Source organism: Campylobacter lanienae NCTC 13004, from assembly GCF_002139935.1.
GTDB lineage: Bacteria > Campylobacterota > Campylobacteria > Campylobacterales > Campylobacteraceae > Campylobacter > Campylobacter lanienae.
This window is the reverse complement of sequence record NZ_CP015578.1, coordinates 57,672-115,342: the sequence shown is the minus strand read 5'-3', so window position 1 is coordinate 115,342 and position 57,671 is coordinate 57,672. Positions and strand designations below refer to the sequence as shown.

The 57,671-nt window shown below is 35.0% G+C and carries 61 protein-coding genes, 5 tRNA genes and 1 pseudogene (2 of these 67 cut by a window edge); 27 read left to right on the top strand and 40 right to left on the bottom strand.

Annotated features, from left to right (window positions below):
• The 4 genes from CLAN_RS08340 to CLAN_RS00580 form a co-directional block, all read left to right on the top strand.
• Window positions 1-2,088 carry the 3' portion of a hypothetical protein gene (locus CLAN_RS08340; protein ID WP_100590317.1) on the top strand. It extends 24 nt beyond the left edge of the window, so the window shows 2,088 of its 2,112 coding nt (coding positions 25-2,112); its start codon lies off the left edge, out of view; it ends in the stop codon at window positions 2,086-2,088.
• A 307-nt stretch (window positions 2,089-2,395) separates the two neighbouring features.
• Window positions 2,396-3,145: a ricin-type beta-trefoil lectin domain protein gene (locus CLAN_RS00590; protein ID WP_100590316.1), complete on the top strand. Its 750-nt coding sequence runs from the start codon at window positions 2,396-2,398 to the stop codon at window positions 3,143-3,145.
• Complete coding sequence (locus tag CLAN_RS00585; RefSeq protein ID WP_100590315.1) at window positions 3,142-3,966, top strand: cytolethal distending toxin subunit B family protein; 825 nt, start codon at window positions 3,142-3,144, stop codon at window positions 3,964-3,966. The genes CLAN_RS00590 and CLAN_RS00585 overlap by 4 nt, the downstream gene beginning before the upstream one ends.
• Window positions 3,963-4,721, top strand: a complete 759-nt coding sequence (locus CLAN_RS00580; RefSeq protein ID WP_100590314.1) for an RICIN domain-containing protein — start codon at window positions 3,963-3,965, stop codon at window positions 4,719-4,721. The genes CLAN_RS00585 and CLAN_RS00580 overlap by 4 nt, the downstream gene beginning before the upstream one ends.
• Before the next feature lie 146 nt (window positions 4,722-4,867).
• Here CLAN_RS00580 and CLAN_RS00575 read toward each other — a convergent pair whose 3' ends face one another.
• The 5 genes from CLAN_RS00575 to CLAN_RS00555 all read right to left on the bottom strand — a co-directional run bounded on the left by CLAN_RS00575 (window position 4,868) and on the right by CLAN_RS00555 (window position 12,397).
• A complete protein-coding gene (locus CLAN_RS00575; protein WP_096015336.1) occupies window positions 4,868-5,413 on the bottom strand; it encodes a superoxide dismutase family protein in 546 nt (181 codons plus the stop codon).
• 168 nt (window positions 5,414-5,581) lie between these two features.
• Complete coding sequence (locus tag CLAN_RS00570; RefSeq protein ID WP_100590313.1) at window positions 5,582-8,605, bottom strand: type I restriction endonuclease subunit R; 3,024 nt, start codon at window positions 8,603-8,605, stop codon at window positions 5,582-5,584.
• Window position 8,606: 1 nt separating this feature from the next.
• The gene (locus CLAN_RS00565) at window positions 8,607-9,617 is read right to left on the bottom strand and encodes a virulence RhuM family protein (RefSeq protein WP_232045842.1); all 1,011 of its coding nucleotides are present in this window, start codon (window positions 9,615-9,617) and stop codon (window positions 8,607-8,609) included.
• Window positions 9,618-9,643: 26 nt separating this feature from the next.
• On the bottom strand, window positions 9,644-10,798 hold the full coding sequence (locus CLAN_RS00560) for a restriction endonuclease subunit S (protein WP_100590311.1): 1,155 nt from the start codon (window positions 10,796-10,798) through the stop codon (window positions 9,644-9,646).
• A 3-nt stretch (window positions 10,799-10,801) separates the two neighbouring features.
• The gene (locus CLAN_RS00555) at window positions 10,802-12,397 is read right to left on the bottom strand and encodes a type I restriction-modification system subunit M (protein ID WP_100590310.1); all 1,596 of its coding nucleotides are present in this window, start codon (window positions 12,395-12,397) and stop codon (window positions 10,802-10,804) included.
• Window positions 12,398-12,490: 93 nt separating this feature from the next.
• On the opposite strand from CLAN_RS00555, the gene CLAN_RS08250 reads away from it, so the two are divergent.
• A complete protein-coding gene (locus CLAN_RS08250) occupies window positions 12,491-12,631 on the top strand; it encodes a hypothetical protein (protein WP_167368911.1) in 141 nt (46 codons plus the stop codon).
• 130 nt (window positions 12,632-12,761) lie between these two features.
• Here the strand turns inward: CLAN_RS08250 and CLAN_RS00550 are convergent, their stop codons facing one another.
• The 15 genes from CLAN_RS00550 to tig all read right to left on the bottom strand — a co-directional run bounded on the left by CLAN_RS00550 (window position 12,762) and on the right by tig (window position 22,453).
• Window positions 12,762-13,505, bottom strand: coding sequence for a carbonic anhydrase (locus CLAN_RS00550; RefSeq protein ID WP_100590309.1), 744 nt, complete (start codon window positions 13,503-13,505; stop codon window positions 12,762-12,764).
• Between the two features lie 429 nt (window positions 13,506-13,934).
• The gene (locus CLAN_RS08415; protein ID WP_256413459.1) at window positions 13,935-14,060 is read right to left on the bottom strand and encodes a hypothetical protein; all 126 of its coding nucleotides are present in this window, start codon (window positions 14,058-14,060) and stop codon (window positions 13,935-13,937) included.
• Between the two features lie 143 nt (window positions 14,061-14,203).
• Window positions 14,204-14,288: transfer RNA gene (locus CLAN_RS00545), tRNA-Leu, on the bottom strand.
• Between the two features lie 32 nt (window positions 14,289-14,320).
• Window positions 14,321-14,397 (bottom strand) — tRNA-Arg (locus CLAN_RS00540).
• Between the two features lie 30 nt (window positions 14,398-14,427).
• A tRNA-Arg gene (locus tag CLAN_RS00535) sits at window positions 14,428-14,504 on the bottom strand.
• 18 nt (window positions 14,505-14,522) lie between these two features.
• Window positions 14,523-14,599, bottom strand: a tRNA-His gene (locus tag CLAN_RS00530).
• Window positions 14,600-14,603: 4 nt separating this feature from the next.
• Window positions 14,604-14,681, bottom strand: a tRNA-Pro gene (locus CLAN_RS00525).
• A 107-nt stretch (window positions 14,682-14,788) separates the two neighbouring features.
• Entirely contained in the window at window positions 14,789-15,514 is a 726-nt protein-coding gene (locus CLAN_RS00520) for a TerC family protein (protein WP_096018568.1), read from the bottom strand.
• Complete coding sequence (gene purN / locus CLAN_RS00515; RefSeq protein WP_100590308.1) at window positions 15,514-16,092, bottom strand: phosphoribosylglycinamide formyltransferase; 579 nt, start codon at window positions 16,090-16,092, stop codon at window positions 15,514-15,516. The genes CLAN_RS00520 and purN overlap by 1 nt, the downstream gene beginning before the upstream one ends.
• Window positions 16,083-17,468 (bottom strand): NAD(P)H-hydrate dehydratase, encoded by a 1,386-nt coding sequence (locus CLAN_RS00510; RefSeq protein WP_100590307.1) that lies wholly within the window; start codon window positions 17,466-17,468, stop codon window positions 16,083-16,085. Before CLAN_RS00510 ends, purN begins: the two co-directional genes overlap by 10 nt.
• Entirely contained in the window at window positions 17,465-18,979 is a 1,515-nt protein-coding gene (locus CLAN_RS00505; protein WP_100590306.1) for a YifB family Mg chelatase-like AAA ATPase, read from the bottom strand. Before CLAN_RS00505 ends, CLAN_RS00510 begins: the two co-directional genes overlap by 4 nt.
• Window positions 18,976-19,494 carry a peptide deformylase gene (gene def, locus CLAN_RS00500; RefSeq protein WP_096015344.1) on the bottom strand — a complete coding sequence of 173 codons (519 nt, stop codon included), beginning with the start codon at window positions 19,492-19,494 and terminating at the stop codon, window positions 18,976-18,978. The genes CLAN_RS00505 and def overlap by 4 nt, the downstream gene beginning before the upstream one ends.
• Window position 19,495: 1 nt before the next feature.
• Window positions 19,496-20,557 (bottom strand): GGDEF domain-containing protein, encoded by a 1,062-nt coding sequence (locus tag CLAN_RS00495; RefSeq protein WP_100590305.1) that lies wholly within the window; start codon window positions 20,555-20,557, stop codon window positions 19,496-19,498.
• 16 nt (window positions 20,558-20,573) lie between these two features.
• Window positions 20,574-21,158, bottom strand: a complete 585-nt coding sequence (clpP, locus tag CLAN_RS00490; protein ID WP_167368961.1) for an ATP-dependent Clp endopeptidase proteolytic subunit ClpP — start codon at window positions 21,156-21,158, stop codon at window positions 20,574-20,576.
• Window positions 21,155-22,453 (bottom strand): trigger factor, encoded by a 1,299-nt coding sequence (gene tig, locus CLAN_RS00485; protein ID WP_100590304.1) that lies wholly within the window; start codon window positions 22,451-22,453, stop codon window positions 21,155-21,157. Before tig ends, clpP begins: the two co-directional genes overlap by 4 nt.
• A 148-nt stretch (window positions 22,454-22,601) precedes the next feature.
• On the opposite strand from tig, the gene folE reads away from it, so the two are divergent.
• From folE to CLAN_RS00450, 7 genes are read left to right on the top strand one after another with little or no spacing between them, the layout of a single operon-like run.
• Complete coding sequence (folE, locus tag CLAN_RS00480; RefSeq protein WP_390885760.1) at window positions 22,602-23,171, top strand: GTP cyclohydrolase I FolE; 570 nt, start codon at window positions 22,602-22,604, stop codon at window positions 23,169-23,171.
• Window positions 23,168-24,478, top strand: a complete 1,311-nt coding sequence (gene fliI, locus CLAN_RS00475) for a flagellar protein export ATPase FliI (protein ID WP_100590303.1) — start codon at window positions 23,168-23,170, stop codon at window positions 24,476-24,478. Before folE ends, fliI begins: the two co-directional genes overlap by 4 nt.
• A 25-nt stretch (window positions 24,479-24,503) precedes the next feature.
• A complete protein-coding gene (locus tag CLAN_RS00470) occupies window positions 24,504-25,253 on the top strand; it encodes a DUF4198 domain-containing protein (protein WP_100590302.1) in 750 nt (249 codons plus the stop codon).
• Window positions 25,253-25,855, top strand: coding sequence for a cobalt transporter CbiM (gene cbiM / locus CLAN_RS00465; protein ID WP_100590301.1), 603 nt, complete (start codon window positions 25,253-25,255; stop codon window positions 25,853-25,855). The genes CLAN_RS00470 and cbiM overlap by 1 nt, the downstream gene beginning before the upstream one ends.
• On the top strand, window positions 25,852-26,241 hold the full coding sequence (locus CLAN_RS00460) for a hypothetical protein (protein ID WP_096013831.1): 390 nt from the start codon (window positions 25,852-25,854) through the stop codon (window positions 26,239-26,241). The genes cbiM and CLAN_RS00460 overlap by 4 nt, the downstream gene beginning before the upstream one ends.
• Window positions 26,238-26,891 carry a CbiQ family ECF transporter T component gene (locus CLAN_RS00455; RefSeq protein WP_100590300.1) on the top strand — a complete coding sequence of 218 codons (654 nt, stop codon included), beginning with the start codon at window positions 26,238-26,240 and terminating at the stop codon, window positions 26,889-26,891. The genes CLAN_RS00460 and CLAN_RS00455 overlap by 4 nt, the downstream gene beginning before the upstream one ends.
• Window positions 26,888-27,541: an energy-coupling factor ABC transporter ATP-binding protein gene (locus CLAN_RS00450; RefSeq protein WP_100590299.1), complete on the top strand. Its 654-nt coding sequence runs from the start codon at window positions 26,888-26,890 to the stop codon at window positions 27,539-27,541. The genes CLAN_RS00455 and CLAN_RS00450 overlap by 4 nt, the downstream gene beginning before the upstream one ends.
• A gap of 11 nt (window positions 27,542-27,552) precedes the next feature.
• On the opposite strand, the gene CLAN_RS00445 is transcribed toward CLAN_RS00450, so the two are convergent.
• From CLAN_RS00445 to CLAN_RS00380, 14 genes are all read right to left on the bottom strand, one after another.
• Entirely contained in the window at window positions 27,553-27,735 is a 183-nt protein-coding gene (locus CLAN_RS00445; RefSeq protein ID WP_086282992.1) for a YgaP family membrane protein, read from the bottom strand.
• Window positions 27,736-27,843: 108 nt separating this feature from the next.
• Window positions 27,844-28,152 carry a hypothetical protein gene (locus CLAN_RS00440; protein WP_096013828.1) on the bottom strand — a complete coding sequence of 103 codons (309 nt, stop codon included), beginning with the start codon at window positions 28,150-28,152 and terminating at the stop codon, window positions 27,844-27,846.
• A gap of 266 nt (window positions 28,153-28,418) precedes the next feature.
• Complete coding sequence (locus CLAN_RS00435; RefSeq protein WP_096017432.1) at window positions 28,419-29,480, bottom strand: ATP-binding protein; 1,062 nt, start codon at window positions 29,478-29,480, stop codon at window positions 28,419-28,421.
• A complete protein-coding gene (locus CLAN_RS00430) occupies window positions 29,477-30,046 on the bottom strand; it encodes a ribonuclease HII (RefSeq protein WP_100590298.1) in 570 nt (189 codons plus the stop codon). The genes CLAN_RS00435 and CLAN_RS00430 overlap by 4 nt, the downstream gene beginning before the upstream one ends.
• Before the next feature lie 2 nt (window positions 30,047-30,048).
• Window positions 30,049-30,759: an AMIN domain-containing protein gene (locus tag CLAN_RS00425; RefSeq protein ID WP_096013825.1), complete on the bottom strand. Its 711-nt coding sequence runs from the start codon at window positions 30,757-30,759 to the stop codon at window positions 30,049-30,051.
• A 7-nt stretch (window positions 30,760-30,766) separates the two neighbouring features.
• Entirely contained in the window at window positions 30,767-31,036 is a 270-nt protein-coding gene (locus tag CLAN_RS00420) for a hypothetical protein (protein WP_096029736.1), read from the bottom strand.
• Window positions 31,033-32,283 (bottom strand): phosphopyruvate hydratase, encoded by a 1,251-nt coding sequence (gene eno / locus CLAN_RS00415; protein WP_100590297.1) that lies wholly within the window; start codon window positions 32,281-32,283, stop codon window positions 31,033-31,035. Before eno ends, CLAN_RS00420 begins: the two co-directional genes overlap by 4 nt.
• On the bottom strand, window positions 32,283-33,317 hold the full coding sequence (gene recA / locus CLAN_RS00410; protein WP_096013822.1) for a recombinase RecA: 1,035 nt from the start codon (window positions 33,315-33,317) through the stop codon (window positions 32,283-32,285). The genes eno and recA overlap by 1 nt, the downstream gene beginning before the upstream one ends.
• 118 nt (window positions 33,318-33,435) lie before the next feature.
• A complete protein-coding gene (locus CLAN_RS00405) occupies window positions 33,436-35,139 on the bottom strand; it encodes a sensor histidine kinase (RefSeq protein ID WP_100590296.1) in 1,704 nt (567 codons plus the stop codon).
• A 1-nt stretch (window position 35,140) separates the two neighbouring features.
• Window positions 35,141-35,812 (bottom strand): response regulator transcription factor, encoded by a 672-nt coding sequence (locus tag CLAN_RS00400; protein WP_086233894.1) that lies wholly within the window; start codon window positions 35,810-35,812, stop codon window positions 35,141-35,143.
• 35 nt (window positions 35,813-35,847) lie between these two features.
• The gene (gene pstB / locus CLAN_RS00395; RefSeq protein ID WP_100590295.1) at window positions 35,848-36,603 is read right to left on the bottom strand and encodes a phosphate ABC transporter ATP-binding protein PstB; all 756 of its coding nucleotides are present in this window, start codon (window positions 36,601-36,603) and stop codon (window positions 35,848-35,850) included.
• Entirely contained in the window at window positions 36,603-37,424 is an 822-nt protein-coding gene (gene pstA / locus CLAN_RS00390; protein WP_100590294.1) for a phosphate ABC transporter permease PstA, read from the bottom strand. Before pstA ends, pstB begins: the two co-directional genes overlap by 1 nt.
• Window positions 37,421-38,266, bottom strand: coding sequence for a phosphate ABC transporter permease subunit PstC (gene pstC / locus CLAN_RS00385; protein WP_100591031.1), 846 nt, complete (start codon window positions 38,264-38,266; stop codon window positions 37,421-37,423). Before pstC ends, pstA begins: the two co-directional genes overlap by 4 nt.
• Window positions 38,266-39,096, bottom strand: a complete 831-nt coding sequence (locus tag CLAN_RS00380; RefSeq protein WP_100590293.1) for a substrate-binding domain-containing protein — start codon at window positions 39,094-39,096, stop codon at window positions 38,266-38,268. The genes pstC and CLAN_RS00380 overlap by 1 nt, the downstream gene beginning before the upstream one ends.
• A 160-nt stretch (window positions 39,097-39,256) precedes the next feature.
• Here CLAN_RS00380 and CLAN_RS00375 point away from each other — a divergent pair, with 160 nt between their 5' ends.
• Together CLAN_RS00375 and CLAN_RS00370 are read left to right on the top strand one after the other, a co-directional pair.
• Window positions 39,257-40,564 carry an MFS transporter gene (locus CLAN_RS00375; RefSeq protein WP_086238086.1) on the top strand — a complete coding sequence of 436 codons (1,308 nt, stop codon included), beginning with the start codon at window positions 39,257-39,259 and terminating at the stop codon, window positions 40,562-40,564.
• Window positions 40,551-41,735 carry a molybdopterin molybdotransferase MoeA gene (locus tag CLAN_RS00370; protein ID WP_100590292.1) on the top strand — a complete coding sequence of 395 codons (1,185 nt, stop codon included), beginning with the start codon at window positions 40,551-40,553 and terminating at the stop codon, window positions 41,733-41,735. Before CLAN_RS00375 ends, CLAN_RS00370 begins: the two co-directional genes overlap by 14 nt.
• A 3-nt stretch (window positions 41,736-41,738) precedes the next feature.
• On the opposite strand, the gene CLAN_RS00365 is transcribed toward CLAN_RS00370, so the two are convergent.
• Window positions 41,739-42,413, bottom strand: coding sequence for a hypothetical protein (locus tag CLAN_RS00365; RefSeq protein ID WP_100590291.1), 675 nt, complete (start codon window positions 42,411-42,413; stop codon window positions 41,739-41,741).
• Between the two features lie 342 nt (window positions 42,414-42,755).
• Here CLAN_RS00365 and CLAN_RS00360 point away from each other — a divergent pair, with 342 nt between their 5' ends.
• The 7 genes from CLAN_RS00360 (at window position 42,756) to CLAN_RS00330 (ending at window position 47,000) form a co-directional block, all read left to right on the top strand.
• Window positions 42,756-43,112, top strand: coding sequence for an HMA2 domain-containing protein (locus CLAN_RS00360; RefSeq protein ID WP_100590290.1), 357 nt, complete (start codon window positions 42,756-42,758; stop codon window positions 43,110-43,112).
• A complete protein-coding gene (locus tag CLAN_RS00355; RefSeq protein WP_086242653.1) occupies window positions 43,109-43,693 on the top strand; it encodes a ferritin family protein in 585 nt (194 codons plus the stop codon). Before CLAN_RS00360 ends, CLAN_RS00355 begins: the two co-directional genes overlap by 4 nt.
• A 3-nt stretch (window positions 43,694-43,696) precedes the next feature.
• The gene (locus CLAN_RS00350) at window positions 43,697-43,927 is read left to right on the top strand and encodes a hypothetical protein (RefSeq protein ID WP_086238073.1); all 231 of its coding nucleotides are present in this window, start codon (window positions 43,697-43,699) and stop codon (window positions 43,925-43,927) included.
• Window positions 43,928-43,929: 2 nt separating this feature from the next.
• Complete coding sequence (locus tag CLAN_RS00345; protein ID WP_086238071.1) at window positions 43,930-44,289, top strand: magnetosome protein MamC family protein; 360 nt, start codon at window positions 43,930-43,932, stop codon at window positions 44,287-44,289.
• Window positions 44,279-44,578, top strand: coding sequence for a hypothetical protein (locus tag CLAN_RS08365; protein ID WP_086238070.1), 300 nt, complete (start codon window positions 44,279-44,281; stop codon window positions 44,576-44,578). The genes CLAN_RS00345 and CLAN_RS08365 overlap by 11 nt, the downstream gene beginning before the upstream one ends.
• A gap of 3 nt (window positions 44,579-44,581) precedes the next feature.
• Entirely contained in the window at window positions 44,582-46,690 is a 2,109-nt protein-coding gene (locus CLAN_RS00335; RefSeq protein ID WP_100590289.1) for a heavy metal translocating P-type ATPase, read from the top strand.
• Between the two features lie 97 nt (window positions 46,691-46,787).
• On the top strand, window positions 46,788-47,000 hold the full coding sequence (locus CLAN_RS00330; protein ID WP_096019575.1) for a hypothetical protein: 213 nt from the start codon (window positions 46,788-46,790) through the stop codon (window positions 46,998-47,000).
• Between the two features lie 717 nt (window positions 47,001-47,717).
• Here the strand turns inward: CLAN_RS00330 and CLAN_RS08460 are convergent.
• The 5 genes and pseudogenes from CLAN_RS08460 to CLAN_RS00315 form a co-directional block, all read right to left on the bottom strand.
• Complete coding sequence (locus CLAN_RS08460; protein WP_096029462.1) at window positions 47,718-48,308, bottom strand: methyl-accepting chemotaxis protein; 591 nt, start codon at window positions 48,306-48,308, stop codon at window positions 47,718-47,720.
• A gap of 147 nt (window positions 48,309-48,455) precedes the next feature.
• Window positions 48,456-48,644 (bottom strand): annotated as a pseudogene (locus tag CLAN_RS08455) (hypothetical protein); the annotation flags it as partial.
• Window positions 48,645-50,046: 1,402 nt separating this feature from the next.
• On the bottom strand, window positions 50,047-50,211 hold the full coding sequence (locus CLAN_RS08245; RefSeq protein WP_167368910.1) for a hypothetical protein: 165 nt from the start codon (window positions 50,209-50,211) through the stop codon (window positions 50,047-50,049).
• A complete protein-coding gene (gene kcuS / locus CLAN_RS00320; protein ID WP_086268283.1) occupies window positions 50,183-50,383 on the bottom strand; it encodes a KCU-star family selenoprotein in 201 nt (66 codons plus the stop codon). Before kcuS ends, CLAN_RS08245 begins: the two co-directional genes overlap by 29 nt.
• Window positions 50,384-50,391: 8 nt before the next feature.
• Entirely contained in the window at window positions 50,392-52,683 is a 2,292-nt protein-coding gene (locus tag CLAN_RS00315; RefSeq protein ID WP_100591030.1) for a carbon starvation CstA family protein, read from the bottom strand.
• Window positions 52,684-53,177: 494 nt separating this feature from the next.
• On the opposite strand from CLAN_RS00315, the gene CLAN_RS00310 reads away from it, so the two are divergent.
• The 6 genes in view from CLAN_RS00310 to CLAN_RS00285 are tightly spaced (at most 3 nt apart) and all read left to right on the top strand, a layout consistent with a single transcriptional unit that may run on beyond the window.
• A complete protein-coding gene (locus CLAN_RS00310; RefSeq protein WP_086234956.1) occupies window positions 53,178-53,540 on the top strand; it encodes an NADH-quinone oxidoreductase subunit A in 363 nt (120 codons plus the stop codon).
• Complete coding sequence (locus CLAN_RS00305; protein ID WP_086225610.1) at window positions 53,531-54,037, top strand: NADH-quinone oxidoreductase subunit B; 507 nt, start codon at window positions 53,531-53,533, stop codon at window positions 54,035-54,037. The genes CLAN_RS00310 and CLAN_RS00305 overlap by 10 nt, the downstream gene beginning before the upstream one ends.
• On the top strand, window positions 54,030-55,712 hold the full coding sequence (locus CLAN_RS00300; protein WP_100590287.1) for an NADH-quinone oxidoreductase subunit D: 1,683 nt from the start codon (window positions 54,030-54,032) through the stop codon (window positions 55,710-55,712). Before CLAN_RS00305 ends, CLAN_RS00300 begins: the two co-directional genes overlap by 8 nt.
• Entirely contained in the window at window positions 55,709-56,200 is a 492-nt protein-coding gene (locus CLAN_RS00295) for an NADH-quinone oxidoreductase subunit NuoE family protein (RefSeq protein ID WP_086228674.1), read from the top strand. Before CLAN_RS00300 ends, CLAN_RS00295 begins: the two co-directional genes overlap by 4 nt.
• Window positions 56,187-57,401, top strand: coding sequence for an NADH-quinone oxidoreductase subunit NuoF (gene nuoF, locus CLAN_RS00290; RefSeq protein WP_096024469.1), 1,215 nt, complete (start codon window positions 56,187-56,189; stop codon window positions 57,399-57,401). Before CLAN_RS00295 ends, nuoF begins: the two co-directional genes overlap by 14 nt.
• A gap of 3 nt (window positions 57,402-57,404) precedes the next feature.
• Window positions 57,405-57,671, top strand: partial view of an NADH-quinone oxidoreductase subunit G gene (locus CLAN_RS00285; protein WP_100590286.1) — the start only. It continues 1,113 nt past the right edge of the window; 267 of the gene's 1,380 nt are visible here — the first part of the coding sequence; its start codon is at window positions 57,405-57,407; the stop codon falls past the right edge of the window.

Sequence of the window (57,671 nt, the reverse complement as noted above, 5' to 3'; positions counted from 1 at the left end):
ATATTAAATTGGGATATGCAAACAGTAAGAAAACAATATGAAATACTAATAAAAATTTCTCCACAATATATTCCTCTATATATTAAATTTTTATATCAATGTGGGTTATTAGAAGATGTGTTGAGTTTAAGTTCTAAAGAAGTTGATATTTCTTTGATCACAACAGCAAATTATGATGATTTTATTAATGGTCTAATTAAATTAGTTAATGATAAAATTGAAAATATAACAACCATAAATTATCCATTTATAGAAAATGAAATTTTAGAAATATATAAATTAAATTATATAATAAAAGAAAAAAAAGTAAGTGTCGATCTAGGTACTAAAATTATAGAAACTATATTTTATAAGCAAACAAATCAAAAAAGTATCTCTCGTATTTATGCCTATACAATATTATTTAATTATTTTAAAGAGCAATCTGAATGGAAATATTTTGTAAATATAAGAACTTTATCTATATGGATGAACGAATATTTATATAATACCAATGGTTCAAATAAATATACAAAAATATTAATTGAAATACTAAATAAGCATTATAATTGTTTCTCAAAAAGCGATAAGCCAAAAGTTGCAATTGTAGTAGCTGGGATTCTTCGCGGATTTTATCAAATGAACATTCATGCTATTGTAAATTATTTAGCAAAACCATTAAATGCAGATATTTTTCTTTTTTCATGGGATGAGTTTGCTACTTGGCATGGATTGCCAAATTTAGCAAATTTTTCTATGAGACACTTTCCTGAAATTAAACCGCTATTCCCTTTTGATGGAGCAAAATTAAAAAATACTTTTCCTAATACATATAAAAAACTTAATAAAGAACATTATGAAAAATTAGATAAACATTATTTTGAACAATGGCCAGAGTTTATTGGCATTATGCTAGAAAATCAATCTAATTTTGAAAATACTATAGTACATCAAATTAATAACAAAATATATAACCGTAGTAATTTTGAATCTGATGAATTTAAAGCTTTATCTTCTAATTTATTAAAAATGTATTATGCTAATCATAAAGCTAAGGAATTAATTATAGAGCATGAAAATAAAAATAATTTTAAATATGATTATATTATTAGAATTAGGCCTGATACTTTTCCTAGAAATATAGACTTAGCAGATCTGTCAAAGCTTAGAGAAAATGAAATTGCTTGCCATTCTTGGTCGGCTGGTATAGACGATAAAGTGTATTATGGCAGAAGAAATGAGATGATGAAATACCTATCACTATATGAATATGGGAAAAAAGATGATTTTAATTTTCATATTAATGCATTTTCGAAACCATTTGTTGTTGAAAGTTGTCATAGAACACAATTAGACTGGCTTTTGGCTAATAATTTAGTTTTACGCTCTTCAGATTTGCTTAACTCCTTTATGCAATCTTATAATAATATTTTTCATATTTCTTATTTTCCAGATATATCTGAAACATTAAAAGAGGATATAAAAATAATTAAACAAAATAAATCTATAAGTAAATATGAATTAGATTTTTGCTTAAGATGTTTTGATAGATATAAAAGATCTATATCGCAAAAACGTGAATTATTAAATAATAATTTTTATGAAACAATGTTATATTACGCTAAACACGCAAAATCAATTGTAGATATAGAGCTAAGTAAAGAAGAAGGCCAATTAAGTCTAAAACCAAAGGTTGAAATTTTGCAGTATAACTCACAACAAATTATCAACACCGCCAAATCCCGCATTAAAAACCAGCTAAGCTATAAACTTGGTCAAGCTATGATAGCAAATTCAAAAAGCTTATGGGGCTATATCAGAATGCCTTATATCCTAAGCTATATCAAAGAAACCCACCAAAAAAATCAACAACTCTATCAAGAAAAAATTAAAGCTAACCCAAGCTTAAAGCTTCCACCACTTGAATCATATCCAGATTACAATGAGGCTATAAAGATAAAAGAGCATCTAAGCTACAAACTCGGAGAGGCTCTAATAAATGCTGATAAATCTAAACTAAAACTAGGCTACCTAACTCTATGGTTTAAATGTAAAAATATCACCAAAGAGCATAAAGATAATCACCAAATCATTAAAACCACACCATAAATAAAATTCATAAATACCAACTATTTCATTTAGTAAAATCTAAATGAAATAGTCCAAACAAACCTAAAACACAAATAAATATAATCAACTATTATAAATCTCTTTTTAAACCTCTTTATACTCCTTTAAATCAAATTTAGCTACAATCAGTTTTAAAATCAATTATCAAAATTAATCAAGAATAATATAATTATTCAAGTAATATAAATTTGAAAAATAAAATTTAAAATATCAATTTTTAAATTTAAAAATAAAAATTCAAATTCAAAAGATAAATTGATAAAGCACACCAACTCAAAGGCCACAAATGAGAAATTTGCTATTTATGCTATTTATATCTTTAATTTTCATATCTTGCTCTTCAAGCAAGTCGCCATATTATCCGCCTATAATGGATGATAATTTCACTCATAATTCTCTAAAAACACCTATATTTAATAAACTTGATTTAGCAGATCCATCTAATCCATTAGCAAATACCACCCCATCAAATAATCAGTCAAATTCATCTAATCAACCACCCCAAATAACCCAGCCACCGCTATTAACCGCCCCAGCTACTCTAGGCTCATCCCCATCTCTTGGATCTAAATCCACCCCACTAACTATAATAAACCCAAAGGGTGGCTCAGCAATCACAGTTTGGGCATTAGCTCCTGGTAATTGGCTATGGGGATATACCTTAGATAACTCTAAAGAGTTTGGTAGAGCTAGGTCTTGGCAAGTTTTAAATCTAGGTAATGATATAGCTTTGATTATAAATTTCCTTACTAATACTTGTATCCATGATGAAGGTGGTGGTATCACTCACAGAAATTGCGATATCAATAACAAATCCCAACAATGGCAACTATCAGCTATGGACAATGGCGCCATTCAGATCAAATCTAGTGCTTCTAGTAAGTGTATCACAACAGATCTTGGCTCACTAACTCAAACTGGCAGCTACTATAGTCTTGCTATGAGAGAGTGTAATTTTAAGCCAAATTTTAATCAACAATGGGTATTTATCCCTGAAGCAGCACCAACTTCTCCACTCTTAGGATATCAACAATGAAAAATATATTAATAATACTATTATTTAGCTTTATAAGTTTATATGCTAATATAGATGATTTTAAAACAGCCACTTGGAATATGCAAGGCTCAAGTGCTAGTAGCGAGGCTAAATGGAGCATTAGTATAGCTCAAATGTTCTCTGGAGCTAATGGAATAGATGTCTTAGCTATCCAAGAAGCTGGCACCTTACCCGCTACAGCCGAGCCAACTGGAAGAGAATTTAGAGCATTTGGTACTAGTGTAGTTGTAACTGAGCATGTATGGAATATAGGCACCAGACTAAGACCTGATCTAATCTTTATATACTATGCTAGGACAGATTTAGGTGGTAATAGAGTAAATTTAGCCCTAGCTAGTAGAAGACAAGCTGATGAAGTATTCTTACGACCACCTCCAACAACAGCCTCAAGACCAATGCTAGGAATTAGAATTAATAATGATGCATTCTTTAGTATTCACGCATTAGCTAATGGTGGAGCTGATGCTTCAGCTATTGTGCATAATATAGATCTATTCTTTCAAAGCACCCCAACCCTAGCTAATACCAATTGGATTATAATGGGAGATTTTAATAGAGAGCCAGTAGATCTGCTTAGCACATTTGAATTAGAGCTAAGACTTAGAACTAGGATAGTTACTAATAACGCAATAACTCAAATAAGCGCTAGAAGAACTCTAGATTACGCTGTAGTAGGTAACTCTAATAGAGCTATAGCACCAGCACCACTACCACCAATATCAGCTAGCACATTCTTTAGTGGATTTAGAACTCACATAGCAAGTGACCACTTCCCTGTAACATTTAGGAGATTTCCATGAAAATAGCTATAAAAATATCTTTAATATCTTTAATATCTATATTTATCATCAGTTGTAGCGGAGCTAAAATAGATCAACCAAAGCAAGATATGAGCTTTTTAAAGCTTGATAGCTCTAAGGGATTTGCAGGAGATATAAGCAAAGCCCCAGATGAAACAAAAGCCCCAGATAGAGCTCCATTATTAAATGATAAAATAAAAACACCAATCTTAACTAGCTCAAATAATCAAGATGGGTTTGATCCATTTACCTTGCCTTTAAGCCTAAGATCACTTGATACAGGTATGCCTTTAGTAGTAAATTTAGGTAAATCAGATGAAACTTTTAATTATAACCTAAGAGAGGTTAAAGCATTTGAACCAACTATAATTGATGAGATTAAAAGGGTTGATAGCTTTGCACATTTAAGCCTTGAGTATGTTCAGTTTGTATCAGCTAATGATATAAATAGTTGCCTTGGGATTGATGAGAGTGGATTTTTTGCTTTAAAGAATTGTATTGGGGATTTAGATAGAAAGAAGTTTGAAACTGTATTTCAACTCATTCCACTACTAAGTGATGCTGTAGAGATAAGATCACTAGTCTTAGGTGGTAAAGAGTGTATAAGCACATTTTTTAACCCAAATTTAGAGCCATGGCAAAGAGTGGGAATATTAAGATGTGAATTAAGAGAGGGTTTTAGCGTAGATCTAGCTAAGCTTTGGGCTATTATGCCTGAAATCAAACAAGCAGCTATAATCCAACCGGTGGATTGAGTTAAGATAGGTAGATTACAGATTAAAAGTGCGGTAATTAACGATTAGTTTTATTTTTCAAGAGATTTTTATATTTTTTATGGCGGATCAAGAATAAATTAATAATAAAAATTCGTGTTTTAAGCCCTAAAAAAGGGCTTAAAGGTTTATTTAATAACGCCACACGCCATTCTAGCGCCGCCGCCGCCAAGTGCTTTTGGATGGTCGCTGTGATTGTCACCACCGATATGAACCATCAAAGAGTGGTCTTTTAACTCGCTTAAATCTTTGATTTTAGGAGATAAAACAGGATTTGTCGCAGTGCCATCAGACGCTACATATAGTGCTGGTAAGTCGCCTTTGTGGCCTTTGTCATCCCAAGGTAAAGAGTGATTACCACTATTTGCTGGATCCCAGTGGCCGCCGGCTTTCATACCTAAGCCCTTGTCAGTTGCGCCACAATCAGGATTTGCATGGACATGAAATCCGTGTAAGCCTGGCTCTAAGCCTTTAAGATCTGGGAAAAACGCCACGCCGTAATTTGTTTTAACCGCTATTACGCTACCTACTGGAGTGTTTTTGTCTTGTCCTAGTAAATCAACTTTGATCTCAATGTGATCTACACTTTTAGGATCAAAAATTGTCATATTAGCCGCTAATAAACTAGAGCTAGCAAGCATCAAAGCAGATGCTACAAAACCAAATTTTTTCATAATTTTCCTTTAAAATTGAAGTATGATTTATTATAACCAAAAATTATTAATAAATTAAGATTTTTAATACAAAATCCAAATTTTACCTATAAAATAGCCAAACCACGCCAAAAAGTATAAATTTCACGATTTTTCGCATTTAGCCTAATATCCCTTTAAAATCCACCTTTATATACCCAATCCAAAATATTTATCAAAGAATTTCAATAATTTTTCGATTATTGCTTGTTTTCTTTCATTTCTATTGCCACCGTTAAATCTACCCATAGGTGGTAGTATTTTTTCTATATCTGTTCCTATTGTTTTGACTTGACCATCTCTAAAAGAGCTATCTATAAACTTTCTCGTCTCGCTCTCTTTTAAATTTTCATCTTTTATTAAATCTTTTAGATCGCTCTCCTTTTGTTCTTTGACAAATTTCGCCCAATCTGTCATTACATCTGTATCGGCGTTAATTTTATTGATAAATCCATCTATTAGATCTTTTTTGGATCTTAATGACATGCTTGCTCTAATCGCTTTATCGATTGAGCTTCGTATCTCTTGGTTTTTACAATTTGATTTATGGTATTTTGTAACTAGCATTAAAATATAATCTATATTTACCTCTAATTGCCTTACAAGCTCCATCTCAAATACCAAATCATCTTTTATACTTTCGCTATCTTCTGATTTTGATTTGAACTCATCATTGAGATCTTCATATTCGCTAAGGTAATCTCGAAAATCCTCTTCGCTTAGTATCTCCATGCCTTTGAATTTGTCAAATGATGATAGGATATTTCTCAGTCTTAGAATGCTACCAAAGGAGATTATAAAATCCCTTTTGGCTGATTCTCCTATGATTTGCTCGTCTGGCGGATACTTTTGGATAAGCTGGGCTATTTTTTCTTCATAGCCCATAATATGCTTTTTGTCATCATCATATCCATAATAGTAATCTTCAAAAGATCTTAGCAGCACTATCCCGCTCGCATTTTTATCGCCAAATAGGGCTATTGCGTCATTTGTCTCGTCCTGTAAATCTCTAAAACATACGATATTTCCATAGGATTTTACAGAATTTAATATCCGATTTGTTCTTGAAAATGCTTGTATCAATCCATGTTGTTTTAGGTTTTTATCCACCCATAATGTATTTAGCGTAGTAGCGTCAAATCCTGTCAAAAACATATTAACAACGATCAATAAATCAACTTCTCTTTTCTTAACCTTATCAGATAGATCCTTATAATAGTCTTGAAATCCATTGCCTTCAGATGAGAAATTTGTTTTAAATTTTTTATTGTATTCGCTTATAGCAAAATCCAAAAACTCTCTTGAGCTTTTATCCAATAGCTCCGTCTCAAATCCCTCATCGTCTATTATTCCATCGGCCCTGTCTTCTTCATTAGCTGAAAAAGAGAATATCGTAGCGATGGTTAAATCTTTTTGCTTTTCTTCTAATTGCTTTTTAAATTCCAAATAATATTTTTTAGCCATCTCAATCGAAGCGACCGCAAACATCGAGTTAAATCCACTCATTCTTTGACCTTTTAAATCATAATATGAGCTTCTTTTTGTCTTTTGGTCAAAATGCTCTATTATATATTCAACTATTTTTTTAACCCTCTTGTCATCTGCCAATGCCCCTGCCTCATCGATTCTTGCGACTTCTTTGTCTTTTATTTCATCTTTTTTCTTAATCGTATTTACATAATCAATTCTAAATGGCAAGACATTCCCATCATTTATAGCATCCACAATAGTATAAGTATGTAGCTTATCCCCAAAGGCTTGCTCAGTGGTACAAAAATTAGGATTTGATTTATTAGTAGCATTTTTAGCAAAAATCGGCGTTCCTGTAAATCCAAATAGATGATAATTCTTAAAGCTCTTAGCTATCGATATATGCATACCACCAAACTGCGATCTATGGCACTCATCAAATATCAAAACCAAATGCTTTTGAAATGCCGGATGTTTGGGGTTTCTTTTTACAAATTCGCTTAACTTTTGGATAGTTGTAACTATGATTTTAGCGTTATCATCTTCAATCTGTTTTTGTAGTATTTTGGTATTTCTATTGCCATTTGCCGCACCCTTTTCGAACCTATCATACTCTCGCATCGTCTGATAATCCAAATCTTTTCTATCAACTACAAACAGCACCTTATCTATATAGTCTAATTTACTTGCTAGTTGAGCGGTCTTAAATGATGTCAAGGTCTTGCCAGAGCCTGTGGTATGCCATATGTAGCCACCAGCTTCTATCGTTCCCATTTTTTTATAATTTGTGCTTATTTGAATTTTATTTAGTATTCTTTCAGTGGCGGCTATTTGATATGGACGCATCACCAGCAATAACTCTTCAGCCGTAAATACGCAATATTTGGTTAATATATTTAGTATCGTATGCTTTGAAAAAAATGTCTTAGTAAAATCCACTAAATCGGGTATTACCTTATTACTCGCATCAGCCCAGTATGAAGTAAATTCAAAGCTATTGCTTGTTTTCTTGCTTCTATTTTGTGTTTGGGTTTTTTCTTTTATATGGCTCTCTCTTGTGGTGTTAGAATAGTATTTTGTATTTGTGCCATTTGAAATTACAAATATTTGTATATACTCATATAGCCCACTACCAGCCCAGAAGCTATCTCTTTGATATCTATTAATCTGATTAAATGCTTCTTTTAAGGCTACTCCCCGTCTTTTTAACTCTATATGAATCAAAGGCAATCCATTGACCAAAATCGAAACATCATAGCGATTTTCATAGTTTCCGCCCTTTTCTACATATTGGTTAATAACTTGTAATATATTATTATGGATATTTTTCTTATCAATTAGATAGATATTTCTACTCGTTCCATCATCTTTTTTTAATACTTGGATATGATCTTCTTGGATTTTTTTGGTTTTTTGGACTATTCCATCATTGTTATTAGCGATACTATTTTTATAAAATCTATCCCATTCATTATCACTAAATTTATAATCATTTAATATCTCTAATTGAGCTCTAAGGTTACTGATAAGTGCCTTTGAATCATTGATTTTTAGATATTCATAGCCTTGCTCACTAAGCATTTTTATAAATTCATTTTCTAAGGCTGCTTCGCTTTGATAACTATCAGATTTTTTCTTTAATGGCTCATACTCAGCCACCACAGTAGAATTGCTCATTTCCATAACTATATTGTATTTATTCATATTATTTTCCTATTTTTCTTATTTGATTTTTAGCTTCTTTTTCGGCTTTTTTTAAACTTTTTATATACTCTTTTTCAACTGGGGATAGTTCGTTATTTTGGTATTTTAAATATTCGTTTTTAGCTTTTTTTAAAGCTTGTTCGTGGCTTATATTTCCCGCACCGGTTAATATTTGTCTGTTTCCAGATGTAAGCACGGAGTCTAACATTGAAATATAATCACTCATATACATTGGTTTATGTTCAAAAGCATTGATTTCTGCTAAATCAAAATAACCTGAAACTAGATTATTCAAAACTTTTAATTCATTTTCATCTAAGTAATTTTTGGCTATTTTTGCATCACTCCACACAGGAAATTTGCCTTTAAAATTTTTTAATCCCATAAATTCTTTTTTGGCATCAGCTCTTTGATAAATAATCTCAGCTGCGGTATGACCATGTGTAGCATAATGTAGCTTGTTTTGTACTATTTTAAAAAATTCGATTGATTCTTCGCTTTTTGGATCATAATCAACACTAGTCGCATAAAGATCCAAAACTTGTCTATAAAGCACTTTTTCAGAAGAACGAATATCTCTAATTCTATCTAATAATTCTTTCCAATAGCTCCCACCGCCATTTCCTTTTAGTCTTTCATCATCTATAGTAAAACCTTTTATCAAATACTCTTTTAACTTTTGAGTCGCCCATCTTCTAAAATTAGTTGCTACTTTGGATTTTATCCTATATCCAAGTGAAATTATCATATCTAAATTATAATATTTTACATTTCTTTCAACATTTCTATTGCCTTCTTTTTGAACTGTCAAGATTTCCTTGATAGTTGAGCTTTCGTTTAACTCTCCTTCTTCAAAAATATTTTTTATATGCAAACTTATATTTTGCTTAGTTGTATCATACAAAACTGCCATTTGTTGTTGCGACAACCACACTGTTTCATCGATTAATCTAACATCTATTTTAGTGCTACCATCTTCTGGCGTATAGATTATAATGCTATTTTCTTCCAAAATCATCCTTTCTTATCTTTCATTTATTAACTTTTTAACTCCTTAAAAGTTAATAATTTATCTCTATAATACTCATATTGCTTTTTTCTTGCTTCTATTTCAGCGGGAAGACCTTCAGAAAGGTCGTTACATAATTTGTCAAATTTTTCTAAAATATTTACTATCTTATTTTGTTTTTCTAATGATAGTATAGGTATTGGATACTTATTTAACATAGGTCTCCTAATAGATGTTACAGAAGAATTAAAAGCATTTTTTTGTATATAATCATAAAATGTTGACTTCATATAATAATAAAAATATTTTGAATTTACTTTATTGTTTGTTATATTAATTCTGTATGCTCTTTGATGTAATGCATATTTTCCATCAGTGTAATGAAATATTTTTCCAACTCCTACTCCATCACCTGATGTTATTATAGAATTATCATCGTACTCATAATTATTTTTATAATACACTTGTTGAGAACGAACATAAAATGGATATTGTCCATCTTCAACTGCTTCATTTGTATTACTACTACCCGTACCTATATCCGCAATTGATTCTAAACTAATAAATTCAACATCATCATTAAAATTGAATAATTCTTTTGAATAATACTCATATTGCTTTTGCCTAGCTGAAAGCTCTGCTGAAAGCTCTGCTGAAAGCAATGTGAAATTATCCAATATACGGACAATTTCACATTGCACTTCCAACGGAGGCACAGGAATACTTATTGATTTTATAATTGATAGATTTATACTTGTTAAAGCACCTTGAGCCATTCCTTTTATATTGTTATACATACTTTCTACATAATAATATAAAAATTTATAATTAACTATTTCAGAAGGTTCCATTGCGCATACAGATTGATTTGCAGTTATTCTTTTTATATTAACGGCACTCCTAGCAACTGTCGCCCCAGTCATTGCAATTAAAACAGAATATTCCTTTATCCATTTTGCAGAAGATTCATTAAGGCCTTTTTCTGTAATTTTAATTTCAGCATCATCTATTATATTAAAATTTATCTCACCTGATCTTAGCCAAGGAATATTTCCGCCATAATAATCTTTATTTGATGTTCTTGGTGTACCACCAGCAAAAACATTATCACATACTTCTTCAATTTTTTTAAATTCCACCCCATTCGGGCATAATTTATTGATTAATTCTTCTAATTTACTCACAGATTACGCCTCGATTTCTAAGATGATTTTATCTATTTCCTTGCGAAGCTCGTTTTCTCTAGCTACTATTTGGGCTATTTCATTATTTAGCTTTACTATATCTATTTTTTCTCTTGTGTCTTCTTGTTCTACATAGGTTGATACTGATAGATTGTAGTTATTGTCTGTTATCTCTTTATTTGGGATTAATTTGGCAATGTGGTTAATATCTTTTCTATCTTTAAATATTTTAACTATATTATCTATATTTTTATCGGTTAATCTATTGTTATTAGTTACTTTGACGCACTCTTTGGAAGCGTTTATAAAGAGTGTGCTATTATCTTTTTTACCCTTTTTTAATACCATTATACAAGTTGCTATACTTGTCCCAAAAAAGAGATTATCAGGTAGTTGGATAATCGAGTCTATAAAATTATTATCAATTAAATATCTTCTAATCTTTTGTTCTGCTCCGCCTCGATATAATATCCCAGGAAAGCATACTATAGAAGCTGTGCCATTAGATGCTAGCCACGATAATGAGTGCATTATAAAGGCAAAATCCGCTTTTGATTTGGGCGCTAAAACTCCAGCCGGAGAGTAGCGCTCATCATTTATCAAAATAGCATTATCATCTCCAGCCCATTTGATAGAGTATGGCGGATTAGATACTATCACCTCAAATGGCTCATCATCCCAGTGTTTAGGCATGGTCAAAGTATCTTCGCAAGCTATGTTAAATTTATCATAACCAATATCGTGTAAAAACATATTAATCCTACAAAGGTTATAGGTAGTCAAATTTATCTCTTGACCATAAAAGCCGTTTCTTACATTTTCTTTGCCTAAAATTTTCGCAGATTTCAAAAGCAATGACCCGCTTCCACAAGCTGGATCATAAACCTTATTAACCTCTTTTTTATCCAAAATAGCGAGTTTGGTAAGTAGTTCGCTAACCTCTTGTGGTGTGTAGAACTCTCCACCTGATTTACCAGCATTTGAAGCATACATGGACATTAAAAACTCATAAGCATCCCCAAATGCGTCTATATCATTATCCTTATAGTCTAAATTTATCCCAGCTATTCCATCTAATATTTTTAGAAGTTTTTCATTTCTTTTAGCAACTGTGGCGCCTAGCTTATTGCTATTGACATCTATATCATCAAATAACCCAGAAAAGTCATCTTCACTCTGCGTGCCTTTGGCGGAGTTTTCGATATTGTTAAATATCATTTCTAAATATTCATTTAAATTATCTTTTATATTTTTAGTTTTGCCCTCGCTATCTGTGAATGTAGCGCTATCGCTTTTAGCTGATTTAATCACATTACAAAACAACTCTGAAGGACGAATGAAAAATCCCTTTTCTGTGACAAGATTATCCCTTTCAAATTCGGCCTCGCAATCTTTTAAATTCGCATAATCAAAAGTAGCTTCGCCTGCTGCTCTCTCCCCTTCATTTATATAATTTGCTATATTTTCTGATATATATCTATAAAACATAATACCTAGCACATACTGCTTAAAATCCCAGCCATCTACTGAACCTCTCAAATCATCAGCGATGGACCATATCGCTTTATGTAATTCTTCTCTTTGGTGGTTGCTTGCCATTTTGATTGCCTTTAAATTTGATTTTGATAGCGTTTTTTGGCTTGTATTATATATTTTCATTGATTAAATTACAATATTTTAATCTGATTTTGTGTGGATAGATATGAAATTTGGCTTTTTGCGGAGTTAAATTTGGCTTTTTGTGTAGCGTTTTTAGGGTTGGGTGGCGAATTTTTGTGGGTGGTGTTTTTGGGTGCGGTGGTGGAATTTGCTCTTTGTGGGTGGCATTTTTGAATACTACGGCGGAATTTGGCGGTGAAATTTGACAATGGCAAAAAATTCGCCGGTGTTAGCGGCTGATAGTAATAGGAGGCCGCCCGAATTGGGCGGTTGTTGAGTGGTGGCTTAAGGATGGATTATAAATTTATTTAGATACTTCTAGGATTTTTCGGCCATTGATATCTTGGGTTGGACGGTTGTTTTGACCTATTATATTAGTAAAAAATTTAATCTGTTCATCTGAAGCAAAGGCGTTATCTTTATTTATTAGCCAAATCACACCCTCAGAGCATGGTGGCGTAGTAAGTGAGCCAACTAGCTCAATATAATTTTGAAGATTTTTGACTAGGTCGTTTAAGGCTAAATTCGCTAGTTTTCTACTCTCTCCAACCTTAGTAGGTGCGTCTGCCCAAATCTCTTTAATCACAGGATTTTCATCGCCTTTATCAAACATAATCGCCAATACCAAAAGCTCTTCATCACTAGCCTTATGAACTAAATGAGCTACCATAGGATAGTGCTTTTTATCAAAAGTATATTCTGATGGCGTGTGAAAATGCATCTGTAAAAGCTCGAATTTTTTGTTTTGAAATGTTAGGGTGCTACCTGGATTGAAGTTCACTTGTAAAGTGTGTCCGTTATTGATAAGCTCTTTTGGGCTATTTTTATAATCAAATATAGGCTTTTGTAGCGTAGATTTCGTAGTTTGAGCTATATCAATTGGTGATTGATTTTTGCCATATTTACAGGTGCGAAATTCATCCGCCAAATCTCCCCAATGCTCTGGCGATCCATCACCGCTATAACCCCAATGTGGCGCACCATGATGAGTATTAGAACCACTCGCACCAATTAAAAAACCAAAAAGTAAAATAACTAAAAATCTCATAATTTCTCCTTAGGGTGAATTTAAAATAAATTTAATCAATATAATTTAATCAATATAATTTAATTATATGAATTAAATTTATTTTATAATAAAAATTAGTTATTATACTCGCCATAAACATAAATTTTTCTTAATATTTATATTTTTATATGTGACGAATTTCATTAATTTAAATTTGAAATTTGATTTAGCTTAATCTAGTATAAATTTGCTATTTTGCCTATTGTGATTTCATAGCCATTAAATGATATAAAAGGGATTTTAAACTAAATTTAAAATGATTTTTGGAAGTAATTTAGAAATTTGAAAATTTATATCTAGATATTGGCTTTTTTGGCCTTGCGGTGGGCTAGCGAGATTAGCGGATATTGGCCTATTGTGTGCTTTTTAATCTTATCATTGATTTTAATTCTAAAGATAAAAGTCTTGCTATTTGGGCGAATTCTTACTATTATGTTGCGTGTGCTTCTTATCTTTTATTATTAGCTCTTTTGCGTTTTGTGGTAGGGTGATAGATTTTAGTTGGCTGTCTGTTGTGAAGTTTTTCATTTTCATTTGGGTATCCTTGGGTATTCCTTTGGGTGAAAATAACTGAAATGAAACGATATCAAATGAAAGCTTAAATCAGTTCTAAAATCCGATTTTTAGGGCTTTTTGATGATTTGTGAAAGTTTAAGAAAAGTATTGAAATGGAGTGATGGTGCGGACGAGAGGACTTGAACCTCCACACCGTAAGGCACCAGATCCTAAGTCTGGCGTGTCTGCCAATTTCACCACGTCCGCAAATAAATTTGCTAAGCCAAAGCTTAACAAAGTGGTACGCCCAAGAGGATTCGAACCTCTGGCCTACGGCTTAGAAGGCCGTTGCTCTATCCAGCTGAGCTATGAGCGCATATGAAAACTCAGCTCTTATATTTGAAAGTGGTGCGCCAGGTAGGACTCGAACCCACAACCTACAGATCCGAAGTCTGTCGCTCTATCCAATTGAGCTACAAGCGCGATCTTGCCACACATAAATGGGGTGAGTGATGGGAATCGAACCCACGACCCTCAGGACCACAATCTGATGCTCTAACCGACTGAGCTACACTCACCACATGGTCGGGGTGAAAGGATTCGAACCTTCGGCCCCTTGGTCCCAAACCAAGTGCGCTAACCAGACTGCGCTACACCCCGAAGTATAGTCTCACTATTTCAAATAAAGAGCTGAAATTATATCCGAAAAAATGCCATTTGTCAATTAAAATAGGCTTAAATTTGGCAAAAATATATAAATTTTTAACCTATTTTTGCTCTTTTTGACCTCTTCTAGAATAGAGATTTATCATCTCCACAACCAAAGAAAACGCCATCGCAAAATATATATACCCTTTTGGTATATGAAACTCAAGCCCTTCACCCACTAGCGCCACGCCTATTAAAATCAAAAACGCAAGAGCTAAAACTTTAATAGTAGGATTGGACTCCACAAATCTGCTAATAGCCCCACTAGCTAATAGCATCACCCCAACAGCCAAAATCACCGCTAATATCATAATCTCTATGTGATTAGCCATACCAACAGCGGTAATAACGCTATCAAGCGAAAAGACAATATCTAAAATTCCAATTTGGATTATCGTCATCGCAAAGCCTACTCCAACCTTGCTAGAAATGCTCTCTTCTTCGCTTTGATTAGTTGCGTGAGAGTGTAATTCTAAGGTTGATTTAGCTATCAAAAATAGCCCACCAGCTATCAAAACAATATCACGCCCCGAAATCTCTTGACCCATAAGAGCAAAAAGCGGCGTTGTAAGCTTCATAATCCAAAACAGACTCAAAAGCAACATAATTCTAGTCACCATAGCAAAGCCAAGCCCCATTATCCTAGCTTTGTCTCTTTGATTAGCTGGAAGTTTGCCACATAAAATCGCTATAAAAATGATATTATCAATACCCAAAACTATCTCTAAACTAGTTAGAGTAAGCAAGCTTATCCAAGCCTCTATAGAGTAGATCCACTCAAACATTATTTGCCTTTAGCTAGAAGTTTGATAATTGTTTTTGGTAGTAATTTGTGTTCGATTTTATGAATTTTTCTCTCCCATTGCTCTTTTGATCTATTTTTGCGTGGGAAACTCTTTTGCGCTATTATCTCGCCTGCATCTAGCTCGCTGCTTACCCAATGTATGCTGACACCGCCTACTTTCATATCGCTATTGTAACTCTCATCGATGGCATTTGCCCCTTTAAATAATGGCAATAAGCTCGGATGAAGATTAATCGCTTTGATATTATCTGTAAAAACAGGCGTGAGAATTCGCATAAAACCGGCTAAAACACTCAAATCAATATCGTGTTTTTTGATCTCATATACTAATGCTTGGTCAAATTTCTCCCTAGTAGGGTAATCTCTGTGATCTATCACCACCGTATCAAGGCCAAATTTCTTAGCTCTTTTGATCCCTTTGGCATCTGGATTATTACAAATCAATAAGGCCACATTGATCCTTACACCTTTAAATACCTTGCCATGTACTTGCTCTAAAATAGCTTGTAAATTTGAGCCACTTCCACTAAACAAAATTGCGATATTTTTTACAACCATTTTAATCCTTTTATAATATCATTTGGGGTAAAGCTATAGTCATTTCCCTTATAAATTTGGGCTGATTTTTGATGAGCTAAAACCCCATTTATAGCTGATTTAAGCGGGGTAAAGTGATTAGCTAAATATCCTAATATAATCCCAGATAACGCATCCCCGCTGCCACCGACAGCGAGCTTAGAGCTACCTTGGGAAGCTACATATAATACCCCTTTTTGAGCGATTATCACATTAGCGCCTTTTAATACCAAAGTAGATGGGAATTTAATGCTAAATTCTCTAGCTAACTCAAAGCGGTTATTTTGAATTTCATCTACGCTAAATTCACCCATACCGCATATTTTCATCAGTGAGCTAAACTCCTTTGGGTGTGGGGTTAAAACCGCCAAATCACTTAAAGCAAACTCCTCCACCCATGAGTGATAAAAGGCATCCGCATCCACTACGCATAATTTTTTGGCGCAAACTTTATAATCAAATTTAGCCCCACCAAGCCCCATACCAAAGCCGATAATATCAGCATTATCAAAGCTAGTTTTAAGCATAATTTGCGGATCTAAATTTAGATTATTTTGGCTTAAATTTACCATGCTCACCCTACCAGCGCCCATATTTAAGGCTGAGCTTGCCGCAATCTTTGCAGCACCACTCATATCACCACAAGCGATGAAAACATGCCCAAAATCGCCTTTACTCGCATTTTCTAAATTTCTATTAGGCAGTTCTAAATCATCTAAAAGCACGAGATAATCACTATCTCCATAGCTGAATTTCTCATCATTTATACCTAAATTTGCTTGGATTATCTCACCTACAAAGTCCTTAGCCCTATCAGCATAAAGCCCAAGTTTTAAAACCCCCATACAAACGCTAAAATCAGCCTTAAAAATCTCACTTCCCATACTCATCTCACCTACGCCACTAGGGATATCAACGGCGATTTTAAGGGCGTTTAGGCTATTTAGTTTTTTAATTACATTAGCGATTTTTGGCTCCATTTCACCCTTAAACCCACTACCAAAAATCCCATCAATAACACAATCAAATTCACCCAAATCACAAGACAAATCTGCGATTTTAACTCCTACATTTTTGGCGATATTTAGTTGAATTTTGGCATTTTGATTTGGACTGCTTTTGAGAAAAATAATACTACAATCATACTCCCCACTAAGCATTCTAAGGGCGGCTATAGCGTCACTTGCATTATTTCCTTTACCGCAAACTGCTAGAATTTTGCTACCTGATTTTAAATTTTGGCACACCACTTCAGCCACAGCCCTAGCGGCATTTTCTTGTAATACTAACTCGCTTATACCTAGATTATCCACAGCATTTTTATCAAATTTAGATGAGTTTGTATAGAGCCTTTTCATCTTTTCATCCTGTAGCTTAAACTCTCCATTATATCAGCTTTTGATATGATCTCATAATCTTTTAAATCCGCTATTGTCCTAGCGACTTTAAGGGTTTTATTTATCCCTCTTTGGCTAAGATTATAGCTAGAAATTGCCCTATTTAGAGTCTCTTTGGCTTCGTTATCCAAAATGCAAAATTTCGTTATATCACCATCGCATAATTTGCCATTTAGCTCACTTTGACCCCGTTTAATCTGATTTGTAAAGGCCTTTAAAACCATATCGCTCATCTGCTTTGAACTTAGCGTAGCTTCATCAAATTCACTAATCTCGCCCATCGCACAATATAGATCTATACGATCCAAAATCGGCCCAGATATGGTATTTTGGTATTTTGCTATCTCTTTATCGCTACAAATACAAGTGGCATTTTTGCTAAATAGATTACCGCAAGGGCATGGATTCATCGCAGCAACAAATAGAAATTTAGTATCATAACTGACTTTGGAATTTACCCTTGAGATATTGATTTTATAATCTTCTAAGGGCTCTCTAAGACTCTCTAAAATTTGCTTGCCAAAGTGCGGAAACTCATCAAAAAACAGCACTCCGCCATTAGCCAAAGCCACCTCACCTATCTTCGCAGCAGTGCTACCACCACCAAAAATAGAGCTTCTAGTGCTTGTGTGATGCGGACTTCTAAAAGCCCTAACAGCGCTAAAATCACTATTATTTGAATTCAAAGATTCATAAGCACTAGCTAGCAATATCTCTTCTAAGCTTTGTGGTGGCATGATATAGGGCAAGCGCTTTGCGCTCATGCTTTTACCGCATCCGGGGCTACCTTCAAATAAAATATTATGCATACCAGATGCGGCGATGATACTCGCTCTTTTGGCTCTCTCTTGGCCTTTGATATCTATAAAATCAAGAGTATAATTTAAATTTGGGACAAATTTACGCCCGCAAATCTCTATAACATTATCAAAAATCGGATGAGTGGCACTCACTTTGGCATTAGCCCTAATCTCATCATTTAAGAAAAAATCCCTAGCTTGGCTTAAATTCTCAACAGCATAAACTTCAAAATTAGGTATCATAGCTGCTTTTAAGGCGATATCTTTTGGGACTAAAATTTTGGCTGATTCAACACTAGTGCTAAGAAACAATAAAATCGAAAATAGCTCAGCCGAGCTTCTAAGCTTTCCATCTAATCCAAGCTCTCCAAATACGAAATAATCGCTATCAAATTTCTCTTTTTGCAATAAAATCAAAAGAGCAATAGCCAAATCAAAATGTGAGCCATCTTTTTTGACATCGCTTGGACTTAAATTTATGATAACTTTCAAGGCTGGAAGGGCAAAATCTCTAAGGGCTAAAATAGCGGATTTAACCCTAGTAGCCGACTCTTTGATAGTAGCACTAGCAAGGCCTACTATCTCAAATCCAGGCAAGGCTCTAATAAAAGTTGATTCTATATCGATTATATGTAATTTATTGCTTAGAGATGCTGATTTTAGGGATTTCATAGCGGTTTGCGTTTTGGCTTTTTCTTATACTCTTTGTCAAATTTTTTACGCTTATTAAAGCCTATTTTTTCTATAAATAGATGGCCATCTAGATGGTCATTTTCGTGTTGTAATGCCACGGCTAATAATCCATCAGCTTCGATCGTGTGAGGATTGCCAAATCTATCTTGATATTCTACAACCACGCTAGCAGCCCTTTTGACCTCTTCATAATACCCCGGCACACTCAAACAACCCTCTTGATAGAGTTGTTCGCCATCTTTTTTGATAAATTTAGGATTGATTATCTCTAATAAATCGGCTTTGTCTTGAATATCATTGTCATTTACTAAATTTATTATCAAAGCTCTAATAGGCCTACCAACTTGTATCGCAGCTAGGCCGATTCCGCTTTTAGCGATCATTGTTTCATACATATCATCCAAAAACTCACCAAGCTCAATATCAAATTTATCCACCTCAACACTACGCTCAAAAAGCCTTTTGTCAGGATACTCCAAAACCTCTAAAACCACACTACACCTCTACACTCTCAAATAGCTTAATGTCTTTTCCACTTCTTGGCAACGCATCTAAAAGAGCCGATAAAATCTCTTCTATACTGCTATCTGGATTGATAGCGCCAACAGCGATTTCCATATTCATATCTAGCTCATCTTCGCCCATAAAAAATGTAGTTTGGTATAATAGTTCTGCGACCCTTTGGGCTGCTTTTTTGGCGCTTTCTAGATCTGTATGCTTCATCACCATAGCAAAGCACCCATCGCCATAGTGTGCGACGATATCACTTCGGCGTGAAGTTTTAAGTAGAATTTTGGCTATGTTTCTTAAAATTCCATTTTTGTCTTTTAGGCTTGGAATGTTATTTAAAACTACATCTTTGACACGAATTAGCATAATGCTGACATTATACTTATATCGCTTGACATCGTTAAACTCATCGTGAAGAATCTTTAATAGATATTTTTTGTTATAAACTTCAAATTTAGAGTCATAAATAGAGTTATCTTCTACATTTTTAAATATCTTATCAACCTCTTCATAACTAGTTTTAATAGCGCTTATATGGCGTTCCATTAGGGCATTAAACTTCTCAAGCTCCAGGCCAAATATCTTTATGCTACCTTGAATTGTAAGCGGATTAGCACTAGTGCTCATCTCTTTTAAACGATTTTTGGCTATACCGTTCATGATGCTTAAATTTTTGTATATTAATATTATTACTTGCATCATAGAGCGGATTTGAGCGAAGCCGGTTTTGATATCTTTTTCTATCATGGCTTGGCGGTCTAGCTTATCTTCTTTGCTAAAATCCAATAACTCCAAAACTTTCTTTTGAAAATTCGCAGGCTTACCTTCTAAAAGCTTTCTAAAATATATATCAAAATTATCCGGTGTTGGCTGGATATTCTCAGCAATCAACTGCTTTAAGACAGCGGATGAAAATTTATTTAAATCTACATTTTCGCTATCTGGAGTAGCCGCCACGCTAGGCCTAGCTGCCGGAGTGGCAACTGGTGCTATGCTTGGTTGCTTTGTAGCTGTTTTTGTGCTTTTATCTTCATCTAATGTAACCATCACAACACCTTAAATTCTATTTAAAACTTTTTGTCAAAATCGTATCTACAATACCATATTCTACCGCTTCACTAGCACTCATAAAACAATCTCTATCTGTGTCTTTGATAATTTTAGATAGCTTTTGGCCTGTATTTTTAGCTAGGATAGTGTTTAAATTCTCTTTGATTCTTAAAATTTCTTTAGTTCTAATCTCCATATCTGTGGCTTGGCCTTGAGCTCCGCCTAAGGGCTGATGGATCATAACTCTAGCATTTGGCAAGATATATCTCTTGCCTTTTGCTCCACTACTAAGCAAAAATGACCCCATACTAGCAGCTTGACCGATACAGATGGTACAGACATCAGGCTTGATATAATTCATCGTATCATATATACTCATTCCGCTAGTTACCACGCCACCTGGGCTATTGATATATAGATATATATCTTTATCTGGATCTTGCGCTTCTAAAAATAGAAGTTGAGCTACGATCGCACTTGCCATGCGATCTTCTATCTCATCAGTTAGCATAACGATACGATCTTTAAGCAAACGAGAGTATATATCGTAGCTTCTTTCGCCTTTGCCGTCATTTTCTATTACATAAGGTATCATTATTTGCTCTCATCTTTTTTGTTAAATAGATCTGAGAATAGTTTTTCTTCTATTAGAGCCATTTTAACAGCTGGGATCATACCTTGTTTTTTGTAAGTTTCTAAATGCTCTTTTGGATCAGCACCATATCTATAAGCTTCAAAATATATTGTTTGTAAAATTTCATTATCAGCTACTGTGATATTGCGTAATTTGGCTAATTCATCGATGATAAAGGTCAATTTAACGCTTTTTAGAGCGTCATCTTTGTATTTTGCTCTTTGTGCTTCTAGTGCTTTTGGATCTTCTTGGAATTGTTTGCGTTCTTCATCGCTAAAACTCATCCAATTATTTCTAAATTGCATATCGATCTCTTGTTCTACTATGTTGTTTGGTAAATCAAAGCTGAATTTCTCCACAGCTGCTTGAGCGAATTTAGGTTTTAGCTCTTCGATTACTAATTTTGACATTTTTTCTGCTTTTATCTGATCGCTTATGCGATTTTCTAGCATCTCTTTGGTTGGGTTCTCTTCATTTGGTAGAATTTTTTTAAGAGTTTCTTCATCTAATTTAAGTGGCTCTTTGCCTTGAATTTCGTGTAATTTGACCTTAAATACAGCTGCTTTGCCTGCTAAATGAGCTGCGCCATACTCAGCTGGGAAAGTAACATTAATATCTCTTTCTTCACCAACTTTAAGCCCTATCATACCATCTTCAAATCCTGGGATAAACTGACCGCTACCGATTTCAAGTAGATACCCCTCAGCCTTGCCACCTTCAAAAGCCTCACCATCAACAAAACCTTCAAAATCAAATTTCGCCCAATCGCCCTTTTCTAAGCTCTCTTTTTCTATCTTTTTAAGTGGGGCTAGCATATTTAAAATTTCATTGATTTTGGCATCTATTTCGCTCTTTTGTGCTTGTGGCTCTTCGAAATTTGGGATGATGCTTTCATATCCATTTAGATCTACGCTTGGGTGAAATGAAATTTCAACCTCAACATCTATATTACCATCTTTATCATCAAATTTAATCACTCTTGGTTCTGATATTATATCTGAGTTTGCTTTCTCAACTTGCTTTACAGATTCATTTATAAAATCTCTATAAAGCTCACCACGAGCGTCATTTTCTAGATCTTTGCCATATCTTTTGATAACTTCAGCTACTGGGACTTTGCCAGGGCGAAATCCGTCAATTTTCACATTTTTAGCCGCTTTTCGTGCTAATTTTTCTACTTTTTGTTTTATCTCATCTGCTTTTAGAGTTGTTGTCGCAGTAGCATTTACTGAATTTGTAAGTTTAGCATTAACTTCCATTATTTTCCTTTTGACAAAAATTTGGCGCATAATATAGCAAAATTTTGCTTTATTTAAGTATAAATTATCAAATTTATTTGCACTCAAGTCAAAATATTGTAAAATCATACAAAAATTTTTAAGGTAGATTATGTTTGATAAAAGCAAGATGGCTGAATTTGAAAATTGCGTTAAAAAAATGCTTGAAATCATAGGCGAAGATCCAAATAGAGATGGCCTTATCAATACACCAAAAAGGGTGGCAAAAGCCTATGAATTCATAACTCAAGGCTATAATCAAAGTCCGATTGAAATTCTAGGCGATGCGATGTTTGAAAGTAGCAATAACGAGATGGTATTAATCAAAGATATTGAATTTTACAGCATTTGCGAGCATCACTTGCTACCTATAATTGGTAGGGCTCATGTAGCCTATATCCCTGATGGCAAGGTCGTAGGACTAAGCAAGATCCCAAGAATGGTAAATATCTACGCTAGAAGACTTCAAATTCAAGAGCAGATGACAGAGCAGATCGCTCAAGCCTTACAAGAAGCCATAAACCCAAAAGGCGTAGGCGTAGTAGTAGAGGCTAGGCATATGTGTATGGAGATGAGAGGGGTAGAAAAGATCAACTCAGTTACTACTACTTCGGCTCTTCGTGGCTCTTTTATCAAAAATCCCGAGACTAGAAAAGAGTTCTTTGATCTCATAAATTCCCCAAAATCGGTAAAATTTTGAGCCTAAAAAATATACAAAATCGCCTAGCCAAAAAGATAAATTTATCTAGCATTTTTGGGGTAATTACACGAATAAATGCTAATAATATCGAAATTTCAGGTCTTCGCCCTAGCATTGGCGATATTGTTAGGATTGTTAGCATGGATAGTGATAAAAATGAATTAGGCATGGTAACTGGTCTAAATCATAATGGCGCTAGTATAAGCCCATTTGGGTTTGTAGAAGGGTTTAAAGTCGGCGATAGAGTCTATGCGAGTGATCAAGGGATGAGTATCCCTGTGGGAGAGGCCTTGCTAGGTAGGGTTGTAGATCCATTTATGAATCCAAAAGATGATAAAGGGCCAATAGAATGCTATAGCTTTATGCCTATAATGCGCTCTCCAATTCCTGCTATGAAGCGTGGGCTAATTGATGAGAAATTTAGCGTTGGGATTAAGAGTATTGATGGGCTTTTGACCTGCGGCAAAGGGCAAAAAGTGGGGATTTTCGCTGGTTCTGGCGTAGGCAAATCCACGCTAATGGGCATGATAGTAAGAAACACCCTAGCCCCTATAAAAGTAATAGCATTAATTGGCGAGCGTGGTAGAGAAGTTCCCGAATTTATCCAAAAAAATCTAGGCGGCGATCTAACCAACACAGTAATAATAGTAGCTACAAGCGATGATAGCTCTTTAATGCGTAAATATGGCGCCTTTTGCGCTATGAGCGTGGCTGAATATTTCAAAGATCAAGGCAAAGATGTGCTATTTATGATGGATAGCGTAACTAGATTTGCTATGGCTCAGCGTGAAATCGGCCTAGCCTTAGGCGAGCCACCAACCTCAAAAGGCTATCCACCAAGCGCTCTAACCTTATTGCCACAACTAATGGAAAGAGCCGGAAAAGAAGAAGGCAAAGGCTCTATCACGGCATTTTTCACCGTTTTAGTAGAAGGCGATGATATGAGCGATCCAATAGCTGATCAAAGCAGATCTATCCTAGATGGGCATATAGTTTTAAGCAGAGAATTAACTGATTTTGGTATATATCCACCTATTAATATTCTAAATTCTGCAAGTCGTGTAATGAGCGATATCATCACTAAAGAGCATAGACAAAATGCTAATAAATTTAAAAGGCTATTTTCTATGCTTAAAGAAAATGAGGTTTTAATCCGCATTGGGGCGTATCAAAAGGGCGTTGATAAAGAGCTTGACTATGCTATTAGCAAAAAGAGCGCTATGGAAGAGTTTATAAAGCAAAATCCAGATGAGGGGGTGGAATTTAATCAAACAATAGATATGCTAGCTAAGATAGTTGGTAATTAAAATATTTAAATTTAAAGGAGAGATAATGAGATTAAAATCACTATTAGCAGTAGCGTCGCTTGCGTGCGCATCATGGGGGCATTTTGGCGTGGTAATTCCATCAAATTCTACTATAGATGAGCCATCTCAGGCCAAAGAGATAATAACATATAAATTCACTCACCCATTTGAGGGTATGATGATGAGCTTAGATAAGCCTGTTGAAGCTGGAGTTTTTGTTGGTGGCAAAAAAGAGCTAATCTCAAATTTAAGCGAAAAAAAAGATGGCAAAATGAGCTATTACGAAGCACAATACAATATCAAAGAGCCTGGAATGTATCAATTTTATATGGATCCAAAACCATATTTTGAGCCTGCTGAAAATATCTTTATAAGGCACATTACCAAAACTATAGTAAATGCCTATGGATACGGCGAAGGATGGGATGAGCCAATAGGATTAAAAACTGAGATTATCCCGCTTACTAGACCTTATGGACTTTATAAGGGAAATATCTTTTCAGGCAAGGTCTTATACAAAGGCAAACCGGCTAAAAACACAATTGTAGAAGTAGAATATTTAAATTCAAAATCTCTTAAAGCCCCTGGCGAAGACTATATAACTCAAGAGGTTAAGACTAATGAGCTTGGTGAGTTTAGCTTTGCTATGCCACTTGCTGGTTGGTGGGGATTTTCTGCTTTAAATGAAGATGATGAAACAATCAAAAAAGATGGTAAAGAGTATCCTGTAGAGATCGGCGCAGTTATCTGGGTAGAGACTAAGGATTATGAATAATGCATATTAGTGAAGGAGTTTTAAAGCCTGAAATTATCATCCCAGCGGCGGTTGTCGCTGGGGTTTGGGTGGCTTATCTTATCTATAAATTAAATTTCAAAGATATCCCTAAAATCGCCTGTATGAGCGCTATATTTTTTGTAGCTTCTTTTATACATATTCCCCTTGGGCCCACTTCGATACATCTGATATTAGGTGGTTTGGTGGGTGCGTTCTTGGGCGTAAATGCGATCTTAGCTATATGCGTGGGGCTTTTACTTCAAACTCTCTTTTTTGGCTATGGGGGGATTAGCGTTTTGGGGGTGAATTTGCTTATGATAGCGGCGCCTACGATATTTGCTAGGTATTTTGTCAAACTATCTTTTAAAGAGCAAAAATACCAAAAAATCTATCAATATATATGCTGGTTTTTAGTCGGTTTCATTCCGCTTTTATGCTCATCGCTTATTTTGAGTGGAGTTTTGGTCTTAAATGGCAAGGAGTTTTTGGCTATATCTGGGCTTGCTTTGGCTGCTAATTTCCCACTAATGATAATTGAGGGGATAATAAGCCTATTTGCTATAAGTTTTATTAATAGAGTTAATAAGGAGCTTTTAAATTGATAAGGCTAATTTTGATACTGCTTTGTGGTGTGAGTCTGCAAGCTCACTCTTTGAAGGTTTTTGCTAGTCAAGATGGCGATTTTGTAGTGATTAAGAGCTATTTTTATGGTAATTCGCCTTGTAGAAATTGTAATATCGATATCATCAAAGATGATAAAATCATACAAAATGCCAAAACTGACGAAAATGGCGTTGCTAGGCTTAAACTAATGGCAAATGAATTTGATATTTTGGTTGATGGCTCTTTGGCTCATGAGAAGAGAATTTCATTTTCTACTGATACGAAAATCACTATAGAAGATGATAATCAAATTTCAAAGATTATCTATAGTTTGATAGCTATTATTTTGATTTTTGGGATATTATATCTGATTAAAAGAAAATGATAAATCCATCTATCTCTATAGCGTGTTTTGCGGTTTTTAGCTTTTTTGTGGCTCTTAGTGGAAAGATATATTTGACTCACTTTTTGCCACTTATATTTTTGGGCTTAATCAAATTTAGATATATTTTTGAGATTTTAAAACGGCTTGTTTTTTTGAATTTTTTCATTATTTTGGTCGTTATAAGTGTGCTTTTAGCGGATAATTTAAATTTAGCTTTGCTTATATTTGTAAGGTCAAATTTGATTATTTTATTTGGACTTTTGTCATTTCATAAGCTTAACTCATATAGCCTAGCACTAGGCGTTTCAGGGCTTGGAATGGGTAATAAAATTAGCTATTTATTCTATTTTTGTGTTAGATTTATAGAGATAGGCAAGATGGATTTTTACAAATTTAAACGCACTTTAAAAGCTAGAAATTTCAATCACAAAACTTCGATTTTTGTATATCAAACATACGCAAATTTAGTCGCAATGCTATTTTTAAGTGCGTTTAAAAAATCTCAAATGTTAGAAAAAACAATGCTAGCTAGGGGATTTGATGGGAAATTTTATAAATTTAAAAATAGCATTAAATTTGGATTTTGTGATATTTTGCTTATAATTTTGGTTTTAATCGCACTGATTTTAAGGCAAGGAGTATTGATTTGAGCTGTTCTGTAACACTAAAAAATATAAAAGCTAAAATAGCAAATAGAGTTTTGTTTGAGAATTTAAATTTAAATCTCTCACACAAAGAAAAGGTCGCTATCATAGGTCAAAATGGCTCTGGCAAATCAACCCTACTTGAGATAATTGGCGGTCTTAATAAGCCTTGTGATGGTAGTGTGGAGATATTTCACGAGCCTATGAGAGAGCTAAGTGAGTTTGAAAAATATAGAAATTTAATAGGCTTTTTGTTCCAAAATAGCGATGATCAATTTATCGCTCCAAGTGTTATTGAGGATGTGGCTTTTAGCCTTTTGGCAAGGGGTGTAAGCAAGGATGAAGCAAGAAAAAGAGCTGAGTTTATGCTAGGTGAACTTGGGATTTCGCACTTAAGAGATGAGATAGTCTTTTATCTCTCTGGTGGTGAAAAAAAGCTTGTGGCATTAGCTGGGGTTTTGATAACCGAGCCTAAAATTTTATTACTTGATGAGCCCACAACTGCGCTTGATTATGATATGCAAATCAAGGTAGCAAATATCCTTGGTAGCTTAGATATCGCTCAAATCATCGTCTCACACGATAAGGAATTTATAAATAAGGTAGTAGATAAGGTATATTTTTTAAATCAAAATGGACTAAGCCTAGAAGCTTAGCCAAATTTATATCACTTTTTCTTAAATGGGCAGCTTTGTTTGCCTAATACCCTGTATATTGGGCAAAAGCCTATTAATCCTGTTATCAAAGGCACCAAACCTATCAAAGCCCACCAACTAGCATAGAAATACCATACTCCAACTATCACCAAAATACCGATTACAACTCTTAAAACTCTTTCAAATTTAGACACAATTTCTCCTTAATATTTGTATAATTATAGCTAAATTTTTAAATTTTATCTGTGATTATCTTGGATTTTATGAAATTATAATTTTATATAAACACCTTAAAAAGGGGCTTAAGCATATATATCAAGCTTTAAATATGTCCTAGAGTAATTTATCTCAATTCCATCAAAGCTACTTTGGCTAACTGGTTGGGTGGATTGGGTAGTTTGGGTATCAGTAGAGCTGGTATCTGTGTTACTATTTGTAGCACTTATGCTAAGCTCTTCTTTGGTGTATTCTATGCTTAAGAGCTTTTTTTCTTCCTCTTTTTGCCTAGCTATCTGCTTTTCTAGCTCTATTTGAGCGAAATCTAACGCAGGTTTGCCCCAAAATTTTACCTTCGTATCAATAAGCTTTCCGCAAACATCTACAAGAGCCATTATCGCCTACCAATTGCAAATTCCAAAACTATGGTGAAATAATCTAAGAAAAAAGATTTTTCTCATATTTGATTCTCCATTTGTGGTTTAAGGGTATATTTAAATTCCCTTGAATTCATCTATCGGTAAAATCACAAATAAATTTAATTTTTTAAACTTAAAATAGCATTTTTATTTTATGTGTGTAAATTTGTAACATATATAAAAATAATTGTAATAATATGGTAATATTTTGATAATTTCACTATAAATTTTATAGCATTAGCTTAATTTAGCCACGCAGCCCACTGCCAAAATGGCATTAAATTATATGTGATTTTATCAAATTTCACAATCTGACTTTGCGAATTTGAGATTATATCTACCCTTTTAATCCCCAAATCATCACAATAGTTGCTTAATTTCTTAGCCTTTAACAAAGCAAGCTCCAAAGGCAAAAATGGCAAAATCAAAATCCCCAAATTCATATCAGAGATGATAAAATCTAGTTGATTACTATACTTTATCTCCTTTTTTAGCTTTAAAAGCTCACAAAATACCATATTTGCGATTGTGGCTTTAGGATCTTTGTGGATACTTAGGGCTGATTTTAGAGCAAAATCACTGAAATATACCCTCTTTAAACTGGTATCATCGCTAATGTGCTTAATGGTTTTTATCAGATTTTGGTCTTGAAGTTCTATGATATTTTGGTATAATCTATCTTTACTAAGCTTCATATGGGATTTTAAATTTTTATAAATTTGATATGAATTTAGTGGTTGATGGATGAAATTTGCGACATTTGCTAAAATTTTTGTATTTAGCTCACCTTTTGATGATTTAATATATTTTTGTAAAAATCCACCAATCTCAAATTCGCTTAAAAATGGACTAAAAGCCAAATTCCCACGATTTAAAAAGTGGCTAAAAAGCGTCTTAGCTTCATAATTTTTATGGTAAAAAAGCATAAACTCTTCATAATCCAACCCCAATATCTCAACCTCATCAAGTCCATCTATATAAAGCGAATTTAAATCGGTAGAAATGATGATATTATCGCATTTAGGCAAGGTTATCGGCTCTTTTAAATTCTCAATTGCCAAAGCCTTTATCCCTTTAGCCTTGATAAATTCATCCAAATTTAGCTCCACACCAAAGCTTCTTACATCATCAAGGTCAATATACAAAAAATTATCAAATTTGCTCAAATGATTTAAAATAAGCGAGCTTTTCCCGCTACCATTAACACCTTTTAATAGGATTTTGGGGCTTTGAATTTGAATTTTACGCTCTAAAAACTCTCTATATTTTGGCGGATTTTGATAAAGACTCTCTAAAATACTCAAATTTCATCCCTAAAAAGTGAGCTTTCAAGGGCTTTTGGCTTAAAGCTAAGTCTAGTTAAATCATTTGATCCAAATCGTCTAAGTGCCTCTATATGAGCCTTAACTCCATAGCCTTTGTGCTTGGCATAGCCAAAATTTGGGTATAAGCTATCAAAAGATCTCATCTGTCTATCTCGGCTTACCTTGGCTATTATGCTAGCTGCGCTTACTTGTGGGATTTTCGCATCGGCTTTGATCATCGTGCTAATCCCCTTAATACCATAATCACAATTACCATCATAGATTATCAAATGATCTTTAAAGTGAAATTTCACCACTCTCAAAGCAGCTCTTAAACATTCGCTAAGACCGATTTGGTCTATAATTTTGTTATTAAAATATATAGTTATAAAATTCGATTTCAAAATCAAATTTTGGTATATCTGCTCTCTTTTTTTGGGGGTGAGCTTTTTAGAATCAGTTAATCCAAGCTCACTCACATCAGCCTTAAAAGCACATCCACATACCACCAACTCACCGGCCAAAGCACCCCTACCAGCTTCATCTACGCCGCAAATGCTAGGCATAATTATCTAAGTGTGAGAGTATATCCATTGCCACTTTGGCGAAGCCCGTAGTGGTAGTTGCCATCTAAGAATAATACAACTCTATAATAATCTTTATGAGCTCCAATTGTTATCTTTTTTAATGGGCCTTTATAGACTCTTATGGTTTGGGTATTGAATTCGCTATTTTTATGAAAATCCATAACAATTTTATCCGGTTTATTGATGATAAAATCCCTTATCAATCTATCTTGATTGATAATTTCGATTTTTGAGTTAAAAATATCGAATTTGATAAAATCCATAAATGAGACACTATCTAGTGGCGGTTCTATCTTAGGTGGGACGCTAAGTGGCTTTGGTGCGGCCTTTTTGGCTGCGGCTTGTTTGGTCTGTTCATCTGTGGTAGTAACTGATACATCAAGGGCTGGGGTAGTCTCATTTGTCACTGGGGATTGCGATGAGATGATGATATCATCATGCCAATCAAAACTTGCATTAATATCAATACTCTTTTGCTTTATACTACCATCTATGGATTTGTAATTAAAAGTCGCACTCACTAACTCTCTAGCATCACTTGGAAATTTGGCTATGATTTTATCTAGTTTTGGAGAGTTTTGGCTGATATTTGTAGAGTTTAGCGTAGTGGTATTGATATCATCTGGGACAAATGGATTCTCTCTAGCTAACAGCACCATAGCACAACTTGCTAATAAAATAACTCTTTTCATCTTTTACTCACTTATAACTATCTGGGTCTAGCCCGATTAACTCAAAATACTCTTTTTGTAAAGCTGAATTTAACTCTTGATATCTCTTTACTTCGCTATTTAAGTTATCTTTTTGCTCTTTTAGATCATATAAGACAGATGCTGAGCGACTGCCAAAAAAGACATTGCCAACATAAATAGCAAATATTATCGTAACTAATATAAGCAAAAAGTATGCGACAACTCTTCTAAATGAGCTAGATTTTTTATAATCTAGCTCGACCAAAATTGGATTCAAATTCTATCGCCTAGATATTCGCTTGTTTCGCACTCAATCTCTAATAAGCGATTATATTTTGCGTTTCTTTCGCTTCTGCTTGTGGCGCCTGTCTTTATCTGGCCGGTATTTAGAGCTACAGCAAAATCAGCTATAAAGCTATCTTCACTCTCACCGCTTCTATGACTCATTATACAGTGGTAACCATTTCTTTGAGCTAGGCGGACTGTTTGCATAGTTTGGCTAACTGTGCCAATCTGATTTGGCTTGATTAATACTGCGTTTGCTATGCCTTTTTGGATTCCTTCTTTTAGAATCTTCTCATTTGTTACAAATAGATCATCGCCAACTAATTGAATTTTATCTCCCAGCCTATCTGTTAGCACTCTCCATCCATCCCAGTCATCTTCGCTAAGGCCATCTTCAATTGATACTATCGGATATTTTTCGCACAATTTTGCGTATTTTTCTACCATCTCTTGACTTGTAAATTCCTTGCCTTCTAGCTTATAGACCTTACCATCATATAGCTCGCTAGCGGCGACATCAAGAGCTAGTTTGATCTGTTCATTTGGTTTATATCCGGCTTTTATAATAGCTTGAGTTATTAACTCTAATGGCTCTTCATTGTCTTTTAAATTTGGCGCAAATCCACCCTCATCACCAACAGCGGTGCTATGGCCGGCGTCATTTAATAATTTTTTAAGTGTTTGATATATCTCTGCTACAGCTCTTAGAGCATCGCTAAATTTGTTAAAACCAAAAGGCATAATCATAAATTCTTGAAAATCCACGCTATTATTAGCATGAGCTCCGCCATTTATGATATTAAACATCGGCACAGGAAGAATAGAAGCATTAGCCCCGCCAAGATATTTATATAGCGGAAGTTTGCTCGAATTTGCCGCCGCTCTAGCTACTGCCATGGATACGCCAAGAGCTGCATTAGCACCGATTTTGCTAAAATTATCAGTACCATCTAGTGCGATTAGAGCATCATCAATCGCTTTTTGGTTTAAAGCGTCTTTACCGCAAAGCTCTTCTGCTATCATTGAATTTACATTTTTAATAGCCTTTAAAACGCCCTTGCCACCATATGCTTCTCCGCCATCTCTAAGCTCTAAAGCCTCTCTTTTACCGGTGCTAGCACCACTTGGGACTATTGCTGAGCCTGTGCTTCCATCGCATAGTGTTACGAAGGCTTTTATCGTAGGATTTCCACGACTATCCAAAACTTCTATCGCTTTTATATCTTTAATTACTGGCATTACTCTTCCTCGCTTTCATTTTCATCATCTGCACTACTCATCATGCTATCGCCTATATTTTCACGGATTTTAGTTGTGATCTCTTCGGCTATATTTAAATTCTCTTTTAAAAACGCCTTGGCATTTTCTCTACCTTGGCCTATTTTGGTGCTTTCATAGCTAAACCAAGCACCACTTTTATCGATTATATCTAGCTTAACTCCATAATCTACGATCTCACCTTCTTTGCTGATTCCCTCGCCAAACATTATATCAAATTCAGCTACTTTAAATGGTGGTGCTACTTTATTTTTAACTACTTTTACCTTAACTCTATTTCCAATTGGCTCGTCGCTCTGCTTAAGTGTGGCGACCTTGCGGACATCTAGGCGAACTGAAGCGTAGAATTTAAGCGCATTACCGCCTGTTGTAGTCTCTGGCGTGCCATAACCCATAGCGCCAATTTTCATACGAATTTGGTTGATAAATACAACCGTAGTTCCCATTTTATGGACGATACCAGTAAGCTTTCTTAAGGCTTGACTCATTAATCTTGCTTGAAGACCTACATGCTGATCTCCCATATCGCCTTCTATCTCGCTTTTTGGCGTGAGTGCTGCTACGCTATCAACTATGATTAGATCCACTGCCCCACTTCTAGCTAGAGTCTCTACAATATCAAGAGCTTGTTCGCCAAAATCAGGTTGAGATATATATAAGTTATCAGTATCTATACCTAAATTTTTGGCATATTTGACATCTAAAGCATGCTCGGCATCCACAAAAGCACACACGCCACCAGCTTTTTGGCATTCAGCTATCAAATGCAATGTAAGAGTGGTCTTACCAGAGCTTTCAGGGCCGTAAATTTCGATAATTCTACCCTTTGGTACTCCACCAATTCCAAGGGCGATATCAAGACCTATTGAGCCGGTGCTAATACTATCAATAGGCTCAATCTCCTTATCTCCTAGTCTTAAAATAGTCCCCTTGCCAAAAGCTTTATCTATCTGTTTAAGGGCTAAATCAAGACTTTTTTTCTTATTTTCGTCCATAATTTTCCTTGTGATTTTGATTATACAAATGGGGTAATTGTATCTTAAAAAAGCTAATACACCGATAAAATTTGGATATTAATTTGAAATTTATTTAAATTTGCTTAGTGGTTTTTAACTAAGATTTTTGAAAGATGATTATAAACTCACTTCCTATATCTTTTTGGCTTTTTAATTTTACTTTGGCGTGGTGCATATTTAAAACTGATTTAACTATTGATAGTCCTAATCCTGTGCCACCTACTTTTTTGCTATAACTTTTATCCACGCAATAAAATCTCTCAAATATCCGCTCTTGTGAGCTTGGCTCAATTCCTATGCCACTATCTTTAATGCTAAGCTCTACGCAATCTTGCAAATTTCTTATCTTGATTTTGACATAGCCACCTGGGTGATTGTATTTAATAGCGTTATCACATAGATTGAAAATAGCGTGTTCTAATAGCTCTTTTGAGCCGTGGATATAGGCCTCTTCAAGCTCAAATTTAAACTCAATATCATATTTTTTGGCTACGCTTTTTAAGTTAGAATAGACTTTTAAGAGTAGATTTTTAAGCTCTACTTTGGAAAATGGGATATTTTTGGTATGGGATTCATCTAAAAATGATAATTTCAAAATATCTTCTATTAGGTGTAATAATCTTTTAGATTCATTATAAATTGTATCTATAAAATGCGGAATATCATCACTTTTTACAAGATTATTTCTAATCATCTCGGCATTTCCCATTATAGAAGTTAGCGGGGTTTTAAGCTCGTGAGTTACATTAGCGCTAAATTCTTTGCTTAAATTTTGGTTTCTTTTAAGCTCTGTAATATCGCAAATAACGATAATTAGCCCTTTGAATTTGCCTTTTTGCGAAAAAATCGGCGAAAAGACAATCTCACACTCCACCAAAGTCTCTTGCATAAACACTATCTGCTCTCTTATCTCGCAAGATATCTTGCCATCTTTGAAATCTCTTAAATTTTGTAATAAAAGCTTTAAAAATAGATCATTTTGAATTTGAGATATATTAGTATGTTTGGCTAAATTAGCAAAGTATTTTTGAGCGCTTGGATTTATGCTTAGTATCTCTCCGGAGCGATTGATGATGATAAGGCCATCTTTCATACCTTTGGTTAGAGATTGTAGCTCTTGTCTTTTTTGTTTTAGATGTTTAAATTGGCTTTTGATAATTTTGTTTTGTTTTTTGAGAGTTTCTATCAAAACTCTAAGCTCTGGATATGGTAAATTCTCATCTAAATTCTTTAAATCTATATTGTAAATTGGGCGTAAAATTATATGCGTAAGGTATTTAGCTAATAAAAATGAAAATATCAGCACCGCTATAATCTCAGCAACAATATAAGGTATAAAGCTCATAAATATCGCATATAGATAATCTTGTTCTTTTGAAATTCTTAAAACAAATTCCCCTTTTTCATTAGAGATTTTAAGCCCATAATATAAATTTCGCTTTAAAAGTGTATTAGAATAGCGTATATTTGTGGATTCTCCATATTCTATCGCCTCTTTAAACTCGGCTCTATTGCTGTGATTATCCAAATTTAGATTATTGGCAAAATTATCATATATCACAACTCCATTTTGGTCAATTATGCTAATTCTATAAGTCTCATCTAGGTCTTTTAAGCTTTGTATAGAGCCATTTTGGATAGATGATAAAACCTCACTTTTAATGCTATAAGCATAATTTTTCAATCTATCAAAAAGCTCATTTTTAAGCACAGATTCTATAGAAAATATCAAAAATATATTGATAAATAAAGCTAGTGCTAATGTAGAAAAAATAATGAAATAAAATACCCTTTTTTGCATCCTACTCTCTTACTAACTTATAACCAACTCCGTGAATTGTCCTAATCATATCTGACATATTACCAAGCTTTTTTCTTAGTGTTTTAATATGCATATCTATCGTTCTACTCTCTTTATCATAGCTATAGCCCCATATCATCTCTAAAAGCATATCACGGCTAAAAACTTGATTTGGATTTTGTAATAAAAACCCAAGTAATTCAAATTCTTTTAAGGTTAATTCCAAAGGCTTGCCATTAACTTTAACAATATGATTTTTATATGAAAACTCCAATCCATTAAAGCTTATATCGCTATTTGGCTCTTCTTTGGCTTTGCGTCTAGAAATCACCCTAATACGAGCCAAAAGCTCCATCACTCCAAAAGGTTTTGCGATATAGTCATCAGCACCTAGATCAAGGCCTTTGACCTTATTTATCTCACTATCAAGAGCTGTAAGCATCAAAACACAAATATCTTTATATTTAGCACTATTTTTAAGATCTTTTAAAATCTCAAATCCATCGCCATCTGGAAGCATAACATCAAGCACTAGAATTTGAGGGATTTGATCTTTTAAGGCTTTATAAAAATCCTTAGCTAGACTAAAGCCTTTTACTGGGATATTTTGGGATTTTAAAGCATAGCAAATAAGATCTAAAATCGCCCCTTCATCTTCTAAGACATAGATCACTTAAATTCCTTTAAATTTACCAAATTATAGCAAACTTACCCAAATTTCCCCATAACATAATCTTGAGTTTTTTTGTTTTTTGGTTTGTTAAATATCTTTTTTGTATCATCATATTCGATCACTTCGCCCATCAAAAAAAACGCCGTTTTATCCGAAATTCTGTGAGCTTGTTGCATATTATGAGTTACTATTATGATTGTATAATCTTTTTTGAGCTTTAAGACTAACTCCTCTATTTTGGCCGTGGATATAGGATCAAGTGCGCTAGTTGGCTCATCCATCAAGATAACTTCTGGATCTACAGCTAAGGTTCTAGCGATACATAATCTTTGTTGCTGGCCGCCACTAAGCCCTAAAGCCGAGCTATATAATCTATCTTTTAAATCATCCCACAAAGCAGCGTCTTTTAAGCTCTTTTCTACTATGCCATCTAGGGTATCTTTATCTTTTATGCCATGAGTCTTAGGGCCAAAAGTGATATTATCATATATACTCATAGCAAATGGATTTGGCTTTTGAAATACCATCCCTACACGCTTTCTAAGCAAATTTATATCATAATCTTTGCTATAAATATCCCTATCATGAAACAATATCCCCCCTTCAATCTTACAACCCTCTACTAAATCATTCATACGATTAAGGGTTTTGATAAATGTAGATTTACCACACCCACTAGGGCCTATAAAGGCTGTAACTTCGCCTTTAGCAATCTCCATATTGATATTTTTTAATGCGTGAAATGTCCCATAATGTAAATTTAGTTTATTAATATCAAAGCACTTTTTCATCAACTATCCTTTAAAATCTTTTTAGCTACAAAATTTGAGATAAAATTCATAAAAAATACAATAACAATAAGCACCATCGCCGTGCTATAAGCTTCATTTATATGTAGTCCCTCGCTAGAGATCGCATACATATGCACACTTAAAGTTCTCCCTGAGTCCATCGCTCCAGCGATTTGTGCTACACTTCCAGAGGTATAAAGTAGCGCCGCACTCTCACCAACTATCCTGCCAATACTTAGGATAACACCGGCTAATATCCCAGCTGTAGCACTAGGCAAGATGATAGCAAATATAGTGCGAAGTTTGCTAGCCCCAAGAGCCAAAGATGCCTCTTTATAACCTATTGGGACAGATTTTAGAGCCTCTTCGCTACTTCTTAAAATAAGCGGTAAAATCATAATGCTAAGCGTTAAAACCCCAGCTATAAAGCTAGTCTTAAATCCAAAATATATAACAAAAGCAAGATAACCAAATAACCCATACACAATACTTGGAATTCCCACCAAAGTATCAGAAGTAACCCTAATGAGATTTAAAATTTTGCTATCTTTTTTGCTATATTCATTTAGATAAATCGCCCCAAAAATCCCAAGTGGCATAGCAATAGCCAAAGAGAAAATAACCATATTTATGGTATTTATAAGGGCTGGCATCAATGATACATTAGTGCTATTATACTCCCACTCAAAGAGGCTTGGCGAGATATAGATAATACCTTTAATAAAGATAAAAAGCGTAATCCCAAAAAATACAAATAATACGCTAAAAATAGAAAATTTCAGCAAAAATGACAAGAATATTGATAGATAGTCCCTACTCACTTTTTACCCCTTTTTAAAACGCTAAAACTAATATTTATAATCAAAATAAATACAAAAAGCACAACCGCATTGGCTATTAGCACATCTTTATGTAAATTTGCCGCATAGCCCATCTCAAGCACGATATTTGTAGTTAGAGTTCTTACTCCATCACTTAGTGAGTGTGGGATTTGAACCTGGTTTCCTGCTACCATGATAACAGCCATCGCCTCGCCAATAGCTCTACCAACGCCTAAAATCACAGAGGCCAAAATACCGCTTTTAGCTGCTGGGACTATAGCGAAAAAGACAGCTCTTTCAGGTGATGCCCCAAGGGCTAAAGCACCCTCATAATAGCTCTTAGGCAAGGCCTCAATAGCTGCTTTTGATACTAAGATGATTGTTGGTAAGACCATAATTGCTAAGATTAAAGAAGCTGCTAAAATACTCTTTCCAGATACACCGCCAAAGATATTAGCCACTAAAGGCACGACTATTACTAACCCAAAAAATCCATAAACAACAGATGGAATCGCCCCTAAAAGCTCAATAGCTGGCATAATAATCCCCTTTAATCTCTTAGGGCAAAAATATGCCAAATACACAGCACTTAAAACCCCAATAGGCACACCCAAGGCTATAGCCAAAGCCGTTACATATATACTTCCAATAATCATAGGAAATATACCAAAAATCTCCTCGCTAGGATACCAATCCATACCAAAAATAAACTCCAAAAAGCCTATTTGTGATATAGTTGCAAAAGCGTTAAAAAACAAAAATAGAGCTATAGCGCCAACAGCAAAGATAGAAAATCCAGCGCTAAGGGCAAAAAGCCCTTGAAAAAATCTCTCTTTAAGCATTATTTTACTTTTTTCCAAGTGGTAATATCGCCTGCAAAGATCTTTTTAACACTATCTTTGCTTAGCGAGTCGATTGGATTTGATTTATTTACTATTACAGCTAGTCCATCTAGGGCTAAAACTTGAGTTTTTAAGCCCTTTTTTAGCTCACTATCTTTAAATTCTCTTGATACCATTGCGATATCGGCTATTTTTTCTATAGCTGAGTTTATGCCTGTGGTAGAGTCGCTTTGTTGGATCTCTATAGTTGCTTTTGGATTTAGTGATTTATAGCTCTCTTTTAATTTTTCCATTAATGGAGTAATTGAGCTAGATCCAGCAACTACGATCTTACCGCTAGGTTTTTTTGAGCTAAATTCATTATTATATAGTGCGATATAACCAGCTTTTTGGATTATGCTTTTAGCTTGATTTGAGCTAGTGTAGCCTAAAAAGTCATTTACTAAGATATTATCGCTACTTATAGCTAGATTAAATGGGCGAAAAATAGAGTAAGATTTATTATTGATATTTTCTACACTTGGAGCAACTCCATCTATTTTAACAGCTTTTATTGAATCATTTAAAGAGCCAAGCGAAATATAGCCAATTGCGTTTTTTGAGTTTGCAACTGTGGTTATCATAACTCCAGTTGAGTTGGTTACTTCAGCTTTTTTAGAAGTAGCGTCAATTTTTTTATTGCCAACTTGCTTTTTAACATCAAATATATCCACAAACGCTCCCCTTGTCCCAGAGCCCATCTCTCTAGATATTGGATAGATATTTTCAGCTAATAAATAGCTATTAAGACCAAATAGCACAAATAGTGCAACGAGATATTTTTTAACCATTTTAACTCCTTGAATTTTAAGTTGCAAAATTATAAATAATAGTTGTAAAGTCAAAATGTAAAAAATGTAAATTTATCGTAAAGTTTTTTACAAAATAAATTTAAAAGAGTTTAATATTAATTGTGATAAAATCGCTCTTTTTTAATTTTAAGGATTTTGGATGTTAAGATCGGTTTTACCGCTTGGATTTATCGCAGCTTCTAGGTTTTTTGGGCTTTTTATTATTTTACCTGTTCTTAGTCTTTATGCTCTTGAGCTTGATGGGGCTAATGAGTTTTTAGCTGGGCTTACAATTGGGGTTTATGCTATTACACAGATGATTTTTCAAGTGCCTTTTGGCAGTTTAAGCGATAGATTTGGGCGTAAATTTATGATATTTATAGGATTGATAATATTCATAATTGGCTCACTAATTTGTGCTTTAGCAACTGATATATATGTAATGCTTCTTGGTAGATTGCTACAAGGTTGTGGGGCTGTGGGTGCTGTAGCGACTGCGATGATAAGCGATCTAATAAGCGAAGATAAACGCTCCAAAGCCATGGCTATGATGGGTGGAATGATTGGCATTGCCTTTGCTATCTCTATGGTTCTTAGTCCGCTTTTAAGCCGTGAATTTGGACTTTCTAGCCTATTTTATCTATCGATTATAATAACTATTTTTTCTATATTTTTACTCTTTAGCATAGTGCCAAAAGAGCCTAAAATTCACCATCACGAGCCTAAAGCTCCACTCATAAATCTACTAAAACAAAAAGATCTAGCCATAATGAATTTAACCAATCTAATGCAAAAGATGGTTATGAGCTGTGCGTTTGTAGCTATCCCTATTGTCTTAGTAAAATCACTAGGATATGATAGTAATAATCTATGGATTGTATATTTGATCTCTATGATTTTTGGCTTTTTGGCTATGGGTATGGCTGGATTTTTAGGCGATGCAAAGGGGCATAGCAAAAAGCTTTTATTAATTGGTGTGGTGCTTTTCATCGCTTCATTTATAGGGTTTGGAGTGGCAAACTCATCGCTAATTTTTATCATATCTGTGGTTATATTTTTTATCGGATTTAATATTCATGAGCCAATTATGCAAAGTTGTGCTAGTAAATTTGCTAAATCCAACCAAAGAGGCTCAGCACTTGGGATATTTAACTCATTTGGCTATTTGGGTAGCTTTTTTGGCGGGGTAGTTGGGGGATATTTATTACATAGTTATAGCATTGCTACTTTGGCTGTGGTTTTGGGTATTTTGCTAATTATTTGGCTGATAATACTACTAAATTTAAGCGATCCAAGAGTTTTTAAAATTATCCACCTACCAAATGCAGATCTATCAAAATTAGAAAATGTAGATGGAGTAGTCGATCGCTACTATCAAAATAATCAAAATATAATCAAATTTAACTCTACAATAATTAGCCGTGATGAGATTATAGCCATTTTAGGAGTATCAGATGAAAAGCTATGATGAGAGTATCCAAATCTTAAAAAGTGTCGCTCCAAAATGGAAAGCCATAGAGCGTATAGCCCTAACTAACGCACTTGGCAAGATACTAGCTAGTGATATTATAGCTCAAACCCCATATCCAGCCTACCCCACTTCTAGTATGGATGGATATGCTATTAAATTTAGTAATCAAAATAGCAAAATCAAAGTAATAAACCTAGCTAAAGCCGGCGATAACGATGATATAAATATAGGCGAAAATGAGTGTGTCAAGACTCTTACTGGCGCCTTAGTCTGTGATGGAGCTGATACTATCGTGCCTATAGAAAATGTCAAATTAAGCGGTGAGTATATAGAGATTACTAGGCCTGTATCGCAAGGATTTGCCATTAGAGAAGTTGGTGAAAGCTATAAAGAATCAGAGCTACTACTAAGCTCTCGCACCAAACTTGGATATTGTGAGCTAGCTCTTTTGGCTGAATTAGGATATAGCTATATCAATGTCTTAGCCCGACCTAGAGTTGCGATATTAAGCACTGGTAGTGAAGTTTTGGATATAGGCCAAACAAAAGAGCATAAAGCTCAAATTTATAGCTCAAATAGCATATCTATCTCATCTTTGCTTAAAGATATGGGCTGTGAGCCAATCATTATGCCAATTATCAAAGATGATAAAGAAGCTATCAAAAACGCACTCTTTAATGCTTTAAATTCAGCCGATTTCATCATCACAACTGGCGGAGTTAGCGTTGGGGATTTTGATTTTATGAAAGAGATAGCAAGAGAGGCGAAAATCATCATAGATGGCGTAGCTATCAAGCCTGGTAGGCATATCAAAGTGGCTAAAATCAATGATAAATTTATATTTGCTCTGCCTGGATTTGCCTATTCGGCTATAGTAACTTGTGTCTTATTTTTCAAAGAGTTTATAGAGCAAATTTTTGGGGTTAATACAACGAATAAATTCAAAGCTATCTTAAAAGATGACTATATCAAAAGATCCCCATTTGAAGAGTTTAGCGCTGCTACCATCACCAACGAAAATGGCACCTTGCTAATCTCTACAAAATCTAAAAAAATAGGAAGTTCAGCCATCATAGGCAATCTTAGCAATGGTGCGGTATTAATGCGAGTGCCAAGCCATAAAGATGGGTTAAAAGCCTCTGAAGTGGTAGAGTATATAAAAATTTAGCCATCAACGGCTAAATTTCAAAACCTCAAATCCATATTTTGCCCCTTCAAAGCCTAAAAATCCTATAGTTCCTTTGATATTTGAGTCTATTAAAAGCTTAGCTTTAAGCTCTTTTTGACTTGAGTGTATGGTAATTTCATCTCCATTTTTTAGCTTTGCTGCGATGCCAAAGTAGCTCCCAGCACGAAACTCATCACAGCAAGAGTGGGTAAATATCACAGCATTATCGTAGTTTGGGATCTCTTTAAGCCTTGTTAGTTTGCCACTTAATGCGACCTCATCGCCATCTAAATTTACTATTTTAAAGCCAAATTTAGCTTGTAATAGCGACAAAATCGCCTTTATACTGCTCTCATTAACTGCGAAAATCTCATCGCTGATTATACAAGTATCACAATTTTTAATAAATTGGCAAATCTGCGGTAACTCCTCTTCTCCTATGTTCGACTCTCCGCTTAACTCACCCTCATCTAGCTCATCCCAAAACTCCCCACTAAAGCCAAACTCCAGCCCGATAAGAGCCAAAACATAGCTTATCGCACCGATTTCACACTTGATAAACTCTGCTTTTATACCATCATCAAGCGGACTAATAACCATAATCTCATCATTTTTAAACTCGCCAACAAGCTTTGGAGATTGTAAAGATAGCTTACTAACAAGACTTAATATCTTCATAAAAATCCTTTAAAATTTGATTAATTATATCAAATTTGGATTAATTCAGACTTTAAATTTCTAAGTTCTAGCCATTTTCATCAAATCAGTTTAATCACAACAAAAATTATAAATAAACAAAATATAAATACAACATTAATATAATTATATTATCAAAATATATATGATAATGATTATATAAATATAATGAATTAAAGCACGAATATATCAATTTTTATTATTTAAAATATTATAAATTTATTGATTTAATCATATGAAAATCAATATCAAAATTAATAAATTTAAGTTTGGATTTATAATCGTTAATATATAATTTCAACATTAATCAACAATGGGTAATTTATGGAACAAAATGGTCAAATTTCGCTAAGCAATTTACAAGTAAAGCCAAGTGATTTAGAGCTTTTAAGCACTTATTTTAGCATCATTCATCACTCTAAAGGTAGGATTAGACTTCGTGCGAGTTTAAAGCTAAAAAACGCCGCCCAAGATAGCAAAATAGACGCTAAAGAGCTAATGGAAAAATTAAGCAAAATCTCATCTATAAAGGAGATTAAATTTAATAAATTAATTGGCTCACTAACCATCTCTTATGATGCTAATCTCATTGAGCCAAGCCTGTGGGAAGATGCTATAAATGGGCGAAATTTAGAAAAAATAGCAAATGTAATAAATGAAAATTTAAAGGATATAAAGTGAGTGTAGATAATCTTTTAAAAGCCTTAGATGATGAATATAAGGGCTATAGCTTCTATTTTGCTTCTAGTGACTTTGGACAGCCATTTACAAATCTTTTAGAGGTTAAGGCAAATCATATAAATGCGTTAATATTTCATCTAAATTCCCTAAACGCACCAGTCCCACCTAATCCATATAGCTTTAACGCACCAGCGAATTTAGAAATTGCCATCACCACCGCATTACAAAACGAACAAGCTAGTATAGAGCTATATAATACTCTAAGCGTAAATGAGAGCGACCCACAAGTGCTAGATACATTTTACAGACTTCAAGCTGATAGTTATAATAATCATATTCCAGCACTACAAAACTCTTTAAGCTCACTCCAAAATAGTAAAATTTTAGAGCAGTTAAATCAAGGCAAAGCCTTGCTAGATGAAACCTCTGTAATGGTAAATAAATTAAAAGATGGCTCACTAAGCCAAGGTGAATTAGAAGGGTTTTTAGGTAAGTTAAATTATGGATTAATAGGAGGTGCGATAATGGGTGCCTTTGGGGTGATTATCGCAAATGAATTGCTAAATAAAGATAAGGAGTAAATAATGGCACTACCATTCATAGCTGGAATCGCACTTGGTGCGGGAATTGCATTTGCATTTACCAAAAGAGATGAGATAGCAAAATCTTTCAAAGGGTTAAATTTAGATAAAAAATTAAAACTCTTAAATAGTCCTACTTTAAAAAGCGTTAAGGAAAAAGTGGTTAAAAAGCCTAGAAAGACCAAATCAACAGCTAAGCAAACCACTCAAAACGCTGAAAATCCAAGGAGTTAAATATGATAAATACAGGCACACCCCGCTCTATTAGCGGTCACGCAGTAAGCGGTGGTATCGTAGCGTTTATGGTGAGTGGAGCATATCAATACGCTAAATTCAAAGATGGCAAAACCACCAAAAGCCAAGCCATACAAACAACGCTAAAATCCACGCTAGAAGGTGCTATAATCGGTGCTTGTGCCATTGCAGCAGCAAATACCATTGGCGATCCTAATAAAAGCACCATAAACAAAATAGCACAAGCTGGTGCATATATCGCAATTGGTGGGGCATTTGCTTACGCAGCTCAAAATCTCTTAAAACCAAAAGAGTGTAAAACATTACAAAATCAACAAAAAAGGATAAATAATGATAAATAACAATCCATATATTCAAAATTTAAACACAACACCAAATCAAACTAATCAAAATACACAAGCCAATCAATCTAATCAAAATGGCTTTTTAGATGGAGTTTTTGGCAGTGCTAAAAGTGGAGACTTTTTAAAAGGAGCTCTAATCGGTGCAGCCGCTACATATATACTAACAAACCAAAACGCCCAAAGAGCCATTTTCAAAGGATTTGCCAAGCTCTCTACGCTTTTTGAGTGTGGCTTAGAAGAGTTAAAAGAGCGTTACGAAGATGCAAAAGCAGAAGCCAGTGAGTAAGATATGCCTATAAAGCTCCTACACAAAACAAAAAATAGAGCTAGATTTAGCTACCATAGCAGTGCTGATCCACTGCTACTTAGAGTGGCTATAGATTCAATCCACGAAGTAAGCAGTGTGCGGATAAATAGCATTATAAAAAGCATAATCATAACCTATAGTGGCTCATTAGATGAGATTCAAAATCAAATTATAAATATATTAAATTCAAACGAAATTCAAAGCCAAAATAAAAATAAAAAAGATAGCTATATCGCCTTAAGAAGTGAAATTCCAAGCTCAGTTGAAGTTGTCCGTGCTGCTAGTGCTTTAGCCATTGCTCCATTTCTTACTACTCCTAGCTTAAGCTTGATTTTTAGCCTTTTAGCCTCTTTCCCACTACTAAAAAGTGGATTAAAAGAGACAATTAGCCAAGGGATAACCTCAAGAAGTCTTGAAGCAGCCGCGGTGGCAATCTCGCTATATCTTAAAGATTATAAAGCGGCAAATTCAACCAATTTTATGCTAACTTTAGGAGAATACATAGAAGAGCTAACTATGTATAAAAGCGATGATCTCATCAAAGAGCTATCCAAGCAAAAAGGCGGTATGGCGTGGGTGCAAACCATCATAAATGGCAAACCAGTGCTAAATCAAATCCCAAGCCAAGATATTCAAATCGGCAATATCGTAGTAGTAGGTGCTGGGGATACAATCTACATTGATGGCCATATAGTAGATGGCGAGGCTCTAATCAATCAAATTTCAATGACAGGAGAGGCCACCCCAGCTAGTAAAAGTCGTGGCGATAGGGTTTTAAGCGGTACAATAGTCCAAGAGGGCAAGATTAAGATTTGGGCTGAAGCTGTAGGCGATCAGACTGCTACAAATCGCGTAAAATCCTATATCCAATCCACCCTAAACGAACGCTCTAATCAAGAATTAACCGCTTCTAAAATGGCAGACTCTCTAGTCCCAATTACCCTTAGCCTAGCTGGGCTTAGCTATGCTATGACTGGAGAGCTTATCCGTGCTGCAAGTGTATTACAAGCTGATTACTCATGTGCTTTAAAGCTCACAACGCCAGTAGCCTTTAAATCAGCCATCTCAAGTGCTGCTAAAGAGGGAATAATAGTAAAAGGTGCTAAAAGCTTAGAAAGCCTTCAGCTTAGCGAAATTTTTGTCTTTGATAAGACTGGAACGCTTACAAATGGCGATTTAGAAGTGCTTAAGGTATATTCATTTCACAAAGAGTGGGATGCTAATCAAGTATTAAATTTAGCCGCTAGTATCGAAGAGCACTACTTCCATCCAGTAGCTCAAGCGGTGGTAAAAGCTGCTAAAGAGGATAATTTTCATCACTTTCATCACGATGAAGTAACATTCATAGTAGCCCACGGAGTTAAAAGTGAAGTAGGCAAAAAAAGTGTGATAATTGGCTCAAGACACTTCTTAGAAGATGATGAAAATATCAGCTTTAAAGATCATCAAAACAAGATAGAAGAGCTACTAATAAACGGCGATACTCCATTATACATTGGATTTGATGGCAAGCTCCTAGGCGTTATACTACTTAAAGATAGCATTAGACCAAATGCCAAAAAAGCATTAGCAAGGCTCAAAAAAAGCGGCGTAAAAGAGTTTATAATGCTTACAGGAGATAGCCAAAGCAAGGCTAGTAGCATTGCTAAAGAGCTTGGTATTGAGAGATACTACGCTCAGCTACTCCCAACAGACAAAGCTCATATCCTAGATGAAATTATGCAAAAAGCACAAAAATCAGGTCAAAAGGTCGCCTTCGTAGGCGATGGGATAAATGACGCCCCAGCATTAGTCAGAGCCGATACAGGTATAGGTATGCATAAAGGTGCCGATATCGCCAAGGCAAGTGCGGATATAGTCTTACTCCGTGATGATATAGAAGCGGTCGCCGATGCTAGAGAGCTTGCTATATCGTGTTTATCTAAAGTCAATAATAGCTTTAAGGTCACAGTGGGGGTAAATTCACTCATATTGATACTAGCAAGTTTAGGCAAACTCTCACCTATACAAACGGCCATCGCACACAACGGCACCACAATAGCGCTATTATTAAACGCTCTTAGAAGAATCAAGATAAAAAAGGATAGATAAATGCCCGTTTTGTTAGCAATTTCAGCGGCTGGGAGCTTGGTTTTGAGTCTTCAAACTTGCTCTCAAGCCTATAAAAAGATCAAAAACAGGAGAAAATATGAACGAAATAAGCAAGATTAAAAAGCCCAAAATCACCCTAGAAACCAAAAGAGAAATCGCCAAAATCGGTATGAGTAGCACCCTACTTGCGACTGCTGGGACGGCGCTATTTATGAAAAACAAAACCGCCAAAACTATACATATCATAAGCGGAGTAGCCTTAGTGGGATTTTGCTTGTATCACGCCTCTTTATACCCTAAAAGCAAATAAGCCTTGCCAAAAGAGTAAGGCGATCAAATTCATAGCCAAATTTGCAACATAATTTAAATTTCTCTCATATTTCAAAAATTCTCTACAAAAAATAAATTTAAAATTCAAATTTTCTAAAACTAAAAATTTTAAATATCAAATGAGGTGCCTCGCTCAAAGGAAACCACCCCTTTGGGGTCGCATTCGCTGGTTTTGCGGGGTTTTAGGTGGGTCAAGGGAAAATGGGTCATATTCCAAATTTTCGCCGCAAAATAACTATTTAAGGTTATTTTGCTATTGCGAAAATTTTGTCGCAAAGGTAGACTCTGCTAACCTGCGAAGTAAAAGATAATTTAATTTAAGTGGGAAGGGGAGCGCTTTTTGGCAGCTGAGTAGCGTGAGAGTAAAACGATGTAAATCATCGTTTGCGACGCTACGAAGGATAGCAGATAGCAACACCTTGGCTTCCCCCTTAACAACCCCTAACTCCCTGGAAAAGCCTTTTAAAGTTGCTGCGCTTCGCACAGATTTAACTAATTTATTAAAAACTCTTTTGAGTTTTTAATAAAATTTCAAATTTGCTAAAAAAGATTTGGAGTGGATAACTGGAGTACCCCACGAAGTGGGGCTTTAGTGCGTTTCCAAAGTGCTAAACTTTGGTCGCAAGACTAGCTTTAGCTCTAGCGAAATAAAAATAAAAGCGAAGTCAAAAAATAAATAAATCAAAAATAACTTAAATTAAAATTTTTTCTTTTTGACTTCTGCGACGACGACTTCAGCTATGCTATCAACTTCATTTGCTACTATATTGCTATCTTGTGCGATCTGTCTATTTTGTCTAGTTAGACCATCGACATTTACTATAGCTTCGTTGATTTGGTTTATAGCTGTTGTTTGCTCGCTGATACTTTGGCTCATCTCATTTATGCTTTGGCTTAGGATATTGACATTTGCTTCGATTTCGCCTAGGGATTTTTGAGTTCTTTCAGCTAGTTTTCTGACCTCATCAGCCACCACGGCAAATCCCCTACCATGCTCTCCAGCACGAGCAGCTTCGATAGCTGCGTTTAGGGCTAATAAATTTGTTTGGTCTGCGATATCTCTAATTATTGTGATTATGTTTTTGATATCTTCGCTCTGTTTGATAACTTCACTAGCTCTATCATTTATAGAGTTCATTGAGCTACTCATCTCTTCAACCGCTGCGGCACTCTCTTGTAGGGATTCGCTTTGAGATTTAGCGCCTTCGTTTAGTGATGCGACAAAGCCTTTTAGCTCATCGGCTTTATTTTGTAGGTTGTTGGCTTGTTCTAGATTGGCTTTTAGCATTTTAGTAACTTCATCGCCTAGTAGATTGGTGACTATCTCTACTTCGCCTTTTGGATTATCTATCCTTACTGTGAAATCTAGTTGTTTGAATTTATCAAATACACTTTGGATAGCGTTAATATCGCTACCTACTTTTTGTTCTAGGACATCTAGCATTTTGTTTAGGACATTTTTGAGTTTTAATAGCTCTGGTGAAGCTGGGTTCAGAGTGATTCTAGCGGTTAGATTTCCGTTTTCTACTTCGTTTGCTGTTTGGATAGCGGATTTGACTGCTTGATTGTCTTGGTTTAGCCCTTCTTGGATCTTTTGGACATTGCGGTTTAGCTCGATTGCCATCTTGCCTATTTCATCTTCTGCTTTTGGTTGAAGATATGGTGGTGGGGTTTTGCTCTCGTGATTTAGGAATTTGAAAAATCCAAATAGCAAATTTGAAATATTGTTGATTCTAAATACGATACCAACATTGATATAGTAAAAGATAAATAGAGCAATGATAATAGCCGTTATCAAAACGCCTATGATATTATAAAATATCAATTTTCTAACTGGTTCATATATAGATGATACTGGAGCTGCTGCTATGATACCGAAGGTAGCTGAATCTCTAGCGATTGATATGGTTCTTAGAGCGGCCATCTCTTTTACCCCTGCTACAGAGTAATACTCAAATATCCCTGATTCTTTGCTTTTGATGGCTTGGATTATTTGAGCGACGCTTACATCTTTGTTTATGGTTTGTAGATTTTTTGAGATATATTTATTATCTTTATCTACTGCCACAATGCCATTTTCATTTATAACAAAAATTTGAGAATCTTTAAATATCTGTCTATCTGGATGATTCATAATCTTAGATATGGTATTTAGATCTGCTACTGCGCCTAGGACGGCTATGACTTGGGAGTTTTTGTTTTTTAATGGGATATTGATATCTAAGATACCTAAATTTGAATTTCCCACATTTATAACTGACGGATTGCCTACTGCGCTTTGGCCTGTGCGGATGGCTCTATTTAATCCATCTAATGCGCTAAATCTATCATCAGCTTTGATGGTTCTTACACCACCTACGGCTTTTGTATTATCGTCTGTTTGAAGGATTAGCAAATTTGAGTTATTTAGCTTGAAATTTGGATTGGTGCTATTTTGTGTGTAGAATGGATCTAAGATATATAGATACGCATACACAGCATCACCAGCAGAATCCAAAACTCCCATTAGAGTATGTTCTAGCTCTTTTTCATCTCTTTTATCTTGGATTAATCGCTCGAAACTAGCAGCATTGCTCTCTAATGCTACATACATTTGAGACAAGAAAGAATCCGCTAAATTCGCATCTCTGTCAGAGGCGTTGATTAAGAGCTTTTTAGCTTCTTCGCTTTGTAAATTTGAGGTAATTGTGATGATTACCCAACTCATGATCGCTAGACAAAATACCACTATAGAGACTATAGAGGCGATAGTCTTGGTGCCAAGTTTAAGTTTGTTAAACATGATTTTACCTTTGTGTAAAGTTAAGGATATCTCACTCAAATGCTTAAAAGGCAACGGGAAATAAACCAAAAATTGCGAAATTCGGTCGTTATTGTAAAAAAAAAAAAAAATGAATTTAAACTTAAAATATGTCATAAAATATATATTATAATTAAATTTAATGTTATTTGAATTTAATTATACTTTTATTTATAATTTAATTGTCTTGAATTTTGTGATAATTTTGTTATATTTCATTGAAATTTTATATTTGATTGGGTGGGGCGTGTGTGAGTTCATTAAATTTGTCTGAATTTGCGTGGTGTGGCTTGTGAATTTCAGTGAGTTGATTAAATGTATTAATAGATGAGAAGTAAGTAGTCTTACTTCTCAAATTTAGCTTAGCAGCATCTTGAGCTGCCGGCGCCATATTTTTTCTCTAAAGCCTCTTTGAAAAACTCTCTTTGGCTTTTTGGGGTTTGATTTGGGTGAAATTTCTCCATATATTCTACATATTTATCATAGCTAGGCATCCCCACTAATAAGTGAGAAAACCTATCAATTTTCTTATAAAATGCTGATATTTTACTCCAAATTCGCATACTTACCCCTAGTGAGCGCATCCGCAGTGATGAGAGTTACAACCGGCTTTGCCCTCATAATCTTTGGCATTGAGATATGGCGATTCTGCTAGTGGGATTATAGGGTCTTTGCCGCTTATTGCCCTAGCGACGACTCTTAAAGTAGCGATCAAGACAATTATCGTAATACCCATAAATAGAGCGCATAGAATAGCGTTGATAAGGTTATTTCTAGCGATTTGACTAGCTCTGCTATAGGCTTTTTCGGCTGCTACTAGCTCTGCGTCATCTAGGGTGCCTGAATCGATTTTGACTCTTAGATCGGCGGCTTTTTGGCTATTGATTTGATATGCGGCGACATGGCTTACTGAGTCATGGACTCTATCACCATTTGCTGGAAGTAGCTTTTGGACTCCGGCACTCATAGTAGAGATCAATACCCACGCTACTGGGACGATAACAACCCAAGCTAGTTTGGCTCTTTTCATTTTAAATAATACACTAACAGCTAAAAGCAAAGCTATGCCGGCTAGAAGTTGATTACCCACACCAAATAGCGTCCATAGTGCTTTTACCCCGCCTGTTGGGTCTGTGATACCCATATATAGGATAGATCCCCAACCAACTACGCATAGAAGTGTGGCTATTAAGCCCATTGGGATTGAGCTGATATTTGCCATTGGTTTATAGAAGTTACCTAAAACATCTTGTACCATAAATCTCCCTGCCCTAGTACCCGCATCAACGGCTGTTAAGATAAATAGAGCTTCAAATAAGATAGCGAAGTGATACCAAAACGCCATTGTGCCTTCAAAGCTTGGCATTTTAGAGATTAGCACAGCAAAACCAAGAGCAAATGTAGGAGCGCCACCAGTTCTGCTTAAAATGCTTGGTTCGCCAACTTCTTTAGTAAAAGCTAGGATATTTTGTTCTATCATTTCTGGGGTAATTTTGATAATATCTCCCGCAAACGCATTTATGCTAGCTGCGGCGGCTTTGATACCGGCTAAGTAACTTTGAGTAGCTTCGCCTTGGAATACACCAAAGACCTCACCAGCACTTCTAGCTGCTGTTATAGCCTCTGTAGTGCCTAGACCTGCTGGGGCGACATTGATAGCGAAGTATAGATCTGGGGTTATGATGATAGCTGCGATTAACGCCATCACACCAACGGCTGACTCCATAAGCATTGAGCCATAGCCTACCATTTTAGCGTGGCTCTCTTTTTCTAACATTTTTGGGGTTGTTCCACTAGAGATTAAAGCGTGAAATCCACTAATTGCCCCACAAGCGATGGTAATGAATAAAAATGGAAATAATTTACCGGCAAAAACTGGCCCTGTGCCATCTGTGAATTTAGTAACCATAGGCATTGCTACTTGGATATTTTGATTACCTGCAAAATCGCCCAAACCTAAATAGATTATAATCACCGCCATAGCAAATATAACGCCGATTTTAAGGAAAGTAGATAGATAATCCCTAGGTGCTAAAAGTAGCCAAACAGGCAAAATCGCCGCTATAAAACCATAGATAATAGTGATGAAAGTCAAAGCCACTGGAGATATGGTAAATACATTAGCCCAATACGGATCAGCGGCCACATAATGACCACCCCAAAGCGATAACATAAGCATAATAAAACCAAATATAGAGGCCTCTCCTATTCTACCTGGGCGGATAAATCTCATCCAAATTCCCATTAAAATAGCGATAGGAAGAGTCATAGCAATGGTAAATAATCCCCATGGAGATTCAGCCAAGGCATTTACAACCACCAAAGCCAAAATAGCCACGATAAGCATCATAATACCTAAAATTCCAATCATTGCTATAGTTCCTACGCCTTTGCCAAGCTCCATTTTTATCATCTCGCCAAGGCTTCTACCATCTCTTCTAGTTGATAGCCATAAAACTACAAAGTCATGGACAGCACCGGCAATCACAACGCCCACAACAAGCCAAATCATACCCGGCAAATAACCCATTTGAGCTGCCAAAATCGGCCCTACTAACGGCCCAGCACCAGCAATAGCGGCAAAATGGTGGCCAAATAAGACAATTTTGTTAGTTGGGACAAAGTCACGGCCATCATTTTTTACTACTGCGGGAGTGGCTCTATTGTCATCTAGGCCTAAGACCTTTTGAGCTATGTATTTAGCGTAAAATCTATACGCGATTGAGTAGATACACACAGCTGCGACTACAAACCACAGGGCATTTACCGTTTCACCCCGATCTATTGTTAATTTAGCAAATCCAAGCACAGCCAAAAATACGACTGCCGCCCAGATAACTATGCTTAACACCTTTTTATTCATGTTACCTCCGATTAAATTATTTTGATTTTGCGATTGTAGCATATTTGTAATCAAATCTAGCCTTAAAGTGTATAAAATAGAAATATAAATTTATATTATGTTACGATTTTACACATTAAGGAGAAATTATAGGTGAATTTGGGCTATTTGTTAGAATTTGAGTTTGGAATTTAATATTTTAGCTTATATTTTTACTTTTTTTAAGTGATAATGTAAATTTAATTTAAATACAAAGCCATAAAAGCAAATTTAATTAATTTAATAAATTTATTTAAGTTTTAAATAAGATAGCTTTTAAAGTGTGAATTTATAGGCTTTATGATCTTAAATTTGAATTTATAATATTAGTAATTATAGCTAAATTTAGATAGATAATAAAATTTATTAATAATATTCTTAAACAAAAAATTAATTTCTTTATGATATTGAATTGATGGTGATCTTTTTGATACAATTGCGTCCAAATCAATAAAGTAAATTTCAAGGAAAAGGCTTTGGAGAGTAATCTTGTATGGAGTTTTTATCTCTATGTTTTCATCATTTTAGCACTTTGTGTGGCTTTTTATTTCACCAAAAAGATTGGCCCAACTGGCAAAAGCAATAGCTCAAAAGATCGAATTTATGAGAGCGGAATTGTAAATTTCTATGGCGGGATAAATTCTAGTATAAATGTCAAATACTATCTTGTGGCGATTGTCTTTGTGATATTTGATATTGAAGCTGTGTTTATGTATCCGTGGGCGGTGAGCCTTAGAGAGCTTGGCCTTTATGCTTTGGTTGAGATGTTTGTCTTTATGGCTATTTTGCTTGTGGGATTATACTATATTTATAAGAAGAAGATTTTAAGATGGGAATAGAAAATTTAGTCAAAAATGATCTAATCTTAACTAGATTAGATGCGCTTTTTAACTGGGGTAGATCCAATTCGCTTTGGCCGATGATATTTGGGACGGCCTGTTGTGCGATTGAGTTTATGAGTGCTGTATCATCAAAGCATGATTTAAGCCGTTTTGGTGCTGAAGTTATGCGATTTTCGCCTCGTCAAGCGGATTTGATGATAGTAGCGGGGACAATATCATTTAAACAAGCTCCGATTTTAAAAGAGATATATGATCAAATGTGTGAGCCAAAATGGGTTGTTAGTATGGGTGCTTGTGCTAGTAGTGGGGGATTTTATGATAATTATACCACACTTCAAGGGATAGATCAGATAATACCAGTTGATGCCTATATCAGTGGCTGTCCGCCAAGGCCTGAGGCGATAATCGATGCGATTTTAGCTATCCAACAAAAGATAAAAGCCGGTAGTATCAAAGATCGCCATAGAGATTTTAAGGGGCTTTTAGATGGTTAATTCGTTTATATCTAAATTTAATTCTAAAATCTCTGAATATAATGGCATTATCACGGCTATAATCGATAAAGAGCGTATTTTTGAAGCGGTTAAATTCGCTCGTGATGAGATGAAATATGAGATTTTGGCTGATATTGCTTGTGTGGATAATTTGAATTTAAACAATCCAAAAAGATTTAGTTTGTATTATATATTTAGCTCTTTAAAGGGTAGTAATTTTATTATTCAAGTTGATCTTGACGAGAATGAGAGCATAGCAAGCGTTAGTCAAATTTATAAAAGCGCTAATTGGGCTGAAAGAGAGTGCTATGACCAATATGGAGTTAAATTTGATAATCATCCAAACCTTAGACGCATATTAAATCATAAAGAATTTATTGGACATCCATTGAGAAAGGATTATCCTATTGATAAATATCAAATTCTAACTCAAAGTGATAGCTTGGTTGATGAGATGAGAGATCAGCTCTTAAATCTCGGTCTTGCTAGTGAAGAAAATGATGAATTTAAAATCAAATATACATTTTTAAATATCGGCCCATCACATCCTGCTACGCACGGGACGATACGCAATTTTATGGCTTTAGATGGTGAGAAAATAGCTGCTTGTGTAACTGAAATTGGCTATTTACATAGGGGATTTGAGAAGTCTTGTGAGACTCATACCTATGCCCAGATCATACCATATACCGATAGGCTAAACTACTGCTCTGCTATGCTAAATAATGTCGGATATGCTAAGGCGGTAGAGGATATCTTGGGTGTTACCTTGCCTGATAGAGCGATTTTTATGCGTGTGATTTTGGGTGAGTTGGCTCGCATTATAGATCATGAGGTTTGCCTTGGGGCTATGTTTGTGGATATGGGGGCGCTTACAAATTACTGGTATTTATATAATCCTAGAGAGAAAATTTATAACTTCTTATCTAGATTGACTGGCGCTAGATTTACAAATTCATTTGCTAGAATCGGCGGTATGGCGCATGACTTTTATGATGGTTGGGAAGATGAGCTTTTGAGCTATTTAAAAGAGGTTGAAAAGGGTCTTGATGATACTCTAACTCTTATAGAAAAAAATAGAATTTTCTTAGATAGAGTTCAAAATATCTGTAAAATAAGCGCTCAAGACGCTCTAAGCTATGGATTTACTGGACCAAATTTAAGAGCTAGTGGCGTGGATTATGATTTAAGAAAAGATAAGCCATATTACTATTATGATAGCTTTGATTTTAATATCCCTGTTGGTAGCTGTGGCGATATATATGATAGGATGTTTGTGAGATTTTATGAGATGAAAGAGAGTGTCTCTATCATCCGCCAAGCGATCAAGAGAATTCCAAATGGCGATATCTGTATCAAAGACAAAGATATAATTCTCCCGCCAAAAAGCGAAGTATATGGCAATATTGAGGCTTTGATAAATCATTTTAAAATCATTTTTGATGGGATTAAGCTCCCTGTGGGGCATTTTTATGGTGCGACTGAAGGGGGCAATGGTGAGCTAGGATTTTTCATTGTTAGTGATGGTGGTAATATGCCATATCGCTTAAAGCTTAGACCGCCTTGCTTCTATGCTTTAAACGCATTTAGCGATATGGTTAGAGGTGGCTTGATCGCTGATAGTATATTGAATTTAGGTAGTATAAATATAATTGCTGGGGAGCTAGATAGATGAGTTTTGAATTTACAAAAGATGAGCTAGAAGGCTTAAATAATCTTCGCACCAAAGTAGATGATGATAGGGCGTTAGTATTACCAGCTCTTTGGATTTTACAAAGGAGACAGGGATTTATCAGCTCTGAAGATATATTGTATTTAGAAAAAACTCTTGGGATTAAGGCTATATTCTTTGCTGAAGTTATGGGCTTTTACTCTATGTTTAATGAGAGCAAAAAAGGCAAATATGAGCTTAAATTTTGTAAAACCATAACTTGTAAATTAAGAGGCAGCGATGAAGTGATAAAAGCCGCTAGCGATCTTCTTGGGATCAAGATGGGTGAAACTACTAGCGATGGGCTTTTTAGCCTTGGGGAGAGTGAGTGCTTGGGATATTGTGAGAAGGCGCCATGTATGTTATCAAATTTAGAGCAAATCGGTGATTTGACTAAAGAGAGTATAACGGAGTTAATAGAAAGGCTAAGGAGAGAAAATGAAGGTCGTTAGTGCTAGATTTGATATACCTAATGCCAATAAAATAGAAGTCGCTAAGGCTCATGGGGCATATGCGAATTTAGATGAAATTCTAAAAATGCCAAGAATGGATATAGTAGATGCGATTGATAAAAGCGGATTAAGGGGCAAGGGCGGTGGCGGTGGCCATTGTGGAACCAAATGGAAAAATATGATAGCTTGGCCTAGCGAAAAACGATATTTGGTGGTAAATGGCGATGAGAGCGAGCCTGGGACTTGTAAAGATAAGTATATTTTCAATCTTGATCCCCATCTATTAATAGAAGGTATCATAATCTCAGCTTACGCTCTTGGTGCGTGTAGAGCCTATATCTATATTAGGGGCGAATATGAGAAAGAGTATCAAAGTATCCAAAGAGCCATTAATGAATCCAAAGATGAGAGGCGTGGCCTAGAAATTATAGTTTGTAAAGGTGCTGGGGCCTATATTTGCGGTGAGAAGAGCGCACTTTTAGAGAGTATTGAAGGCAAAAGGGGGCATCCTAGATTAAAACCACATAATAGAGCTGAGCCGGATTTTTTGTTTGGTAGTGCGTGCGTGGTAAATAATGTCGAAACCATCGCTAGCGTGCCTTTCATAGTTAAAAATGGCTGGGAAAAATATAGAAGCGTAGGAACCCCAAAATCCCCTGGTACTCTGCTATTTGCCGTAACAGGTTGTGTGAATACTCCATGCGTTAAAGAGATGCCATTTGGGACTAAAATGATTGATTTTATCAATGAATTTGGCGGTGGCGTATGGAAAAATAGAGAGCTAAAAGCCGTTATCCCTGGCGGATCATCTGCTGCGGTATTAACCAAAGATGAAGTTATGAAGGCTACTTTGGATTATGAGAATTTATGGGAGTATAAAAGTGCTCTTGGGACTGGCGGTATGATGGTTTTTGATGATACGATCAGTATGCCTAAGGTGCTTTTGAATTTGCTTGAGTTTTACACAGAAGAGAGCTGTGGGCAATGTACCCCATGTCGTGAGGGATGTGGCTGGGGAATGCGAGTTGTGGAGCGAATTTGTAAAGGCGAAGGAAGCAAAAAAGATCTACAAATATTAAAAGATATCTGCTTTATGCTAGATGGAAAGACAATTTGTGTATTTGCTCCAGCGGTAAAAGATGTAATCATAGGCTTTATAACCAAATTTGAAGATGAGTTTTTAGCGCTTTGTAAGGATTAAAATATGGTAGAGATTATAGTTGATGGCGAGAAATTTAGCGTAAATGAAAAGGGCAATCTAATCACCGAGCTAAAAAAGCATAATATTGAAATTCCGCACTTTTGCTATCATGAAGCGCTTGGCGTAAGTGGTAATTGTAGAATGTGCCTAATAGAAGTAGTAGGTCAAAAACGCCCCCAAATAGCATGTGATACACCTATAAAAGATGGTATGGAGATCAAGATAAATAGCGAGCTTACAAGGGCTGTTCAGCGTGGAATTTTAGAGCTT

Excerpts from the sequence above, each read along its gene's own strand:
- CLAN_RS00590 (WP_100590316.1), top strand. The coding sequence starts at position 2,396 with ATGAGAAATTTGCTATTTATGCTATTTATATCTTTAATTTTCATATCT.
- CLAN_RS00585 (WP_100590315.1), top strand. The coding sequence starts at position 3,142 with ATGAAAAATATATTAATAATACTATTATTTAGCTTTATAAGTTTATAT.
- CLAN_RS00580 (WP_100590314.1), top strand. The coding sequence starts at position 3,963 with ATGAAAATAGCTATAAAAATATCTTTAATATCTTTAATATCTATATTT.
- CLAN_RS00575 (WP_096015336.1), bottom strand. The coding sequence starts at position 5,413 with ATGAAAAAATTTGGTTTTGTAGCATCTGCTTTGATGCTTGCTAGCTCT.
- CLAN_RS00570 (WP_100590313.1), bottom strand. The coding sequence starts at position 8,605 with ATGAATAAATACAATATAGTTATGGAAATGAGCAATTCTACTGTGGTG.
- CLAN_RS00555 (WP_100590310.1), bottom strand. The coding sequence starts at position 12,397 with ATGGCAAGCAACCACCAAAGAGAAGAATTACATAAAGCGATATGGTCC.
- CLAN_RS00550 (WP_100590309.1), bottom strand. The coding sequence starts at position 13,505 with ATGAGATTTTTAGTTATTTTACTTTTTGGTTTTTTAATTGGTGCGAGT.
- CLAN_RS08415 (WP_256413459.1), bottom strand. The coding sequence starts at position 14,060 with ATGAAAATGAAAAACTTCACAACAGACAGCCAACTAAAATCTATCACC.
- CLAN_RS00520 (WP_096018568.1), bottom strand. The coding sequence starts at position 15,514 with ATGTTTGAGTGGATCTACTCTATAGAGGCTTGGATAAGCTTGCTTACT.
- purN (WP_100590308.1), bottom strand. The coding sequence starts at position 16,092 with ATGGTTGTAAAAAATATCGCAATTTTGTTTAGTGGAAGTGGCTCAAAT.
- CLAN_RS00510 (WP_100590307.1), bottom strand. The coding sequence starts at position 17,468 with ATGAAAAGGCTCTATACAAACTCATCTAAATTTGATAAAAATGCTGTG.
- CLAN_RS00505 (WP_100590306.1), bottom strand. The coding sequence starts at position 18,979 with ATGAAATCCCTAAAATCAGCATCTCTAAGCAATAAATTACATATAATC.
- CLAN_RS00495 (WP_100590305.1), bottom strand. The coding sequence starts at position 20,557 with ATGGTTACATTAGATGAAGATAAAAGCACAAAAACAGCTACAAAGCAA.
- tig (WP_100590304.1), bottom strand. The coding sequence starts at position 22,453 with ATGGAAGTTAATGCTAAACTTACAAATTCAGTAAATGCTACTGCGACA.
- folE (WP_390885760.1), top strand. The coding sequence starts at position 22,602 with ATGGCTGAATTTGAAAATTGCGTTAAAAAAATGCTTGAAATCATAGGC.
- CLAN_RS00470 (WP_100590302.1), top strand. The coding sequence starts at position 24,504 with ATGAGATTAAAATCACTATTAGCAGTAGCGTCGCTTGCGTGCGCATCA.
- cbiM (WP_100590301.1), top strand. The coding sequence starts at position 25,253 with ATGCATATTAGTGAAGGAGTTTTAAAGCCTGAAATTATCATCCCAGCG.
- CLAN_RS00455 (WP_100590300.1), top strand. The coding sequence starts at position 26,238 with ATGATAAATCCATCTATCTCTATAGCGTGTTTTGCGGTTTTTAGCTTT.
- CLAN_RS00440 (WP_096013828.1), bottom strand. The coding sequence starts at position 28,152 with ATGGCTCTTGTAGATGTTTGCGGAAAGCTTATTGATACGAAGGTAAAA.
- CLAN_RS00430 (WP_100590298.1), bottom strand. The coding sequence starts at position 30,046 with ATGCCTAGCATTTGCGGCGTAGATGAAGCTGGTAGGGGTGCTTTGGCC.
- CLAN_RS00425 (WP_096013825.1), bottom strand. The coding sequence starts at position 30,759 with ATGAAAAGAGTTATTTTATTAGCAAGTTGTGCTATGGTGCTGTTAGCT.
- eno (WP_100590297.1), bottom strand. The coding sequence starts at position 32,283 with ATGCCAGTAATTAAAGATATAAAAGCGATAGAAGTTTTGGATAGTCGT.
- recA (WP_096013822.1), bottom strand. The coding sequence starts at position 33,317 with ATGGACGAAAATAAGAAAAAAAGTCTTGATTTAGCCCTTAAACAGATA.
- CLAN_RS00405 (WP_100590296.1), bottom strand. The coding sequence starts at position 35,139 with ATGCAAAAAAGGGTATTTTATTTCATTATTTTTTCTACATTAGCACTA.
- pstB (WP_100590295.1), bottom strand. The coding sequence starts at position 36,603 with ATGAAAAAGTGCTTTGATATTAATAAACTAAATTTACATTATGGGACA.
- pstC (WP_100591031.1), bottom strand. The coding sequence starts at position 38,266 with ATGCTTAAAGAGAGATTTTTTCAAGGGCTTTTTGCCCTTAGCGCTGGA.
- CLAN_RS00380 (WP_100590293.1), bottom strand. The coding sequence starts at position 39,096 with ATGGTTAAAAAATATCTCGTTGCACTATTTGTGCTATTTGGTCTTAAT.
- CLAN_RS00375 (WP_086238086.1), top strand. The coding sequence starts at position 39,257 with ATGTTAAGATCGGTTTTACCGCTTGGATTTATCGCAGCTTCTAGGTTT.
- CLAN_RS00370 (WP_100590292.1), top strand. The coding sequence starts at position 40,551 with ATGAAAAGCTATGATGAGAGTATCCAAATCTTAAAAAGTGTCGCTCCA.
- CLAN_RS00365 (WP_100590291.1), bottom strand. The coding sequence starts at position 42,413 with ATGAAGATATTAAGTCTTGTTAGTAAGCTATCTTTACAATCTCCAAAG.
- CLAN_RS00360 (WP_100590290.1), top strand. The coding sequence starts at position 42,756 with ATGGAACAAAATGGTCAAATTTCGCTAAGCAATTTACAAGTAAAGCCA.
- CLAN_RS00350 (WP_086238073.1), top strand. The coding sequence starts at position 43,697 with ATGGCACTACCATTCATAGCTGGAATCGCACTTGGTGCGGGAATTGCA.
- CLAN_RS00345 (WP_086238071.1), top strand. The coding sequence starts at position 43,930 with ATGATAAATACAGGCACACCCCGCTCTATTAGCGGTCACGCAGTAAGC.
- CLAN_RS08365 (WP_086238070.1), top strand. The coding sequence starts at position 44,279 with ATGATAAATAACAATCCATATATTCAAAATTTAAACACAACACCAAAT.
- CLAN_RS00335 (WP_100590289.1), top strand. The coding sequence starts at position 44,582 with ATGCCTATAAAGCTCCTACACAAAACAAAAAATAGAGCTAGATTTAGC.
- CLAN_RS00330 (WP_096019575.1), top strand. The coding sequence starts at position 46,788 with ATGAACGAAATAAGCAAGATTAAAAAGCCCAAAATCACCCTAGAAACC.
- CLAN_RS08460 (WP_096029462.1), bottom strand. The coding sequence starts at position 48,308 with ATGCTAAAAGCCAATCTAGAACAAGCCAACAACCTACAAAATAAAGCC.
- CLAN_RS08245 (WP_167368910.1), bottom strand. The coding sequence starts at position 50,211 with ATGGCGCCGGCAGCTCAAGATGCTGCTAAGCTAAATTTGAGAAGTAAG.
- kcuS (WP_086268283.1), bottom strand. The coding sequence starts at position 50,383 with ATGCGAATTTGGAGTAAAATATCAGCATTTTATAAGAAAATTGATAGG.
- CLAN_RS00315 (WP_100591030.1), bottom strand. The coding sequence starts at position 52,683 with ATGAATAAAAAGGTGTTAAGCATAGTTATCTGGGCGGCAGTCGTATTT.
- CLAN_RS00305 (WP_086225610.1), top strand. The coding sequence starts at position 53,531 with ATGGGAATAGAAAATTTAGTCAAAAATGATCTAATCTTAACTAGATTA.
- CLAN_RS00300 (WP_100590287.1), top strand. The coding sequence starts at position 54,030 with ATGGTTAATTCGTTTATATCTAAATTTAATTCTAAAATCTCTGAATAT.
- CLAN_RS00295 (WP_086228674.1), top strand. The coding sequence starts at position 55,709 with ATGAGTTTTGAATTTACAAAAGATGAGCTAGAAGGCTTAAATAATCTT.
- nuoF (WP_096024469.1), top strand. The coding sequence starts at position 56,187 with ATGAAGGTCGTTAGTGCTAGATTTGATATACCTAATGCCAATAAAATA.